The 49,246-nt window shown below is 65.0% G+C and carries 45 protein-coding genes; 30 read left to right on the forward strand and 15 right to left on the reverse strand.

The window, feature by feature from the left end; genetic code table 11:
• Window positions 1-77 precede the first annotated feature (77 nt).
• The gene (locus tag ACTNAU_RS11110; protein WP_441098459.1) at window positions 78-830 is read right to left on the reverse strand and encodes a GNAT family N-acetyltransferase; all 753 of its coding nucleotides are present in this window, start codon (window positions 828-830) and stop codon (window positions 78-80) included.
• A gap of 606 nt (window positions 831-1,436) precedes the next feature.
• On the opposite strand from ACTNAU_RS11110, the gene rlmD (ACTNAU_RS11115) reads away from it, so the two are divergent.
• The 10 genes from rlmD (ACTNAU_RS11115) (at window position 1,437) to ACTNAU_RS11160 (ending at window position 16,723) form a co-directional block, all read left to right on the forward strand.
• Window positions 1,437-2,807: a 23S rRNA (uracil(1939)-C(5))-methyltransferase RlmD gene (rlmD, locus tag ACTNAU_RS11115; protein WP_441098460.1), complete on the forward strand. Its 1,371-nt coding sequence runs from the start codon at window positions 1,437-1,439 to the stop codon at window positions 2,805-2,807.
• A gap of 429 nt (window positions 2,808-3,236) precedes the next feature.
• Window positions 3,237-7,379, forward strand: coding sequence for a leucine-rich repeat protein (locus tag ACTNAU_RS11120; RefSeq protein WP_441098461.1), 4,143 nt, complete (start codon window positions 3,237-3,239; stop codon window positions 7,377-7,379).
• Between the two features lie 167 nt (window positions 7,380-7,546).
• Entirely contained in the window at window positions 7,547-7,804 is a 258-nt protein-coding gene (locus ACTNAU_RS11125; protein ID WP_441098462.1) for a DUF1232 domain-containing protein, read from the forward strand.
• 52 nt (window positions 7,805-7,856) lie between these two features.
• Window positions 7,857-8,327, forward strand: coding sequence for an LURP-one-related/scramblase family protein (locus tag ACTNAU_RS11130; protein WP_441098463.1), 471 nt, complete (start codon window positions 7,857-7,859; stop codon window positions 8,325-8,327).
• A 50-nt stretch (window positions 8,328-8,377) separates the two neighbouring features.
• Window positions 8,378-9,469, forward strand: a complete 1,092-nt coding sequence (locus ACTNAU_RS11135; RefSeq protein ID WP_441098464.1) for a hypothetical protein — start codon at window positions 8,378-8,380, stop codon at window positions 9,467-9,469.
• Window positions 9,470-9,632: 163 nt separating this feature from the next.
• Window positions 9,633-10,487 (forward strand): aminoglycoside 6-adenylyltransferase, encoded by an 855-nt coding sequence (locus tag ACTNAU_RS11140; RefSeq protein ID WP_441098465.1) that lies wholly within the window; start codon window positions 9,633-9,635, stop codon window positions 10,485-10,487.
• Between the two features lie 58 nt (window positions 10,488-10,545).
• Window positions 10,546-13,635 (forward strand): EAL domain-containing protein, encoded by a 3,090-nt coding sequence (locus ACTNAU_RS11145; RefSeq protein WP_441098466.1) that lies wholly within the window; start codon window positions 10,546-10,548, stop codon window positions 13,633-13,635.
• A gap of 23 nt (window positions 13,636-13,658) precedes the next feature.
• Window positions 13,659-15,095: an esterase/lipase family protein gene (locus ACTNAU_RS11150; protein ID WP_243164291.1), complete on the forward strand. Its 1,437-nt coding sequence runs from the start codon at window positions 13,659-13,661 to the stop codon at window positions 15,093-15,095.
• Window positions 15,096-15,221: 126 nt separating this feature from the next.
• Complete coding sequence (locus ACTNAU_RS11155) at window positions 15,222-15,788, forward strand: DUF3783 domain-containing protein (RefSeq protein WP_185915271.1); 567 nt, start codon at window positions 15,222-15,224, stop codon at window positions 15,786-15,788.
• Window positions 15,785-16,723, forward strand: a complete 939-nt coding sequence (locus ACTNAU_RS11160) for a phosphotransferase family protein (RefSeq protein WP_441098467.1) — start codon at window positions 15,785-15,787, stop codon at window positions 16,721-16,723. The genes ACTNAU_RS11155 and ACTNAU_RS11160 overlap by 4 nt, the downstream gene beginning before the upstream one ends.
• Before the next feature lie 756 nt (window positions 16,724-17,479).
• Here ACTNAU_RS11160 and ACTNAU_RS11165 read toward each other — a convergent pair.
• Entirely contained in the window at window positions 17,480-18,046 is a 567-nt protein-coding gene (locus ACTNAU_RS11165; RefSeq protein ID WP_441098468.1) for a chromate transporter, read from the reverse strand.
• Complete coding sequence (locus ACTNAU_RS11170) at window positions 18,043-18,615, reverse strand: chromate transporter (protein WP_059005000.1); 573 nt, start codon at window positions 18,613-18,615, stop codon at window positions 18,043-18,045. The genes ACTNAU_RS11165 and ACTNAU_RS11170 overlap by 4 nt, the downstream gene beginning before the upstream one ends.
• A 111-nt stretch (window positions 18,616-18,726) precedes the next feature.
• Here ACTNAU_RS11170 and ACTNAU_RS11175 point away from each other — a divergent pair, with 111 nt between their 5' ends.
• The 7 genes from ACTNAU_RS11175 to ACTNAU_RS11205 all read left to right on the forward strand — a co-directional run bounded on the left by ACTNAU_RS11175 (window position 18,727) and on the right by ACTNAU_RS11205 (window position 26,077).
• The gene (locus ACTNAU_RS11175; protein WP_441098469.1) at window positions 18,727-19,620 is read left to right on the forward strand and encodes a LysR family transcriptional regulator; all 894 of its coding nucleotides are present in this window, start codon (window positions 18,727-18,729) and stop codon (window positions 19,618-19,620) included.
• A 378-nt stretch (window positions 19,621-19,998) separates the two neighbouring features.
• The gene (locus ACTNAU_RS11180) at window positions 19,999-21,165 is read left to right on the forward strand and encodes an alkaline phosphatase family protein (RefSeq protein WP_441098470.1); all 1,167 of its coding nucleotides are present in this window, start codon (window positions 19,999-20,001) and stop codon (window positions 21,163-21,165) included.
• Between the two features lie 89 nt (window positions 21,166-21,254).
• The gene (gene rlmD, locus ACTNAU_RS11185) at window positions 21,255-22,655 is read left to right on the forward strand and encodes a 23S rRNA (uracil(1939)-C(5))-methyltransferase RlmD (protein WP_441098471.1); all 1,401 of its coding nucleotides are present in this window, start codon (window positions 21,255-21,257) and stop codon (window positions 22,653-22,655) included.
• A gap of 82 nt (window positions 22,656-22,737) precedes the next feature.
• On the forward strand, window positions 22,738-23,217 hold the full coding sequence (locus tag ACTNAU_RS11190; protein WP_021658946.1) for a COG2426 family protein: 480 nt from the start codon (window positions 22,738-22,740) through the stop codon (window positions 23,215-23,217).
• 86 nt (window positions 23,218-23,303) lie between these two features.
• Entirely contained in the window at window positions 23,304-24,056 is a 753-nt protein-coding gene (locus ACTNAU_RS11195) for a TraX family protein (protein WP_441098472.1), read from the forward strand.
• A 631-nt stretch (window positions 24,057-24,687) separates the two neighbouring features.
• A complete protein-coding gene (locus ACTNAU_RS11200; RefSeq protein WP_185915279.1) occupies window positions 24,688-25,197 on the forward strand; it encodes a prepilin-type N-terminal cleavage/methylation domain-containing protein in 510 nt (169 codons plus the stop codon).
• A gap of 268 nt (window positions 25,198-25,465) precedes the next feature.
• Complete coding sequence (locus ACTNAU_RS11205; RefSeq protein ID WP_441098486.1) at window positions 25,466-26,077, forward strand: hypothetical protein; 612 nt, start codon at window positions 25,466-25,468, stop codon at window positions 26,075-26,077.
• A gap of 90 nt (window positions 26,078-26,167) precedes the next feature.
• Here ACTNAU_RS11205 and ACTNAU_RS11210 read toward each other — a convergent pair whose 3' ends face one another.
• Window positions 26,168-26,524, reverse strand: coding sequence for a hypothetical protein (locus tag ACTNAU_RS11210; RefSeq protein ID WP_185915281.1), 357 nt, complete (start codon window positions 26,522-26,524; stop codon window positions 26,168-26,170).
• A 121-nt stretch (window positions 26,525-26,645) separates the two neighbouring features.
• Between ACTNAU_RS11210 and mutY the strand changes: the two genes are divergently transcribed.
• Together mutY and ACTNAU_RS11220 are read left to right on the forward strand one after the other, a co-directional pair.
• A complete protein-coding gene (gene mutY, locus ACTNAU_RS11215) occupies window positions 26,646-27,743 on the forward strand; it encodes an A/G-specific adenine glycosylase (protein ID WP_441098473.1) in 1,098 nt (365 codons plus the stop codon).
• Window positions 27,740-28,297, forward strand: a complete 558-nt coding sequence (locus tag ACTNAU_RS11220) for an NUDIX hydrolase (RefSeq protein WP_441098474.1) — start codon at window positions 27,740-27,742, stop codon at window positions 28,295-28,297. Before mutY ends, ACTNAU_RS11220 begins: the two co-directional genes overlap by 4 nt.
• A gap of 77 nt (window positions 28,298-28,374) precedes the next feature.
• On the opposite strand, the gene ACTNAU_RS11225 is transcribed toward ACTNAU_RS11220, so the two are convergent.
• The 8 genes from ACTNAU_RS11225 to ACTNAU_RS11260 form a co-directional block, all read right to left on the reverse strand.
• Window positions 28,375-28,719 carry a GIY-YIG nuclease family protein gene (locus ACTNAU_RS11225; RefSeq protein ID WP_441098475.1) on the reverse strand — a complete coding sequence of 115 codons (345 nt, stop codon included), beginning with the start codon at window positions 28,717-28,719 and terminating at the stop codon, window positions 28,375-28,377.
• Window positions 28,719-29,198, reverse strand: coding sequence for a DUF6530 family protein (locus ACTNAU_RS11230; protein ID WP_021658939.1), 480 nt, complete (start codon window positions 29,196-29,198; stop codon window positions 28,719-28,721). The genes ACTNAU_RS11225 and ACTNAU_RS11230 overlap by 1 nt, the downstream gene beginning before the upstream one ends.
• 942 nt (window positions 29,199-30,140) lie before the next feature.
• Window positions 30,141-30,974 carry an HAD family hydrolase gene (locus tag ACTNAU_RS11235; RefSeq protein WP_441098476.1) on the reverse strand — a complete coding sequence of 278 codons (834 nt, stop codon included), beginning with the start codon at window positions 30,972-30,974 and terminating at the stop codon, window positions 30,141-30,143.
• Between the two features lie 258 nt (window positions 30,975-31,232).
• Complete coding sequence (locus ACTNAU_RS11240) at window positions 31,233-31,907, reverse strand: YczE/YyaS/YitT family protein (protein ID WP_185915287.1); 675 nt, start codon at window positions 31,905-31,907, stop codon at window positions 31,233-31,235.
• Between the two features lie 83 nt (window positions 31,908-31,990).
• Complete coding sequence (locus ACTNAU_RS11245) at window positions 31,991-33,163, reverse strand: phosphopentomutase (RefSeq protein ID WP_185915288.1); 1,173 nt, start codon at window positions 33,161-33,163, stop codon at window positions 31,991-31,993.
• 1,466 nt (window positions 33,164-34,629) lie between these two features.
• Window positions 34,630-35,301, reverse strand: a complete 672-nt coding sequence (locus ACTNAU_RS11250; RefSeq protein WP_441098477.1) for a hypothetical protein — start codon at window positions 35,299-35,301, stop codon at window positions 34,630-34,632.
• 200 nt (window positions 35,302-35,501) lie between these two features.
• Entirely contained in the window at window positions 35,502-36,089 is a 588-nt protein-coding gene (locus ACTNAU_RS11255; protein WP_441098478.1) for a TetR/AcrR family transcriptional regulator, read from the reverse strand.
• Between the two features lie 335 nt (window positions 36,090-36,424).
• Entirely contained in the window at window positions 36,425-37,189 is a 765-nt protein-coding gene (locus ACTNAU_RS11260; protein WP_216401145.1) for a YczE/YyaS/YitT family protein, read from the reverse strand.
• A gap of 311 nt (window positions 37,190-37,500) precedes the next feature.
• Between ACTNAU_RS11260 and pyk the strand changes: the two genes are divergently transcribed.
• Window positions 37,501-39,270: a pyruvate kinase gene (pyk, locus tag ACTNAU_RS11265; RefSeq protein WP_441098479.1), complete on the forward strand. Its 1,770-nt coding sequence runs from the start codon at window positions 37,501-37,503 to the stop codon at window positions 39,268-39,270.
• A 64-nt stretch (window positions 39,271-39,334) separates the two neighbouring features.
• Here the strand turns inward: pyk and ACTNAU_RS11270 are convergent, their stop codons facing one another.
• Entirely contained in the window at window positions 39,335-39,973 is a 639-nt protein-coding gene (locus ACTNAU_RS11270) for a hypothetical protein (RefSeq protein WP_441098480.1), read from the reverse strand.
• Between the two features lie 365 nt (window positions 39,974-40,338).
• Here ACTNAU_RS11270 and ACTNAU_RS11275 point away from each other — a divergent pair, with 365 nt between their 5' ends.
• Together ACTNAU_RS11275 and ACTNAU_RS11280 are read left to right on the forward strand one after the other, a co-directional pair.
• Entirely contained in the window at window positions 40,339-41,391 is a 1,053-nt protein-coding gene (locus tag ACTNAU_RS11275; RefSeq protein ID WP_441098481.1) for an anion permease, read from the forward strand.
• Between the two features lie 38 nt (window positions 41,392-41,429).
• A complete protein-coding gene (locus ACTNAU_RS11280) occupies window positions 41,430-42,053 on the forward strand; it encodes a DUF47 domain-containing protein (protein WP_441098482.1) in 624 nt (207 codons plus the stop codon).
• Window positions 42,054-42,123: 70 nt separating this feature from the next.
• Here ACTNAU_RS11280 and ACTNAU_RS11285 read toward each other — a convergent pair whose 3' ends face one another.
• A complete protein-coding gene (locus ACTNAU_RS11285; RefSeq protein WP_185915296.1) occupies window positions 42,124-42,609 on the reverse strand; it encodes a YbaK/EbsC family protein in 486 nt (161 codons plus the stop codon).
• A 51-nt stretch (window positions 42,610-42,660) separates the two neighbouring features.
• Window positions 42,661-43,407 (reverse strand): tyrosine-protein phosphatase, encoded by a 747-nt coding sequence (locus ACTNAU_RS11290; protein ID WP_185915297.1) that lies wholly within the window; start codon window positions 43,405-43,407, stop codon window positions 42,661-42,663.
• Window positions 43,408-43,641: 234 nt separating this feature from the next.
• Between ACTNAU_RS11290 and ACTNAU_RS11295 the strand changes: the two genes are divergently transcribed.
• The 8 genes from ACTNAU_RS11295 (at window position 43,642) to ACTNAU_RS11330 (ending at window position 49,204) form a co-directional block, all read left to right on the forward strand.
• Window positions 43,642-43,872, forward strand: a complete 231-nt coding sequence (locus ACTNAU_RS11295; RefSeq protein ID WP_185915298.1) for a spore coat associated protein CotJA — start codon at window positions 43,642-43,644, stop codon at window positions 43,870-43,872.
• Window positions 43,865-44,116 carry a spore coat protein CotJB gene (locus tag ACTNAU_RS11300; RefSeq protein ID WP_021658920.1) on the forward strand — a complete coding sequence of 84 codons (252 nt, stop codon included), beginning with the start codon at window positions 43,865-43,867 and terminating at the stop codon, window positions 44,114-44,116. Before ACTNAU_RS11295 ends, ACTNAU_RS11300 begins: the two co-directional genes overlap by 8 nt.
• Before the next feature lie 3 nt (window positions 44,117-44,119).
• Window positions 44,120-44,716, forward strand: coding sequence for a manganese catalase family protein (locus tag ACTNAU_RS11305; protein ID WP_021658919.1), 597 nt, complete (start codon window positions 44,120-44,122; stop codon window positions 44,714-44,716).
• A gap of 179 nt (window positions 44,717-44,895) precedes the next feature.
• Window positions 44,896-45,534, forward strand: a complete 639-nt coding sequence (locus ACTNAU_RS11310; protein WP_441098483.1) for a TetR/AcrR family transcriptional regulator — start codon at window positions 44,896-44,898, stop codon at window positions 45,532-45,534.
• Window position 45,535: 1 nt separating this feature from the next.
• Entirely contained in the window at window positions 45,536-46,420 is an 885-nt protein-coding gene (locus ACTNAU_RS11315; protein WP_256135526.1) for an ABC transporter ATP-binding protein, read from the forward strand.
• Complete coding sequence (locus ACTNAU_RS11320; RefSeq protein ID WP_441098484.1) at window positions 46,420-47,217, forward strand: ABC transporter permease subunit; 798 nt, start codon at window positions 46,420-46,422, stop codon at window positions 47,215-47,217. The genes ACTNAU_RS11315 and ACTNAU_RS11320 overlap by 1 nt, the downstream gene beginning before the upstream one ends.
• Window positions 47,218-47,265: 48 nt before the next feature.
• The gene (locus tag ACTNAU_RS11325; protein ID WP_216401136.1) at window positions 47,266-47,556 is read left to right on the forward strand and encodes a DUF1905 domain-containing protein; all 291 of its coding nucleotides are present in this window, start codon (window positions 47,266-47,268) and stop codon (window positions 47,554-47,556) included.
• Between the two features lie 208 nt (window positions 47,557-47,764).
• Window positions 47,765-49,204: a potassium/proton antiporter gene (locus ACTNAU_RS11330; RefSeq protein WP_441098485.1), complete on the forward strand. Its 1,440-nt coding sequence runs from the start codon at window positions 47,765-47,767 to the stop codon at window positions 49,202-49,204.
• Window positions 49,205-49,246: the final 42 nt, after the last annotated feature.

The raw sequence follows: 49,246 nt of genomic DNA on the forward strand, positions 1-49,246 counted from the left end.
CCCCACCACCCCCCCCCCCCCCCCCCCCCCCCCCCCCCCCCCCCCCCCCCCCCCCCTCCCTCTCTCTTTTTGGCCGGTCACCGCCTGCACATCCTCTGCAGTTGGGCGGTGTCCAGCAGGTTCACCGTCTGAAAGACCCCCTTGTAAAAGACGGCCCAGTTGTTGAACGCGCAGGGCAGCTCCTTGGCCTTTTGCAGGCTGTCCACCTGGATGAGGGACACCGGCAGGCCGTTCTCGCGGCAGTAGGCCTCCACCCGCTCCACGCTCCTCGCAACGTAGGGGCACTGCATGTCGTAGTAGACGGTCAGCTCCTCGCCCTCGATGCGCTCCCTCTTGGCGTTCGGCGCAAAGGAGGGCGCCGTCCCGTCAAAGGAGAGGGCCAGCAACTCGTACCCGCTGGCGGTGGTGTCCACCACCTCAAAGCCAAACCCCTTGGCGAAGGCCTGGTCGGAGAGCCAGGACTTCTGCTTGCTCGCCCCGAGCATGCAGACGCCGGAGCGCCCCCTTTGCCGGGCGTCCGCCAGGCAGTACTCCATCAGGGCGCGCCCGTACCCCTTGCCCCGGTGGGCGCCGGTGACCCACAGGCAGTACAGGTAGTCGTAGTTTTCGCCGATCACCGGGACCCAGGCCGTCTCCAGGGGCGCGTACTCGATGAAGACGGTGGCCTTTGCCTCGTCCAGCTTGCGAAAGACGTGCCCCTCCTTCAGCCGCTGTGCGAGCCACTGCCGCTTTGCCTCCACCCCCGGGTGGACCACCTTGCTGCGAATGATGCAGCACAGGTGTTCGTCGGCGAGGTTTTCCTCCGTCAAGTTGATAAAACGCCCTTCCATCTGCGCCCCTCCCCCTTCTCTCACCGGCCCACCCTCCTTCGGGCGGGCCGGTCTCTTTTGACCAGAATAGCACATCTGCCCGCCCTCCTCAACCCGACTCTCCCCCTTTTTCGACAGGGCGCGCAGACAGGCCGGTGCCCTGTGCGCGATTTTATGGTATAATGGTTTTTGTATAGCCGTGGAGCAGGGGCCACCGGGCAGACACACAAATCGCTTCTGCCCCCGCCCCATGGCCAACACCGCTGCGCACTTTGCACTTGCAGACTTCTCTGTCCCAGCGCGCCCGCGGATCCGGGGCGGCCGTGAAGCCGGGACAGCCGGGCAGTTGCGCAAACCGCATTTGCTCCCTGTCCCAAGGCCAATCCCACTCCGCGCTTGGCACTTGTGGTATAATGGCCTTAAATGACCTTAAACAAACTTTGCTGGCTTTCCCGCCCCGGGGCAGATGGGACTGTTCCCCCCCTGCTCCCCTCGCGGGGGCGGCCTCCCTCCCCGCAGGGAGGAGCGCCGCCAAGGGCCATTCTCTTTCCCGCCCCCGCGACCAGTCTCTTTTTGGGGGGCGCACATCACCGGGCCCCGGCCCGCCACAATGGGGTATTGACTGAAATGTTAAAGAAAAACGACGAACTGGAACTGCTCATCACCGGCACCACCCACGACGGCAGCGGGGTGGGCCGGCATGAGGGCTTTGCCCTCTTTGTGCCCGGTGCCATCGAGGGGGAGCGGGTGCAGGTGCGGGTGCTCAAGCTGCTGAAAAACTACGGCTTTGCCCGGCTGCTGGTGGTGCTGGAGCCCAGCCCCGACCGGATCGACAGCGACTGCTCCCTCTGGCCCCGCTGCGGGGGGTGTGTCTACCGGCAGATGACCTACCGCAAGGAGCTGTCCATCAAGACGGCGGCGGTGGAGAGCTGCCTGAAAAAGGGGGCGGGGATGGAGCGCACCCTCCCCCCCTGCCTGCCCAGCCCCCGGCGGGAGGGGTACCGCAACAAGTGCCAGCTCCCGGTCGGCCTCGACCGGGAGGGACGGGTGGTCTGCGGCTATTACGGCAAAAACAGCCACCGCATCGTCCCCCTGCAGAGCTGTTCCCTACACCCCCCCGTCTTTGACCGGATCGCCGCTTGCTTCTGCCGCTTTTTAGAGAGCCACAAGATTTCGGTCTACAGCGAGGAAAACCAGCGCGGGCTGGTGCGCCACCTCTGCCTGCGCCTGGCCCAAAAGACCGGGCAGATCATGGTGACGGTGGTCATCAACGGGGAGCGGCTGCCCCACAGCGGCCAGCTGGTGGACGCCCTCACCCGCCAGTTCCCCGACATCCGCAGCATCTATCTCAACCACAACCGCCGGGCCACCAACGTGATCATGGGGCAGGCGTGCACCCTCCTCTGGGGAGAGGAGCGGATCGTGGACGAGCTCTGCGGCATCCGCCTTGCCCTCTCCCCCCTCTCCTTCTACCAGGTCAACCGGGACGCGGCGGAGACCCTCTACACCCTCGCCGCCAAGATGGCCCAGCTGAGCCGGGAGGACGTCCTCCTCGACCTCTACTGCGGGGTGGGCTCTATCGGCCTGACCATGGCCGGCCAGGTCAAAGAGGTGTACGGGGTGGAGGTCGTCCCCGCCGCGGTGGAGGACGCCCGGAAAAACGCCGCCCTAAACGGCATCGAAAACGCCCAGTTTTTCTGCGGCGACTGCAAAGAGGCGGTGGACTACTTTGCCCAAAACGGCATCTCCCCCACCGCGGTGGTCCTGGACCCGCCCCGCAAGGGCTGCGATGTCCACGTCATCGACGAGGTGGCCCGTCTCGCCCCCGACCGGGTGGTGATGATCTCCTGCAATCCGGCCACCATGGCCCGGGACGTGGCCCTCTTTGCCGAGCGGGGCTATACCGCCCAGCAGATACAGCCGGTGGACCTCTTCCCCCGCACCGCCCACGTCGAGACGGTGGTGCTGTTGACCCAAAACAGCCAGGGGGCAAAATAGGGGTTTCTCCAGCTGTCCACCGCCTCGCTCCACCCGCGACCGATCCACCGCCAAACGAAGGGGGCCCGCCCCCTTCGTTTTTTGTATCTCCGCACAGTCCAGTCGGATTGCGCCAGCGCGCCCGGCGCAGGTGGGAAAGCGGGTCATCCCATCGCCCTTGGGCTTTTCTCCCACTGGGAAAAGTCTCTTTGAAGGGGCCTTTCCCCCTCTCCCCGCCAGCAGCGGGGGCGCTGGCGCTCAAAATTCCGGCCTGGTTTTTAGCCCCTTTCCCGCAGTAAAAAAATTCCCCTCTTTCGCGGTGCAATGACTCCAAAACGCTAGAGCTTATGGTATAATTTAAAGGCGAGATAAAAGTGCGCCGACACCTCTGCGCGCACCATCCATTTCAGCAAATACCAGAGCGCGGAATTTACAAAGCGAGGGAACGTTATGAAGTCACTGCGGAAACTATGCACCGGGGCGTCAGCGGTCGCGCTGTCGCTTCTCATCTTTGCCGGCACTGTGCCGCTGCACACCTTTGCGTCAGACCCCGTGCAGGTCTCTGTCACATCCCAGGTGCAGGCAGAGTACCGTGTCCCCACGGGGACCGCTCTCGAGGAGATCGGCCTGCCCGACTCTCTGCAAATTGCCCCGAAAACCGAGGGCGGCGCGGCCCCAAACACCGCGCCGGAAGAGGCCGCCCCCAACAGCGGCACAGCGGCCGGGGTGACATGGGTGGGGGACTACGACCCGAACACAGCGGGGACCTACCGCCTGACCGCCGCCTTTCTGAACGGCGCCTACACCGCCGACAATATGCCGGCGGTGACGGTGATTTCCAGCGCTCCCCAAAAAACAGGCGCCGCTTTGCCGCGCGCCGCCGACCCCATCGAGGAGGCGACCCTGGAAGTCGACGGCCTCACCTTCACCTTTACCCTGTATCCCGACACCGGCGAGGCGACCCTGACGGATGTGTCCGAACCGGTCGCAGAGGGGACAGCCGTCGCGGTGCCCGACACGGTGCCTTACGGCGGCGCCTCCTACCGGGTGACCGATGTCTTCTGGGCGAAAAACCCGGTGTTTAATTCCAGCTCCCGCCGCAACAATGTGGGGAGCGTCGTTCTGCCGGACACAATGACGACGGTCAACCAGCAGTCGTTCCGAAAATTCCCCAATGTGACGGCCGTCACCATTCCCGGCTCCATCGCCGTCTTCGATGGCAGCTTTCAGTCCTGCGCCAAGCTGGAGGCGCTCACCTTTCAGGAGGGGGTGGAAGAGATCGCCTCCAACCTCATGGTGAGCGGCTGTACCAGCCTGAAGCAGATCTCTCTGCCCAGCACGCTGAAGCTCCTCTCCCGGCCGGGGACCTTCTCAAGGGCCACGGCGCTGACGAGCATCGCCCTGCCGGACGGGTTGAAACTGGGCGAGGGCTCGACCTTTTCGGGCTGCACCTCTCTGAAAGAGGTGCGCCTCCCCGCCTCCGTCGACACCATCCCCTCCAACACCTTCAGCGACTGCACAAAGTTGACAGCTGTCACGGCAGAGGGGGCCATCACCTCCATCGGTTCGAGCGCCTTTTATGACTGCGCCGCCCTCACCGCCATCCCGAGTTTGTCTGCGGTGACCTTCATCGACAGCTACGCCTTTAGCGGGTGCGATCAACTCGCCCAGGCGGTCGACCTGTCCCAGGTGAGCGCGCTGGGCAGCTACGCTTTTTACGAGTGCTACAACCTCACCTGCGCGCTCGATTTGTCAAAGCTGACCGCCATCCCCGACAAGGCGTTTAGCTACAGCGGCATCTCCTCGGTCAAATTGAGCGACCAGCTGACCTCTATCGGCGTCTGGGCTTTTTTGTACACCGACCTCACAGAGATAGACCTCCCCAGCTCTCTCGCCTCCATCGGCAGCTATGCATTTTGGAAATGCTCCTCCCTGGAAACCGTCGTCCTGCCCGACTCGGTGACCTCGCTGGGAGAAAATACCTTCCAGGGGTGCACCGCCCTGCGCACAGCATATATCGGCAGCGGCGTGGAGACGGTCCCCTCTTCGGTTTTTGCCGACGACACCAGTTTGCAGACGGTCACCTTTAACGCCAGCGCCGACGACGTGACCGTGACCGCCGGGGCCATCCCCGACGGGGTGGAGGTGATCTACCTGGTCAAGTCCATCGGCGACGTGGGCGAGACCATCCGCGACGGGGCCGACGCGCCGACGCTGCAGCAGGCCATCGACGGCGCCCCCGCCGGGGAAGAGACCACCCTCCTCATCCAAAAGGACATCAAGCTCGACCAGGCGGTGACGGTGCCCGCAGGCAAAAAGATCCGCCTGCGCGCCGAGGGGGAAAACGGCTACACCATTACCGCCAACCAGGCCAATGCCCTGACCGACCTCATCGCCGTGGAGAGCGGCGCCACCCTGACCCTGTCGGGCAAACTCAAACTAAGCGGCCACTATCTGACAAGCGCCTACGGCCGCGGCACCATCGTCGACAGGGGCGCGCTGGTCGTGGAGGAGGGCGTCACCATCTCCGACTACAACATCAGCTCGTTCAACTCCGGCGCTGTTTTGGTCACAGGCGAGGGCGCAACCTTTGAAATGAACGGCGGTTTGATCGCCAAGAACAGGATCGTCGACGCGCAGATCGCGGGCGCTGTCCTGCTCCTCGACCGCGCCGAATTTGTCATGAATGGCGGCCGGATCGCGGCCAACCAGTGCTCCGGCGGCAACGCATTCCTGACCTCCTCCGGCGTGATGGTCACCGTCGGCTGCACCTTCTCCCTGCAGGGCGGGGAGATCAGCGAAAACACCGGTTACCGCGGAAGCGCCGTCTTCGCCTATTCCGACAGCGCCGCTTCCAGGGCGACTTTCCGGATGACGGGCGGCACCATCAGCGGCAACAAGACCGCCGCCTACGGCCAGCTGACCTCCTCCGGCGCGGTGTTCATCCAAGACGCGGCCGACTTTTCAATGGAGGGCGGCGCCATCAGCGACAACACCGGCGGCAATGGGGCCGGCGTCTGCGTGGTGGACTCGGGGGTGCAATCCCACACCGCCCAGTACAAGACCTCCTTTGTCATGGACGGGGGCGTCATCTCCGGCAACCGGGCGGTCAACGGGATCAACGCCTCCGGCGGCGGCATCTATTCGTTCAGCAACTTCGTCGTCCTGAACGCGGGCATCATCAGCGGCAACTCGGCTGTACAGGGCGGCGGGATGTACAGCGAGGGCAACACCTCCAGCTACAGCACCATGGCCCTGAACAACGCCGTCATCACCGAGAACACCGCCACTTCCCTCGGCGGCGGCATGTGGTTTTGCCAAACCGGCGAAGCGGTGGTCAATGTCAAAAACGGCGGGGCGATATACGCCAACACAGCCGGTGGGGCGGGAGATGATTTTGTCATCGCCACTGTGAACGGCTCCACCGACCAGCACAATGCGACCCTCTCCAAGCGGCTGCTCGGCGGCGGCGCCGTCTCTTGGTACCGGGATGGCGGCGTCTACGTCCCCTCCCCCACGGCGATCACCTCGGTCAGCGCCTCTGTGCCCCGCTATGACCCGGAGAGCGGCGACAGCGAGCCCCTGGCAGTGGAAAACTCCAGCGAAAATCTGGCGCTGAAAGCCGTCGTCACCCCCGGCGCGTCGGCACTCGCAAACCGCAGCGCAAAGCTGTTCATCGTCGGCAACAAGGCGACGCGCGGCGGCGGGATCGGGGCCAACGGCGGCGTCGTGGTGGGCGAATACGACCCCTCATACCTCAAGACCATCACCGTGAAAAAAGTGTGGTCCCCCGCCTCCGCCATATCGTCAGACAGGGTGAAGATCCAGGTGCTGGCAAACGGGTATGCCCTGGATTCGGTGACCCTCACCGCGCAAAACGACTGGACGGGGGTGCTCGCGCACGTCCCCGCCGACCTGACCGACATCGCGGTAAAGGAAGAGGCCGTTTCCGGCTTCCAGATGAGCTACACCGTCGAGCGGGGCCAAGACGGGAACTGGCTGATCGTCGTGACCAACGCCCAAACGCCCTCAGGCGGCGAGACCCTGCTGCCGGCCAGCTACGCCGTCGCCGTGGAAAAACTCCTCGACGGCGCCCCAGCCGAGGACGGCGCCTTTCAGTTCGCGCTGAAAGACGCGTCGGGAAACACCCTTCAAGTAAAGGGCAACGCCGGGAAAGACGTGCTCTTTGCCCCCCTCTCCTTTGACCGTGCGGGCGTCTATACCTACTCTGTCGAAGAGATCGGGGGCGACGCCGACGCCGTCGAATACGACGCGTCTGTGTACACCCTCACCCTCACCATCGGCGAGGGGCAAGGGAGGTATGTTGTCTCCTCTGCGGTGTGGTCCCTGGACGGCCGCCCCCTCTCGGAGACGCCGGTCTTCAAAAACTGCACCAAGAAGGGTGCGGACGGCGAAACCGCAGCGCCCGACTCCCCCGACGCCCCCTCTGCGCCGGCCGCGCCGTCTGAAACGGGCGACAGCAGCCGCGCCGGACTGTGGCTCCCCCTGCTCGCCCTCTCGGCCACAGGGCTGGCGGCCGCCGGCATCCGGTCCAAAAAGGCTCAGCGCGGAGGCAGGCGATACCGCCGGTGAGGGGCCCTTTGCAGCTGGGGAAACTCCGTCCAAAAATTGGGGGGAAAATTAGATGAACGCCATCAAAGCGCGGGCCAAGCAGCTAAAGACCGACATTCCGGCCGTCTTTATCGCCCTTAAAGACAGGGAGACCCCCCTTTCTCGCCAGGGCGCTCGCCGCCCTGACGGTGGGCTATGCCCTGTCGCCCATCGACCTCATTCCGGACTTCATCCCGGTGCTCGGGTATCTGGACGACCTCCTCCTGCTGCCGGCCCTGGTGGCCCTGACGGTCCACTGCATCCCGGCCGACGTCTGGGCGCGGAGCAGGGAGCGGTCGGCAGAGGTCTGGCGGGGCGGAAAGCCCAAAAGGTGGTACTGCGCCCTTCCCGTCCTCCTGTTCTGGCTCCTCATCGCCTGGCTCGTCGTCAAGGCGGTGTGGCGCTAGGACTTTTTTCCACCGATCCCCGCCCCGCCAAGTGGGCAGAGAGGAGACTTTTATGAAACTTCTGTTCCGACAGCGCTTTTTCTCCTGGTTTGACAGCTACGACATCTACGACGAGTGGGGCGCCTCCCTCTTCACCGCAAAGGGGCAGCTCTCCTGGGGGCACCGGCTGGAAATTTACGACACCCAAGACCGATATCTGGGGCAGGTCAAGGAGGAGGTGCTCACCTTTCTCCCCCGCTTCGCCCTCTATCTGGGAGAGCACTGCATCGGCCAAATCAAGCGGGAGTTCACCCTCTTTCGCCCCTCCTACACCCTCGACTGCAATGGCTGGCGGGTGGAGGGGGACTGGCTGGGCTGGAACTACCAGGTGCTGGACGCCGCCGGGCGGGAGATCGCCCGGGTCTACAAAGAGCCGCTGCACTGGACCGACACCTATGTCATCGAGGTGGCCGAGCAGGGGAACGCGCTGCTGGCCCTGATGATCGTGCTGGCCATCGACGCGGCCAACTGCTCAAACGGGTGATGCCGCCCGGCATTTCCAAAACACTTCTTTTCAAAGGAGGGCCCTCCACCATGTCTCTCAAAAAAACCGCGTCCCTGCTGTGCGCCGCCCTGCTCCTCTTCACGGCCACCGGCTGCCAGAAGCAGGAGGGGACGGTGAAGGATCCCGTTGCCTCGATCGATTTTCAGCGCCCTGCCGCCCTCCTTCTAGAACTGGACAACAGCAAACCGGTCAAGCTGACCGCCAAGTGCCCCGGCAGTGCCAGCCTCTCGGCGGAGGACTTTCAGTGGGTCTCCACCAACCCGGACGTGTTGGCGGTGGCGATGGACGATACCTTTGTAAATCTCGTCAAAGGGGTGGCCACCCCCAAGGAGCCGGGCCTGGCGGAAGTCTACTGCCAGAGCGCCGACGGGAAAGTGCAGAGCCAGCCCCAACTCTTCAAGGTAGTGCAGAGCAAACAGGAGGTGGCCGCCGACGAGGACAGCTGTACCGTCACCGCCCTGCAGTTTGCCGACTCCGAGGCCAGGTGGTTTTCCAGCGACACGGCGGGCCGCTCCGCCTCTGTCACCCTCCAATACGAGGCGGCCTTCCGCGAGGACTACCCCTACATCCAGCTGGAGAGTTCCCACCCCGAAGTCGCCGCCGCCTCTCTCCCCCAAAAACCCGTCCCTCTTCTCTCCGGCACGGGATATCGCCTCTCGGTCGAGCTGCAGATCCTGCAGGACGGCGAGACCGAGATCACCGCCCGCACCCCCGGCGGCGAGGTCGTGAGCATCCCCCTGAAAATCGTGGTCGGCAACAGCTATAACCCCGCCTCCATTGCGAAGAGCGACCTCAACGCCTACCTGTTGAGCCACGTCCACTACCCCTCCAAGGGAGAATACGTGGTCAAGGGCGCCCGTCCCTCCTACATTCGCAAAGACCACCTCGTCCTGCGCTATCGCTACGTCGGCCAGGGGAGCTCCGTCACCTTCACCGACTTTGCCGTCGGCGAAGACGGCCGGGTGCTGGCCGACGGCTATATCAGCACCTTCAACGAGTCGGGCCAGGCGGCGCGCTGCGTCTTCTCTCTGGAGGTGCAGTACAGCGAGGACTGGAAGGGCTACGACATCCTCAAGGAGGAGTACAGCGACCCCGACCTCGTCACCGGCGTCGGCGACTGAGTGCCCCCGCCCTCTCTGAAGTCCAAATCCCCTCTCCCCCGGCGACAATGTCCACAAAATGCCCCCAAAACAGCTGTTCTTTTTGGTTCAGCTGTTTTTTTGTTCCCCGTTTTCCTGTATAATGGATTTATCTATTTGGTCAAGACAAAGGAGGACTCCCGCCATGCGCACCGAACAGGAGATGTACCGTCTCATCCTCGATACCGCCCAAAGCGACCCGCGCGTCCGCCTAGTGGCCCTCAACGGCTCCCGCGCCAACCCGCAGGCCCCCCGCGACGCCTTTCAGGACTTCGACGTGGTCTACTTCGTCACCGACATGGCCCCTTTCCTGGCCGACCCCAGCTGGATCGACGTATTCGGCGAGCGGGTCATCCTGCAGACCCCGGAGGACGGCGTCCTCTTCCCCCCTTCCCTCGGGGGCGCCTACACCTACTTGATGCTCTTTGCCGACGGCAACCGCATCGACCTGATGCTGCGCACCCTGGACATGCTGGAGGACTATCTCCAAGAGGACACCCAGACCGTCATCCTGCTGGACAAAGACGGCCGCTGCCCTCCCCTGCCCCCGCCGAGCGACCGCTGCCACTGGGTCGTGCGCCCCAGCCAGGCGGAGTTCTGGGCCTGCTGCAACGAGTTCTGGTGGCTCTCCCCCTACGTGCTCAAGGGCATCTGCCGGGGGGAGATCCTCTACGCCGCCGAACACCTGCACGCCCTGCAGGGCGAACTGGTGCGGATGCTCAGCTGGCAGGTGGGCTGTCAGACCGGCTTTTCAGTGAGTGTCGGCAAGTGCGGCAAGTACCTGGAACAATACTTTCCCCCCGAGACCTGGCAGGCCCTGCTGGCGACCTGCCGCTGTGACAGCTACCCCGCCTGCCGCCGGTCCCTCTTTGATTTGGGCCGCCTCTTCTCCCGGGCCGCAAGGGCGGTGGCCGCCGCCCTCGGCTACCTCTACCGGGAAGAGGAGGAGCGGCGGGTCACCGCGTACCTGAACCGCCTCCTGGACAGACCTGCCGGGTGACCCGTTCCCGGCCGGCCGCCATCCGAGCACCTCAAACAAGAAGTGGGAGCGTGTGATCATGCAACAGTGCAATCGGGGGCAGGGCCCCCTCTACCAGCTATACGAGGGGTTTTTGGCCCTGCGCCCCCTCTTTTCAAGCGATTCCAGCCCCCGACAGCGGGTGTGCTGCCTGGCTGAATTTGTGGGGCACTCTGTCCCGGTCTGCCGGGTGGCCTTTCTGCGGCTCGACAGCGCCCAAAAGCCCGCGGAGGCGGCCTTCTGGGGCGAGTCGCAGGAGCGGTGGGAGCGTTTTTATCCCCTCTTTCTCGAGCGCTATCTCCCCCCGCTGATCGACGCCTTTACCCGCGGGCAGCCGCCGGAGGACAGCGCGGTAGAGGAAATGGTGCGGGACATCCTCGGCGACCAGACGCCCCCCTACTCCCCCACCCTACTCCCCATCGAGCGGGAGGGCGCCCTCCTGGGCTTTCTCTACCTCGGCAAGGCGCGGGAAAAGGGCACCTGGACCGAGGGGGAACGGGCGGCCCTCGGATCGCTGGCCGACATCCTCTCCCTCTTCTTTGCCCAACAGGGGCGGATGGACGACATCCGCCTGCAATCCTTCATCTTCGGCGCTCTGATGGACAGTTTGGAGGCCAACATCTACATCACCGACCCCCAGACCGACCGCATCCTCTACATGAACCGCACCATGAAAGAGGCGTTCTCCCTGAAAGAGCCGGAGGGGATGATCTGTTGGCAGGTGCTCCAGTCCGACCAGGAGGGCCGCTGCAAGTTCTGCCCGGTGCAGCTGTTGCTGCAAGACCCCTCGGACAATCCCTCCTGCGTCTGGGAAGAGCACAACAGCTGCACCGGCCGCACCTACCAAAATTACGACAGCCTGGTGCAGTGGGTCGACGGCTCCCGGGTACACCTGCAGCAGTCGATGGACATCACCGAGCGCAAGGCCCTCTTCCAGGCCGCCTCCATCGACGAATTGACGGGGGTGCGCAACCGCCGCTCGGGCAAAAAGGCGCTGGTGCAGTCCATCTGGGCAGCGCAGCGGGCCGCCCTTCCCCTGGTGGTGGGCTTTTACGACGTCAACTCCCTCAAGCAGATCAACGACCGGTACGGCCACCTGGAGGGCGACCGCGCCCTGCAGCTGACCGCCCAGGCCGTCACCTCCCAGCTGGACAGCGCCGACTACGCCTTTCGCCTCAGCGGGGACGAATTCTGCCTGGTGTTCTGGAACAGCGACGAGGCCGCCGCCCGGGCCAAGATCGAGGCGGCCAAGGACGCGCTGTCCGCCCTGGCGGAGGAGAACGGACTCCCCTACCAGCCCGATTTCTGCTACGGGCTGGTGCAGGTGCCGCTGGACGAGGGGCTGGGGGCGGACGAACTCCTGTCCCGCGCCGACGAGCAGATGTACCGGCAGAAACGGCTGTTGCACATCCAGCGGGCGGAGGAGCGGGCCGCCGTCGGCGAGACCGACGAGTCTGTCGAGGCCTTCACCTACGACAAGGACCGCCTCTACGACGCCCTGGTGCAGAGCACCGACGACTACGTCTATGTCTGCAACATGAAGACCGGCACCTTCCGCTACCCCCCGGCCATGGTGGAGGAGTTCGACCTCCCCTGCGAGGTGGTGAAGAATGCCGCCGCCGTCTGGGGCAGCCGCATCCACCCCCACGACAAACAGGCCTTTTTGGAGTCCAACCAGGAGATCGAGGACGGCCGCACCAGCTGCCACAACATCGAGTACCGGGCCAAAAACCGCCGCGGCGAGTGGGTGTGGATGCGCTGCCGCGGCCACGTGGAGCGGGACGAGCAGGGGGAACCCGTCCTCTTTGCCGGCACCATCGCCAACCTGGGGCGCAAAAACAAGATCGACCACGTGACCGGGCTGCTCAACAAGTTTGTCTTTGAGGAGGACGTCAACCACTTTTTGCAGGAGCGGCCGGACCAGAGCCTGAGCGTGATGGTCCTCGGCCTCGACGAGTTCAAGCGGGTCAACGACCTCTACGATCGGGTCTTTGGGGACGAGGTGCTGCGGATCACCTCCCAAAAGATCCAGACCTTTCTCCCCTCCAACGCCACCGTCTACCGGCTGGACGGCGACGAGTTCGGGGTGATTTTCAGCGGGGGCGGCCGCGCGGGGCCGGAGCAGTTTTACAGCGCCCTGCGAGACATCTTCTCCCGCCAGCAGGAGTTCTCCGGCCGCAGGTACTACTGCACCCTCTCGGCCGGCTCCGCCTTCTACCCCGACGACGGGAACAACTACCTGGACCTCTTCAAGTACGCCTCCTATTCCCTGGAACACGCCAAGGCGCGGGGGAAAAACCAGCTGGTCCCCTTCTCCCCCTCCATACTCCTCTCCAAAGAGCGCAGCCTCGACTTGATCGAGCACCTGCGCACCAGCGTCGAGCGGGACTTTGAGGGCTTCTCCCTGGCCTTTCAGCCCCAGGTGGACGCCCGCACCGGCGCCCTTTGCGGGGCCGAGGCGCTGGCCCGCTGGCAGTGCGCCGACTACGGCCCCGTCGGCCCCAGCGAGTTCATCCCCCTCCTGGAGGAGAGCGGGCTCATCCACCCGGTGGGCCGATGGATCTTCGCCAGCGCCGTCCGCACCTGTGCCCAGTGGGTCGACCGCTTCCCCGACTTCTCCCTCAGCATCAACCTCTCCTACCTGCAGCTGTCCCAGCCGGACTTTCTCCCCTTTCTCCGCCAGACCCTGCTGGACATGGGGGTGGACCCCGCCCACATCGTCTTGGAGCTGACCGAGACCTACATCGCCTCCAGCGCGGACGCCATGTCCCAGACCTTTGAGGAGATCCGGAAGACGGGTATCCGCCTGGCCATGGACGACTTCGGGACCGGCTACTCCTCCCTCAACATCCTCAAGCGGGCGCCGGCGGACATCGTCAAAATCGACCGGGACTTTGTCAAGGGGATCCAAAACAGCCGCTTCGACGCCACCTTCATCCGCTTCATCGTCGCCCTCTGCCACGACGTGGGCATCCACGTCTGCCTGGAGGGGGTCGAGACCCAGGAGGAGTACCAGATCGTCCGCCCCATGGGGCTGGACACCATCCAGGGCTTTTACTTCGCCCGCCCCATGGCCCAGCAGGACTTTGAGCGCTGGGCCGAGAGCGGCCGGCAGCAGCCCGACAACTGACCGCACAAAAGGAGGTCCTCCCCTTGTTCCCACTCTCGGTGTCCCTGCCGGCGCTGGCCGCCGCCCTCACCCTGGCGATTTTGGACGGGTGCGGGCGCATCGACCTCTGTCGGCGCTGGGTGCTGGCCCTCGCCCTGCCGGCGCTGCCGCACCTGCCGCTGCTCCTCTTTCTGCTCTGGGGGTGGGCCGCTCCGCCCCTATCTAAGGGGTTCGCCCTGGCCGCCCTCCTTCTCCTCTGGCTCTACGGGGCCGTCCGCCTCAGCGCCTTCCCCACCCGCGCGCGGCGAGATGGGGAGACGGTCCGGCTGCGGGTCCTCTGGGACGGGCGGTTTCTCACCATGGCGGGCATCTACGCCCTGCTGGCGCAGATCCCCATCTGGCTTTTCTACCCCCGGCTGGCCCGGCGGTTTTCCCTCCCCTGGCCGCTGGTGGCGGCGGACATTGCCGTCTCCCTCCTCCTGGCCGCGGCGCTCTGCGCAAACGGGGTGCTGCGGATCCTCTGCACCTCCAAATGGCTCAACCTGGTGCGCCGGGTGGTGGTCATCCTCCTCCTCCCCCTGCCGGTGATCGGCCTCTTCGCGGCCTGGTACCTCTGCCGGCAGGCCCGGTTTGAGTACGACCACGGCTGTCTCATGGAGGGGGTGCGCCGGGTGCGGGCCGAGTCCGACCTCTGCGCCACCCGCTACCCCATCCTCCTTCTGCACGGGGTGGGCTTTCGCGACCTGCGGCACTTCTGTTACTGGGGGCGCATCCCCAAGGAGCTCACCCGGCTGGGGGCCCGCCTCTACTACGGCAACCAGGAGGCCTGGGGGACGGTGGAGCAAAACGCCGCCGACATCCGCCGGCGGGTGCTCTCCATCCTGGCGGAGACCGGCAGCGAAAAGGTCAACATCATCGCCCACTCCAAGGGCGGGTTGGACGCCCGCTACATGATCAGCTGCCTGGGGATGGGGGCGCAGGTGGCCTCCCTGACCACCGTCTCCACCCCCCACCGGGGCTCCCAGGTCATCGACCGGCTGGTGAAGATGCCCGACGGCCTCTACCGCGCCCTGGCGCGGGCAGTCGACCGGGTGTTCGCCAGACTGGGCGACACACACCCCGACTTCTACACCGCCAGCCGGGAGTTCACCACCGCCTACGCCGCCCACCTGGCCCAAATCGCCCCCGACTGTCCCGGCGTCTACTACCAGAGCTGCGCCTCGGTGATGAAGGGGGCCCTCAGCGACATGGTCCTCGCCTTTCCCTACTGTGTGGTCAAGGCGGCAGAGGGGCCCAACGACGGGCTGGTGTCGGTCCCCTCGGCGGTCTGGGGCAACTTTTTGGGGGTCTTTCGCGCCGCCGGCTACCGGGGCATCTCCCACGGGGACGTCATCGACCTGCGGCGGGACGACTACCGCGGCTTCGACGTGCGGGAAGAGTACGTCAAACTGGTGGCCCGCCTGCGGGAGATGGGCTTTTGAAATTTTATGTAGAGAGGGCGGGTCCTTTTGGAAAGGGCCTGCCCTTTCTTTTCCCCGGCGCTTTTGATTTTGCCGGTTTTGGTGTATACTCATAGCGAAGAACACAATGATTTGGGAGGAACTGCCATGAAAGCGAGGATGATCCCTCAGGAGATCGCTCTCCTCTACCATTTGGGAAAGGGCACGCCCCGGGGCCGCCGGGTGCAGGAGGTACTTGGCGACCTGGGCATCCCCTGCCGGGAGCTGGGGCCGGACGACCTCTGCCAGACCATCGGCTGGTGTGCCGGGCTGGCGGGATACCAGCCCGCAGAGCCGCCCGCCCAGCCCCCCGCCCCGGTGCGGGAGGAGGCCATCCTGCTGGGGGGCCTGACCAAGGACCGGCTCGACCACCTGCTGGCCCAGCTGAAGGAGAGCGAACTGACCATCGAGCTCAAGGCGGTCATCACCCCCTACAACCGGGAGTGGACCCTCGCCAAACTCTTTTCTGAACTGCAGGAGGAGCACCGCTTTTTTCTGCGGATCCAGCGCCTCACCCAGCTGACCGAACAGGCCGAGGCCCGGGCCGACGGGGACGCCGAACTGCGCGCCGCCGCCCTGGAGGGCCGCCGGATCTTGGAGGCCGACAAGGCCCCCGAACCCCTGACCCTGCAAAACGCCATCGAGGGGCTGGAAGCGGCCCTCTCCCGGCTGTGACCCATCCCGAGGGACTGGCCCGGCGCCTCTGCCGAGAGGAGCTGGGCCGGTCCCTTCTCGCCGTCGAGGAGATCTGCGGCCTGGGCAGCGTCAACCGGGTCTTTGCGCTGCGCCTCGCCGGGGGCGAAAAGCTGCTCCTGCGGCTGCGGCCGGGGGCCCTCAGGGAGTACCAAAAGGAAGTCTGGTGCCTGCGCGCCGCCGAGGCGGCGGGCCTGCCGGTCCCCCGCCCCCTCCTCTGCGGGGCGGAAGAGGACACCGCCTACCTGGTGGAACAGTTTGTGGAGGGGCGGCCCGGCACCACCCTCTCGGGGGAGGAGGCCCTCTCCCTCTGGCGGGAACTGGGGCGTTTCGCCCGGGCGCTGCACCAAATCCCGGTGCAGGGCTTTGGGCTGGAGTGGGCGGGGGACAACCGCTTTTGCGACTCCTTCTCCCCCACTCTGGAGCGGCAGATCGCCTACAACCTCTCCTGCCTGGCAGAGGGCGACCCGGTGCTCGCGCTGGGCGGCTATCCCCGCTCGGCACAGGGGTCGATCCGCCGTCTGTGGGCGGGGCTGGACCCCCGCCGCATCCCCCTGGGGCTCTGCCACGGGGACCTGTCGCCCCGCAACCTCCTCTGTGGGCCAGGCGGCGCCACCCTGGTGGACTTCGGCTGCGCCGCGGTCCACGCCTGCCCCGACTACGAGGTCTCCTCCCTGGAGCGCCACTCGGGCGACCAGTGGCAGGCCTTTTTGGAGGGCTACGGCTGGAGCGAAGCCCGCTGGGCAGCCCACCGCCCCCGCTACGCGGCCCTTCTCCTGTTGCGGCGGGTGGACACCCTGCGCTGGTACTTGGGCACCCTCCCCCCGGGGGAGATCGACCGCCAAGACCCCCGGCTGCAAGACCATCTGTCGCAGCTGCGGGCGGCCCTCGAGACAGCCGCCCCCTATCTGGACTGACCCCCTCTGGCCGCGATTTTTCGGCCAGCAGGGGGCCGCATGCACACCGAAGGCAGCACGGAGAGCAAGACCACCAATGAAGTGGCGCGCACCAGCCCGAAAAGGGCGTTACATAGGTCTACCCCTGTGAGGGCGTTGAACTCGATTTGCCGCCTCCCCCCTGCCGCGGGCATAAAAAGCGACGGCCATCGGCAATCCAGGGCACCCGCTCGCGCCATCCCTCTCCAGAGAGCGCCTTCCTTTTCCCTCCCTCGGCACCTCCCTTGCAGAAAACCTCGCTCCAAACATTCTACCCCCCAGCAGAACCAGGCGATAACAGAAAGCCCTATGCCAAAGCAATTTCTCCCTCAGCAGAACTCGAAGGCGGCACCCCCCTGCCAAAGCAACTTGCCCTCCGGCAAAAGCAGGGAGCAGCAGAAGCTCCCCGCCAAAACAACTCGTCCTCCCAGCAGAACTAAGGAACAGCAGAAAATCCCATGCCAAAGCAACGCGTCCCCCTCGGCAAAACCAGTGGCCCTCAAAAAGCCCCAAACCAAAGCCGCCTGCCCCCCACCAAAACCAGGGTGCGGCCGCTAAAGCGATAAAGAGGAACGGCCTGTCGCCCCAGAGCGGCAGGCCGTTCCTCTCCTCATCCGGGCGGGGCCTTTCTCACCGCCCCCGCCCAAAGACGGCAGGCAGGCGCACCCCCCTTTTCGCGCCCCGCTGAAAATGCCGGTCAAAACCGCCCCGCCTGTCCCCCTTGCGGTGGCCGCCCCGTCACGAGTAGAGCAGCAGCCCGGCCACCCCGCTCGCCAGCATGACGAGCATGGGGTTTGGCTTCCACCTTCGCAAAACCAGAAGGGCGATCGAAAAGATGGCCAGGGCCGTCCCATTCAAGAGGGAGAAGGCGTCGGAAATGGGCACCGACTGCGCCCCCCAAAGCGCCGTCAGGACGATCGTCGCCGCCGCCGAAACGATCAGCCCCAAAGAGGCCGACTTCAGCCCGTTCAACACCTCAAACACGTAGATCGAGCTCTGGTGCCTTTGAAAAAAGCGGTGCAGCAGCAGGCAGATGACGATGCCGCAGAGGACGCAGCCGACCGTCGCTGCAACGGCCCCGGCGATCCCCCCCACCTGCAGCCCGACAAAGGTCGAGGTATTGACGGCCAGGGGCCCCGGCGTCATCTGGGAAATGGTGATGATGTTGGTGAACATTTTGGAGCTGATCCAGCCGGAATTCGCCACCACCTGCTCGCGGATCAGGGGGATGATCGCGTACCCGCCCCCAATGCTGAACAGGCCGATTTTGAGAAAGGTCCAAAACAGCTGCAAAACCGCGCTCACTGCACTCCCCTCCTCTTCCAGACAGCCCGCGCAATGCAGAGCAGGCAGCAGGCAAGTAGTATGTAGACGGCGCCGATTTGAAAGACAAAGTTTGCCAAAAAGGCAACCGGGATCATGGCGGTCAAAAAGGCGGACTTCTCCTTCACGATCATGGCGCACATGTCCACGATCAGGTCCACCATCAGCGCCGCCACCCCCGCCTCCATCCCCTTCAGCACGGCGGCCACCACCGCGTTGGCGATGAAAACCCTGTAAAAGGCGGACACGGCCCCAAGGATGAGGAGCGGGGGGAGGATGGCCGCAACACAGCTGACCAGCACCCCCCCCAAACCGGCCACCTGGTAGCCCGCCAGCGCCGAAAGGTTGATGGCGATCGCCCCGGGCGAGGACTGGGCAATGGCGGCCATGCTCATCAGCTCCTCCTCTGTAAAACACCGCTTTTTCTGCACAAAATACCGGCGCACCATCGGCACGACGATGTAGCCCCCTCCAAATGTAAAGGCGCTGATGAACAGATTGACGCCAAACAGCCAGGCGTAGGTCCTTGTCCTTTGCTTCAAAAAAATCATCCTTTCTCGCGACGCGCAGCACACGAGAACTATAGCACTTGTTTTGCAATCTGTAAAATGATATAATTTTGTGCATTCAATCGTTTTTACTCATGTGTAGGGAGGGAGATCATGAACCTTCGCCACCTGGAAATCGTCGAGGCAGTCGCAGAGACCGGCTCCTTTACGGGGGCCGCCAAAAAGCTGTTCATCACCCAGTCGGCCGTTTCACACGCCGTGGCGGAGTTGGAGGCGCAGGCGGGAACGGCCCTTTTTGACCGCCTGCCCAAAGGGGTGTCCATCACCCCCTGCGGCCGCTCTCTCTTAGAGGAATCGCGGGGCATCCTGATCGCCTGCCGGAACCTGGACAGGCGAATGGCCCATCTGGAGGAGGATACCCCCCTCCACATCGTCTCCAGCATCACCATCGCCACCTCTCTGCTCCCCGCCATCCTGGAGCGGTTTTTAGGGACATACCCCCACCTAAAGGTCTCCGCCAGGGTGGTGAGTGCGGACGCCGTCATCGACGTTTTGCGCCACGGGGATGCCGACATCGCCTTCTGGGAAGGCCCGGCCCCCAGAGAGGGGTTCGCCATCATCCCCCTGGGCTCCTACCGGCTGAAAGCCGCCTGTTCCCCCCGTCTCTCCCTCCCCCGACAGCCCCTCTCCCTGCCGCAGCTCTGCCGGTACCCGCTGCTCCTGCGGGAGCGGGGAAGCGCCATCCGCGACACCTTTGACCGCCTCCTGGCGGCGGAAAGCCTCGCGGCAGAGCCCACCTGGGAGAGCGTCAACTCCCTCGCCCTGGTGAAGGCGGCGGAGGCGGGGCTCGGCGTCGCGGTCCTCCCGGAAAACCTCCTCTCGGAACCGGTGTCGGCCGGGCGGCTCCAAGAAATCGAACTGCGCGCCGCGGCGATGGAAAACCAGATGTTTGCCATGTTTCACCAAAACCAGTACCTCACCAAGCCCCTCCAACTCCTGCTGGACACCGTCCAAAATTGCCTCGCCCTCGACTCGCCGGGCCTGTAAAGGCCCTTCCCTTTTCTCTCCCATTATCCTCCCCCTCGCCTTTACCCCCTCTCCTGCCGCTTGCCCCTTGCCCCGCCTCCGACCCGCACGCAAAACAGCACCGCCGGGCGCTCGAAGAGGCGGCCCAACCGGGGCGATCTCCCCTTTTCCTGCGCACCGCTGCCGGCGGCGAGGGGATTGGTCTCCAACCGCTAAACCCCAAATTGAGCGGGCTTTTCTTTTTTCTGCCCTTTTTTCGCCGTTTGTGGTAAAATGGAAAATGTGTATCCGTCGAACAATCAAACGGCGCTCCCTTTCGCCCTCGCGCCCCGCATCCCATGGCGAAAAGGAGCGGTTTGTCCCGGGCCGCTGCGCCCAGGGGAAAGGAGGACTGCGTCCATGCAGACCAAAGAAGCCATCGTCTTTCCCGACTACCCCAACAGCCTGTTGGGGGCCATCTCCTCCGTCCTGCGCCACTACGGGGTGCAGGACACCCACGCCACCCTGCCCGAACTGGACCGGGCCCTGCAAAACGGCCCCCGCAACGTGGTCTTTATGATTTTTGACGGCCTGGGGGTCGACATGCTCGAACACAACTTGGCCCCCGACGACTTCTTTCGCCGCCACCTGTGCCGGGAGCTGACCTCGGTCTATCCCTCCACCACCGCGGCGGCCACCACCACCTACAACTCCGGCCTCTCCCCGCTGGAACACGGCAGCCTCGGCTGGTCGCTCTATTTCAAGGAGTACTGCCGCTGCATCGACATCTTCCCCAACCAGGACAGCTTCTCCGGGGAGGAGATCGCCGGCGGCCGGGCAAACGACCGCTTCCTCTCCTACAAGACCATCTACGAGCGGATCGCCGAGGCCGGCAGCGGGGTGCACACCTACAACCTGCAGCCCTCCTTCATCCCCTTCCGGGAGGGTCCCCACACCCTGGTGCACGCCGACGACGTGCAGACCTACTGCGACACCATCGCCGAGATCTGCCAAAACGGCCAGCAAAACTTCGTCTACGCCTACTGGTTCGAGCCCGACTCCACCATGCACAAACAGGGCTGCTACACCGACGGCGTCAAGGAGATGGTCCGCCGCTTCAGCGCCCAGGTCGAGGCCATGTGCGCCCAGTTGGAGGACACCCTCCTCATCGTCTCGGCCGACCACGGCCTGCGGAATGTGGAGCCCCAGCCGGTCTACCTCAACGAGATCGAGGAGCTGGCCGAATGCCTGCTCCTCCCCCCCTCGATGGACGCCCGGGCCGCCTCCCTCTTTGTCCGCCCCGACCGAAAGGCCGACTTCCCCGCCCTCTTCCAAAAGCACCTGGGGGCGGATTTTCTCCTCCTCACCCGGGAGGAGGCCTTTGCCCGCCAGCTCTTTGGGCCGGGCGCGCCCCACCCCAAATCGCTGGATTTTGTGGGCGACTTTGTGGCCTGCGCCGTGGGGGACCGCTACCTCAAATACCGCACCCCCAACGCGCCGGGCAAGGGCCACCTCTACTTCGGCCACCACGCCGGCCTCACCGCCCCGGAGATGGTCATCCCCCTCATCCTCTGCGAAATGCCCTAGCCCGCCCTCCCCACAACCGTAAAAAAAGGAGCCTATCCATGCCAAAACCCATCCCGAAAAAAGGCGGACAAGCCCGCCGCAAAGGGCCTGTGCCCCACCCAAAAGGGCGACCAAATCCCCTGCAAAAGGGAAAGCCCGCCCCCGCAAAGGAGGGCCGCCAAGAGCTGCCCACCCAGGTCCTCACCTGTACCCGGCTGGACAGCCGGGGCCGGGGGCTCTGCCTCTGCCGCGGGCGGGAGATCACCGTCGCCGGTCTCCTCCCGGGGGAGGTGGCCGAGGTGGCCCTTTCCCGCCGCTTCGGCGAGTACACCGGCGAGGTGCGCGCCCTGAAAAAGGCCGCCCCCCTGCGGCAAAAGCCCCCCTGCCCCTACGCCGACCGCTGCGGCGGCTGCCAGCTGCTGCAACTGCAGTACGAGGGGCAGCTGGCCGAAAAGGGTTCCCGGGCCGAGGCGCTGCTGGGCCGCTTTGGGCCGGTGGCGCCCATCCTCCCCGCGCCCGACCCGCTGGGCTACCGCTGCAAGGCCCATCTGGCCGCCGGCAGGGACCGGGGCGGCCGGCCGGTCACCGGCATCTATCAGGAGCACAGCCACCGGCTGGTGCCGGTCAAGCACTGCCTGCTCCACCACCCCCTGGCCGACCGGATCATCGCCACCGTGCGGGAGCTGATGAAGCCCTTTAAAATCGCCCCCTTCGACGAGGATACCGGCGAGGGCTTCCTGCGCCACATCCTGGTGCGGGTGGGACAGCAGACCGGCGAGGCGATGGTGGTGCTGGTGGCGGCCTACACCCTCTTTCCCGGGCAGGGGGGCTTTGTCCGCGCCCTGCGGGAGCGCCACCCGGAAATCAAGACGGTGGTCCTCAACGTCAACAACCGGGAGACCAGCGCCGTGCTCGGGGAGTACGAAAAAGTGCTCTACGGCCCGGGCTTTATCGAGGACGCCCTCTGCGGGATGCGCTTTCGCATCTCCCCCCGCTCCTTCTTCCAGGTCAACCCCCGCCAGACCGAGCGGCTCTACACCGCGGCGGTGGAGATGGCCGGTCTCACCGGCAGCGAGTCGGTGGTGGACGCCTACTGCGGCATCGGCACCATCGGGCTGCTCGCGGCCGGGCGGGCAAAGCAGGTGCTGGGCATTGAGCGCAACCGGGACGCAGTGCGCGACGCCATCGGCAACGCCCGCAAAAACGGGGTCAAAAACGCCCGCTTCGTCGCCGCCGACGCCGGGGAGTACCTGGTGCAGATGGCGGAGGATGGGCAGCGGGCCGACGTGGTCTTTATGGACCCCGCCCGCGCCGGCAGCACCCCCGACTTTTTGGAGGCGCTGGCCGCCATCGCCCCCTCCAAGATCGTCTACATCTCCTGCAACCCCGAGACCCAGCAGCGGGACGTGGACGCCCTCTGCCGCGCCGGCTACCGGGTGAGCCGCATCCAGCCGGTGGACATGTTCCCCCAGACGGCGCACCTGGAGTGCATCTGCCTGCTGGAGCGGTAAGGGAATCGCCGGCGCGGAGTGCCGGCTCCCCCCTCGGGCCGACCCCGGCCCAGCACTGATCAATTTAGGAGGATCTCTCTCAATGCTGAAGAAGTATCTGCTCATCTTTTTGATTTCCATGGTCCCGGTGGTGGAGCTGCGGGGCGCCATCCCCTACTCCCAGGTGATGGGGCTGCCCCTCCTCCCCTCCTACATCGTCTGCATCATCGGCAACATGCTCCCGGTGCCCTTCATCTACCTCTTCGCCCGCAAGGTGTTGGAGTGGGGCTCCACCAAGCCAGTGATCGGCAAACTGTTCGCCTGGTTTTTGCGCAAGGGGGAGCGGGGCGGCCAGAAGCTGCAGGCCAAGGCCGGCCGCGGCCTCTTCGTGGCCCTGCTCCTCTTCGTGGGGATCCCCCTGCCCGGCACCGGCGCCTGGACCGGCACCCTGGCCGCCAGCCTGCTGGACTTCGACTTCAAATCCAGCGTCCTCGCCGTCATGGGCGGGGTGCTGCTGGCCGGCGTCATCATGGGGCTGGCCAGCGCCGGGCTGCTGGGGGCCTTCGGCTTCCTCGCCGCCTAACAAGCCACACAGAGGGCCGCTCCCGTCAGCCGATCGGCCGGGGGCGGCCCTCCTGTCCGTCAAACTGCAAAAAGGAGGGAGAGCAGATGCACCCACCCCGCCGTACCGCCCTCTCGGGCTTTGGCCTCAAGTGGCTCGCCGTCTGCACCATGCTTGTCGACCACATCGGGGCGGCCATCCTGGAGCCGGTCTTCCTCCTCCCCCTCTACGGGCTCTACAAGGGCGGCGGGGGTCTCCCCGGCTGGTACGAGCCCCTGCTCCTGGCGGACATGGCGCTGCGTGCCGTCGGGCGGCTGGCCTTCCCCCTCTTCTGCTTTTTGCTGGCAGAGGGGTTTTGCCACACCCGCGACCGACGGCGCTACGCCCTGCAACTGCTGACCTTCGCCCTCCTGTCGGAGATCCCCTTTGACCTGGCCTTCGCCCTGACCCCCTTTTCGCCGGACTGCCAAAACGTCTACTTCACCCTCTTTTTTGGGGTGTTGTCCCTGCAACTGCTGGTCTGGCTGGAGGGGCGAGCGCTGCTCCAGGTGCTGGGGGTGGGCCTCTGCTGCCTGGCGGCCGCCAGGCTCTCTGCCGACTACGGGGCCATGGGGGTGCTGCTGGTGGCCCTCTTCTACCTGACCCGGCGGCAGCCGGCGGCGCGGGCGGCAATGGGGTCCGCCGCCCTGCTCTCCCTGGGTACCTCGGAGATCCCGGCCCTCTTCTCCCTTCTCCCCATCTCCCTTTACAGCGGCGAAAAGGGGCAGGGGCCCAAGTGGTTTTTTTACTGGTTTTACCCCCTGCACCTGCTGCTCCTCTGGGGGGCCGGCCGCCTGATCGCCGGGGCCGTCGCCCTCTGAAAAAAGTCCGCCAGTGTTCCCCTTTCCCCCACCACAGGGTAAAAAGGAAGGCCCTCCGTCCCGGGGAGCACAGCAGCCGCACAGGCTGTCCCTGCCAGGGCGTCTTTTCCCCAGCTCTGCGCAGCCGGGCCAACAAGTGCTCTCCGTCCCCCTTTCCCGCAAGGCCCCCACCCCTACCACCTCGTCGGCCGGAACTGCCTCCCCTTTCGCAGCCAGTCTCTCACCGGCTCCATGCAGCCGGACCAACAAGTGCTTTTCCCTCCTTTCCCGCCAACGCTTCCAACTCCTCCCGCCTCGTCGGCCGAAGCTGTCCCCCCTTTCACAGCCAGTCTCCCACCGTCCCCATGCGGCCGGGCCATCGAGTGCTTTTCCCCCCCTTTCCCGCAAGGCCTCCACTCCTACCACCTCGTCGGCCGGAACTGTCTCCCCTTCCGCAGCCAGTCTCTCACCGGTCCCATGCGGCCGGACCAACAAGTGCTTTCCGTCCCCCTTTCCCCGGACAAACTCCACCCAAAAAAAGTCGGCTTTTCTCTTTTCAGTCGCGCCGGGGCGTGCTATAATGGGATAAATAGCGGTGTACAGGGGAAAACGTTGCCCCCGTCCCCGCAAAAACAGGTTGGAGGAATCGCAGATGAAGGTGCAACAGCTCCTGCGCAGAAAGCGCGCGCAAAAGGGGTTCACTCTGGTCGAAGTGATCGTGGTGCTGGTCATCCTCGCCATCCTGGCGGCCCTGCTCATCCCCTCCATGGTCAAGTGGATCGACAAGTCCCGCTGGGCCGAGGCCGAGAGCCGGATGAATCTGGTGCGCAAAGCAGTCGTCTCCACCGCTGTCGAGGCCTATGCCAGCGACAAGTTCACCCCTGCCGACATCAAAGACCGCACCGTGGACGTGGTCAATGGCGAGGGGACGCTGGTCTCTCCTCCCGGGGCCCTGCAGGACTACTTTGTCAGCCATTTGAAAGAGTATTTGGGCGAGGACCTGACCCTAAAAGACTTTTGGGTGTGGGGCCAGTACAACCAAGACGGCACCGTCTATTCCCTCGACATCTTTTACTACTTGAAGGGGAGCAACAACCCCCTCCCCGCCCTCCACTATCACGAGGACGCCTCGGGCAGCTCTCTGACGAGGGAGGAGGCGTGATCCCCGCCAGTCTTTCAAAAAAGGGAGCGCAGCCTTTGGGCTGTGCTCTCTTTTTTCCGCCCTTGTATTCTCTTTTCCGCCGTGATAGGATAAGGGGGTAGCGTCCCTTCGATAGGCGCTCTGCGCGGTCGTCTGCCCCTTTGCGGGCAACGGCCGCGCCAAAGCTGAACGGCTCAAGACAGCCCTTGATTTCCAACTGCCCGGCGCCCGCCGGGCCGACAAACACCCCCGGATAAAAGAGGGAGAGGAGGAAGCGCATTTGTCCACAGTGGAACTGGATTTTCCCGCCGTCGTAAAGGACGGCGAAGTCATTGGCTACGGCGGCAACCAGGAGTGGTTTTCGCGGGAGTGGCAGCGGCGCGCCGGGTGCGGCAGCGTCACCGGCGCCAACCTGGCCGCCTACTACGCCGCCCGCAGCGGCCATCTGGCCCCCCTCTACCCCGGCCGCCCGGGGGACTTTTCCTACCCCGCCTACCTCACCTGCATGGAGGAGATGTACCGCTACATGACCCCCGGCATCCACGGCTACCCCTTTGCCGGCCGCTTTGCGCGGGACTTCGCCCTCTACTGCCGGGAGCGGGGGCGGCACGCCCGACCCGTCGGCTGCGGAAAGATGGCCTCGGCCGGCGACGGCTTCTCCTTTGTCAAAGAGAGCATCGACCAGGGCGACCCGCTGGCGCTGCTCATCCTCCACCACCGCGCGCCCGAACTCAAGGACGACAACTGGCACTGGGTGACCGTCAGCGGCTACGCCGAGGGGGCGAATGGGCGGCAGGTCCTCCTCTCCGACTGCGGCGAGCGGGGGCTGGTCGGGGCGGACACCCTCTTTGAGGTGCACCCCAAAAACGTCATCCGCATGCTGCGCTTTTCCATCTCGTAGCCGCATAGGCAAAAAAGGGGGCGCCCCTGTCGCCCTGCTCGTGGCGGCAGACAGGCGCCCCCTCTTTTCAAAGAGGGAGGTCCCTTCCCTTTAGAAGCCCCAGCCCGCGTACTGAATGACCACGTCGACCACCGACTCCGACGCCTGCTGGCAGTCTACCAGCGGCACCAGGATGTCCAGCGGAATGGTTGTGGTGCAGCCACAGGCAGCCGGCGGGACCGGGTTGTAGTAGGTCTGGCTGACGATGTACTCGTGCTCCCGCTCCGGGTCGCGCACCTGCAAAAAGACGAAGTAGTCGTTTCCGCAAAGGCCCTCGACGTCGATGGTGACGTGCAGTTTCTGCACCGCCACCGGCGCGGGCACGCAGCCGCACACCGACGCGTGCTGGCACGGGTTCTTGGGGTCGGGCTCCACCGGGCCCAGCGTGGTCTTTAAAATCATGCTCACAGCAATTCCTCCTGTCGGGCAATTCGCCCCTGTATTGACACCCTCATGCTATGCCCGACTTGCACAGAGGGTGCCGAGACAGAAAAGCCCCGGGGCCCCGCCCCAGAAAGGAAACCGCCCTATGGATCTGCAGCCCCTTCTCTCCCCCCTGCCCGACGGCGACTGCCTCGCCCTGCTGCAGGGCGCAGCCGCCCCCCTCCTCGACTGGTACGACCAGAACCGGCGGCCCCTGCCCTGGCGGCTGGAACCCACTCCCTACCGGGTCTGGATTTCGGAAATCATGTTGCAGCAGACGCGGGTGGCGGCGGTCCTCCCCTACTTTCACCGCTTCCTCGAGGCGCTGCCCGACATCCCCTCCCTGGCCGCGGCCGACCCGGAACTGCTCCTCAAGCTGTGGGAGGGGCTGGGCTATTACAGCCGGGCGCGCAACCTGCAGTCCTGCGCAAAGGTCTGCATGCAACAGCACGGCGGCCAGCTGCCCGGCGACTACCGGGCGCTGCTGGAGCTGCCGGGGATCGGCCCCTACACGGCGGGGGCCATCGCCTCCATCGCCTTCGGCCTTCCCGTCCCCGCGGTGGACGGGAACGTCCACCGGGTCTTTGCCCGCCTCCTCAGCGCCGAGGGGGACATCGCCGCCCCGGCGGTGAAAAAGGCCCTCTTCGACCTGGCGGCGCAGGCCGTCCCCAGCGACCGCCCGGGCGACTTCAACCAGGCGATCATGGATCTGGGGGCCACCGTCTGCCTGCCCAACGCCCTGCCCCTCTGCGCCTCCTGCCCCCTGCGGGAGCGCTGCCAGGCCCTGGCCCGGGAGACCCGCCACCGCCTGCCCAACAAGGCGGCCAAAAAGGCCCGCCGGGTCGAAAAGAAGACGGTGGTGCTGGCCATCACCCCCCAGGGCGTCCTCCTCCACAAGCGGCCGGACAGCGGCCTCCTGGCCGGTCTGTGGGAGTTTTTGCTGCTGGACGGGCACCTCACCGCCGCCCAGCGGGGCCAGGCCCTGGCCGAGCGGGGGATCCCCGCCGGGCGGGCCCGCCGGCTCGGTCAGGCCAAGCACATCTTCACCCACGTGGAGTGGCGGATGGAGGGGGTCGCCCTCTACTGCCCCCCCTTCCCCCCGCCCGACGGCTGCCGCTTTGCCTCGCTGAAAGAGGTGCGCCAGACCTACTCCCTGCCCGGCGCCCTGCGGGCCTATACCGATTTACTGGAGGAATTGCTTTGAAATTCACCGAACAGCTCGACCACTATACCCCCACCTGCCCGCAGGAGGAGAAGGACCGGGAGGTCATCCTCTCCTACCTGCGCTGCTTTGACAACCTGCTGACCCGCGACAACGAGTTCGCCCACTTCACCGCCTCCTCCTTCATCGTCAACCGGGAGCGGACCAAGACCCTGCTGTGCTACCACAACCTCTACGACTCCTGGGCCTGGACCGGCGGACACGCGGACGGGGACGACGATCTGCTGGCCGTGGCCATCCGCGAGGCGCAAGAGGAGACCGGCGCCCAGACCCGCCCCCTCTACCCCGGCATCTACACCCTGGACATCCTGCCGGTCTGGGGGCACGTCAAGCGGGGCCGCTATGTCAGCAGCCACCAGCACCTCAACTTTACCTATCTGTTGGAGGCGGACGAGCGCCAGCCCCTGGCCGTCAAGCCCGACGAAAACAGCGGGGTGCAGTGGGTGCCCATCGACCAGATGCTCACCTACTCCACCGAGAGGGAGATGCACCCGGTCTACCAAAAACTCATCGACAAGCTGCGCCTCTACGGCTGAACAGACCAAACCGCCCGCCCCACCCCAACCGACAAAACGGCTGGGGTGGGGCGGGCGGTTTTTGAGGGGCAAGCCTTTTAGTAGAGGGTCTCGGGCCTCTCCCGCTCCCGCCAGAGTTCACCCAGGGCCTTCAGGTCCTCCCGAAAGGCCGCCGGCTCCTGCTCCGGCTTCTTTTCGATCTCCTCCAGCTCCACCAGGGCAAATGCCTGGGGGCCGTCGGCGCGCCAGTCGGCCGCCAGTTCGCTGCGGGGACAGTCCCCCGTCATCTGAAAAAAGGCAAAGCGGTTGCGGGCCCCCTGGGGGTCGGTCTCGGCGAGGATCAGCCGCCGCCCCCTCTTTTGGTTCTCAATGGCGTAGGCCAGCCCCCGCAGCGGCCGCTCCTTGTAGCCGCGGATCAGCTCTCTTTTGCGCTCCTTTTCCATCAGTATCCCATCTCCTTGAGGATGCGGGCGAGAACGGCAAACCGCTCGCCCAACATCTCATCGTCCTTGGCGAGGGCGTCCTGAAAGAGGCGGATGTCCTCGTCGATGCAGGCGTTGTCGGTGCAGACCGAGATCCGCATGGCGTCGCCCTGCAACCCCACCTGGTCCACCGAGGGGTCCTGCTCGTCGTACAGCTTGGGGTAGCGGTAGGCGTCGCGGAAGTACTGCTGGGAGCGGCAGACCAGGATGGCCAGATCCAACACCCGGTGCAGGGGCAGCTCCTCCGACTGGCGGGACCACTTCTCCCCGGTGTAGCGCCAGACCTTGGCCGAGATGTCCACCCGGCCCCGGTCGTTCCACTGGGCCAGCCCCAGGGAGAGGCCCTTCGCGTCGGTCTCGTAGGCGCGGCGGCCGTCGATATTTTCGTAGTTTTCGGTCACGATGACCGGTTTGTGTTTGAGATTGGTTGGGATCTTCATCTCGTCGCCTCCTGCTCGCCTATCTTTAGTAATTTACTAAATTACTAATTTAGTAAATTCAGTGTACCCCTTTTCCTCCTCCCTGTCAAGGGCCCACTGTCGGCAGGGCCGGTGGCCCCACATCTGGGGGCCAAGCCCGGCGTTGCCCCCCACGCCTCACGGCGCGGGTACCGCCTGCCACGGACCCTGGGCCCACCCATTCCCACACCGTCGCCCGGCCTGCCATCTGCTCCTCTCTGCGTCGATTTGCGAGCGCATGTATGTCATCGGGATACCACTCTGCCCCCGGCACTGCAACCCTCTCCCCGCTTCACAGCTCCGATTTCCGCCCTGTTTTCGCTGCAAAGAGGATGGGATAGTTGCAGTTCCAACTGGTACGCGCTAACATTCTTCTCCCTTCTTCTATCCCTCCTTTGGCGCGATTGGCAGGCCGCGCTTTCACTGTGTCAAAAGGGATTTCCATGCTCTTCCGATCGCTGACGCTTTTCTGAACACCCCGGCACAACTGAAGGATCCTTCTACACAAAAAAAACAGGCAGCTCCTCGGGGGAGCCGCCTGTCTCTCAATTTTCTTCCCAAAGTGGGGAAACGCAGAGGGTCTTGCCGCAGCGGGGGCAGGTGCCCCCCTCTCCAGCTCGCCCTCCTCGTTGGGCCTCTGGCACATCTCCTGCAAAAAGGCGTAGTCGGCGGTGGAGGGCCCCCCGAGGAGCGCGGAGGTGAGCGCCTCCATCCCCTCTCTCGGTCACCGCCCGCGCCAGCAGCAGAACCGCCAGCTGGTCGGGGGGTTGCAACACCCGCGGGTCGCGCAGGGGACAGCCCGTCCGCCGCCGTGGCCGACCGCACCTTCCCCTTCTATGCTCTCCCTTCCCGCCCAGTTGCCCCCTGGCCAGAGCAGAGTGGAGGTCCACCTGAAAAGACGGTGCTCCCTCCCTTTCGGCTGCCCTAGTGGGCGCCGATTTCGTCCAGGTGCCGCAATATTGCCTGGGAAACGCCGCTCTCGGCGTTGGAGGCGGTGCGGTACCGGGCCGCCTCTTTGGCCTCGGCAGAGCCGTTTTCCATGGCAAAGGACCAGTGGGCAAAGCGGAGCATCTCCAGGTCGTTGTCGGCGTCGCCAAAGGCCATGGTCTCCTCCGGGGCGATGCCCAGCTCAGCGCAGAGGGCCTGCAAAGCCACCCCCTTGTTGCAGCCGGCGGCATTGAGCTCCAAACTGCCGGGGACGGAGGAGGTGCGCACCAGCCCCGCGGTCTGGGAGATGGCCGCCTGTACCTCCTCTTGGGCCCCCTCCGGCAGGTAGAGGCCGTTGATCTTCTCGATCGGCCGCCCCCGCAGCTGCTGCCACACCCCTTGGGAGGGGGTGTTGTAGGAGCGCAGGTTCTCCAAAAAGCCGGGCGAGAGGCCGCACTCCCCCAGCCGCAGAAAGTCGCCCTCCTCTATGTAGCTGCGGCCCCCAGCGTAGAGCTCAAACACCCCGCCCCGCCGCCAGAGCAGCTGCACCACCGGCTCCCAGCAGCCGGGCAGGATCTCCCGCACCGGCTCCACTTCGCCGGTGTCCGCCCGCCGCAGGGCCGCCCCGTTGGAGAGGATGGCGTACTGGGCCACGGCGATCTGCTCCGCTGCGTCGGCCAGGGCCTGCCAGGTGCGCCCGCTGGCAATGGCCACCACCGCCCCCCTGTCCCGGGCCAGCGCCAGCGCCTCCCTGTCCCGGCGGGAGACCCCCTTGTGGTCATCCCCCAACAGGGTACCGTCCAAATCGGTGACGATCAGTCGTATGCCCATCTCGTTTCCCTCCACACTCTCGTTCTCTCCGTCCATTATATCACAAGCGCGCAACGCGTGCAGCGATATTGGTCGTCGGGCAGGAGGCAAACGGCGTTTGCGCATCTGCCCGGCCATCCCCGGCATCATGGCTGCAAAGCGGCCGTGATGTCCCATTTCCCCGCCCCCGCCATTCCGGGGCGGTGGGCGCAAAAAGGGGCGGTGGGAGCAAAGTCGCTCCCACCGCCCCATCTGGTGGTAAAATCCGGCTGAAAAGGGCTACTGCTCCTCTTCCTCCACCGCGTAGACCTGGGGGGGACCCATCCCCGCCAGCTTGTAGACCATGGGGGTCAGCCGCGGCTTGAGGATGTCGACCCCCTTGCCCACCAGGAGGATGCTCACCAGGGTGCCAAAGCCCCAGGGCGCCTTCATCAAAAGCGCCAGGGCAAACATGACGGCGTAGACGATGTAGAGGCCGACACCGTAGGTCTTTTTGAGCATCCGCTCCCCCACCGTGAGGGAGAGCATGTCCAGCGCCTGAATGCCCAAATCGATGGGCAGGTAGTAGGCCAGGGCCAGGGTGATGAGCAGGTTGCCGATGACCGGGTAGAGATAGGCCACCCAGCCGGCGGCAAACTCGACCCCCGCGATCGAGCGGATGACCCCGTTGAAAAAGTTGATGCAGGGCCCGGTGCAGAAGGCAAAGATGACAGAGCCCACATTGACCATCTTGCGGTCGATGAAGATGAAGGCCACGACGATGGAGACGTTGCAGATCATCGACACGTCCCCCACCTTGAGGCCGGTCAGGTTGCCGATCCCCTGCTGAAAGGCGGTAAAGGGGTCGCTGCCCAGGTTGCCAAAGACGCAAAGGGAGATCCCCAGCGCCATCAGCGGCACCGCCGGGAGCATGACCAGCGTCCGCCGCAGGTACCCCTTGACTTTATCACTCACGTTTTTTCCTCCCCCCGCCTGCAAAAACTCCCCTGCAGTGTGAGACACCGCAGAGGAGTTTATAACTCAGGTGGTGTTTTTGCCTATTTGCTGATCTCGGACAGGAAGCTGTTGCCCTCGACATCGGCCTTGACGCCCAGGTACTCGGCGACGGTGGCGGCAATGTCGCAGAAGCCGTAGCGGGTGCCCAGGTCGACGCCCGCCTTCACAGAGGGGCCGTAGGCCAGCATGGGCACGTACTCGCGGGTGTGGTCGGTGTGCTTGGTGTAGGCCGGGTCACAGCCGTGGTCGGCGGTGATGATCAGCAGGTCGTCCGGGCGCATCCCCTCCATGAACGCGGCAATCTGGCCGTCAAAATCGGTGGCCGCCTGGGCGTAGGCGTCCACGTTGCGGCGGTGGCCGTAGGCCATGTCGAAGTCCACCAGGTTCAGGAAGCACAGGCCGTCAAAGTCGCGGCCCTGCATCTGCATCAGTTTGTCCATGCCGTCGTCGTTGCTGACGGTGCGGTTGGACTCGGTCAGCCCCTGCTCGGCGAAGATGTCGAAGATCTTGCCGATGGAGATGCACTCCTTGCCGCTGTCCTTGATGTAGTCGAGGACGGTCTTGCGGGGGGGCTTGATGGAGAAGTCGTGGCGGCGGGAGGTGCGCTTAAAGGCCCCCGGCTCCCCGACAAAGGGGCGGGCGATGACCCGGCCCACGGCGTGTTTGCCCTTGAGGATGTTCCGGGCGATCTCGCAGTAGCGGTAGAGCTCCTCCACCGGGACGATGTCCTCGTGGGCGGCCACCTGGAACACGCTGTCGGCAGAGGTGTAGACGATCAGGTCGCCGGTCTTCATGTGGTGCTCGCCGTAGTCGTCCAGCACCTGGGTGCCCGAGTAGGGCTTGTTGCAGACGACCTTGCGGCCGGTCTGCTCCTCAAACGGGTCCAGCACCTCGCGGGGGAAGCCGTCGGGGTAGGTGGGCAGGGGGTCGGCGGAGGTCACGCCGGCGATCTCCCAGTGGCCGATGGTGGTGTCCTTGCCGTTGGAGCGCTCGCGCAGGCGGGCAAAGCTGCCCACAGGGGCGGCCTCCTTCTCGCCGCAGGTGACACCCTCGATATTGAACATCCCCAATTTTTTCAGGTTGGGGGTGTTGAAGTTGGGGGACTTGGAGATGGAGCCCAGGGTGTTGGCGCCGACATCGCCGAATTTGTCAGCATCCGGCTCCTCGCCGATGCCGAAGCTGTCCAGCACGATCAAAAATGCTCTTTTTGCCATATCGCTTATTTCTCCTTTGCCAAAAGATTTGGATGATGGTTTCATTTTAGCACGGCAAAGCTGCCAAAACAAGGCATATTGCAAAAGTTGCCCTCTTTCTTCAAAGAATTTCGAGTTTGTTCATCCCCTTTAAGAAAACGCTTTTACAAAATACACAAAATCACTCTCTTTTTGTTGGCGATTTCTCCCCGCCCCCTTTTCCCCCTTGCCGGTCGCGGCAGGGCCCCCTCCCTCTGCCAGGCGCAACTGTCTCTCTCCCCGCCCAGTGCGGCGGATGTCCTTCTCTCCGCACCCCGTCGGGCCCGATCGGCCTCTCTCCTCCCATTCATCCGCCGCTCCCCCCGCCGGAAGCGGCGGGCACCTCCTCTCCCTGCCGGGCACAGCACGCGGATACCTCTTCTCCCTACCGTGTGCAACGGCCCCCTCCCCCCTGTTGGCAAACCGGGCGCGCTTCTCCTCCGCCGTGCACGGCGGGCACCCCCTCTCCCTGCCGGGCACAGCACGCGGATGCCTCTTCTCCCTACCGTGTGCAACGGCCCCCTCCCCCCTGTTGGCAAACCGGGCGCGTCTCTCCACTGCCGTGCACGGCGGGCAACCCCTCTCCCTCTCCGTGCACAGCACGCGAATGCCTCTTCTCCCTGCTGTGTGCAACGGTCCCCCTCCCCCCTGTTGGGCAAACCGGGCGCGCCTCTCCTCCGCCGTGCACGGCGGGCAACCCCTCTCCCTGCCGGGCACAGCAGATGCCCTCTCCCTGCGCGACAGGCGCATCTTCCCCGCGCTGAAATGCGCTGCTTTCCCCCTCCCCCGCTGGAGCGCGCACAGTCGACCCACCTCCCCACCAGGGGACAACCCGCGTTTCTGCAACCACCCCATCCAGCGTCGAACAGGAAAAAGGAGGCCCACCAAAGGCCGCCAAAAAGGGAGGGCGGAGAGGAGTGCCGCCCGTCCCAATGTGCACCGGTGCGCGGGGGACAACTGGATTGCCAGCGCCCCACGGCCCGCAAATGGGACCCCCCGCGTCCGCCGCAGCGCAGGGCCCCGAAAAAGGGGAACCGGCAGCTACAGCGGGCTCTCCCTCCCCGCCGGGCATGGCGATTGCCTCGGCAGTCCTCCCCGACCAGGGGATAGAACTCGTTTTATCGGCCCCCTGTCCAGCGGCGAGCGGGAAAAGGCGGCCCACTAGGGGCCGCCAAAGGGGGACTTGTACAGAGGCCCGCCGCCCGCCCAGGTATGCACCCGGTGTGCGGGGCGCAGCAGAAATTCCAGTGCCTTGGAAGCCCGCGGCGGCTTCCCCCCCGGCCATCGCGCCCGGGGTCCAAAGAGGGGGGGAGCAGTGGCTGCAGCAGGGCCACGCTGTGAAAAACAGCGGGTTCCGGCCCCTCCATCCCCTCGCCGCCGCTCCCCTCCGCACGCCGATCCAGGCGAAGGGGCCCTTCAAAAAGCCGGCGCGCAGCGGGGACCCCTTGTCAGTCGGTCTGCCGTTCCTCTTTCATGGCCCGGTAGCCGATGAGGACGGTCCACACGTAGGCGCAGGTCTTGGGGATCATCAACATCCCGATGGCGGGCACGGCATCGGCCCACAAAACCACCGGAATGTAAAAGCCAAAGCTCAAGACGATGGTCAGCCACATCCAGCGAAACGCCCTGTCCCCCGCCTCTTTTGCGCTGCAATAAAACAGCGCGATGACGAGGAGACCCAGCGCTGCGAAGGGGATATTGCGGTAGATCCCCCAGGACAGGGGGGCCGAGGCGCTCAGCCACCCGTTTTGCGGGAACAGGCAGAGGGCGATCCGCGCCCCGGCCAGGAGGTAGACGGCGGCCGTCGTTCCCCTTCTTCCCACAATGCGGTAGCGGTTGCGCCAGACGTAGTAGAGAAGGACGTAAAAGACGGTCATGGTGATGGAGGTCACCCATTTCCCGACCCCCAGGGCCGCGGTAAATTGGTCGAGCCCCGCGGTGCAGAGGGCAATCATGCGGGGCACAAGGTGAAATGAATCCCCCGCCCCCAGCACAATGGCCATGACGCCAAACAGTCGGTACTGCTTCTCTCCCCCGCTCTTGATTGCCATGGCGATTCCCACAGTCACGACCAGGGTCAGATACACCACATCAAAAATCGTCTCAACAATTGCCTGCAAAATACCTCTTCCTTTCGGCTTTAAAAATTCTATTTCAAGAGCAGTTCGCTCTCAAACAGCGTCAAAAGGGCGCGCTCCCCTGCACAGCCCCGGCGGAGACCGGCGGCGGGGTCTTCCCCCTCAAATGCCGCCTGCCCTCATTGTGAACACCGTTCATGTTGGCCCTCAAAAAATCCCCGCTGTACCGGGGAACTTTTGCGTCAGTAAATGGCCCGTCTGATCACTTCCAGCGCGGCCGCCTGCCCGTCGCTCTCCCGCAGCAGGGCCGCCAGGATCATGGAGAAAACCAGCTCCACGAACTGGTCGCGGGTGAAGGTCTCGTCAAAGGCGTCGGGGCGCACCTGTCTATCGCCCTCCAAAACTGCCTTCAGGTGCTCCTGCATGTGCCGCCAGGTCTGGGCCATCAGCTGCTTGGCCTCGGCCTTTTCCTCCCCCAAAAAATGCATGGCGTGCAGCGCGAAAAAGCCGGGATAGGTCTGGTTGCCCCAGACGATCCGCCCGTAGATCCAGCGGATGCAGGACAAAAAGCCATCAAAGCCCTCCCCCTGTTTTGGAAGCCGGAAAATATCGCCCCAGATGCTCTCAACGGTCGCGGCCACCAGACCGGACTTGGAGCCAAAGTAGTTGTAGACCGAGCCGACAGATATGCCGCAGGCGGCGGCCACCGAGCGAATGTTGAGGGCCGTCCAGCCCTTTTTCATGATCGATTCTCTGCTGACAGCCAAAATGGCCTCTCTGGAAGTCACCGCCGGATGCACTTCACCACCTCCAATATGAACAATGTTCATTATAGAGAACTGCTCCCCCTTTGTCAAGGGGCTGCCCCCCTCTCTTTTCGCCGTCGCCTCCCCATTCCGGCCGGCGCTGCCTCCAAACGCGTCGGCGCGCAGCCGCGCGACAGCCCCCTCCATCCGCTGCGCCGGCAGCAGGCGGCGAATGGGGGCCACAGCTGCTGGGAGAGGGCCCTCCCCCCACCGCGAGACGGCCGGAGGGACACCCCTCCCCTTCACTCCGCCCCGCTTTTCAAGTTCGCGCCACCCCTCCCAACCGGGGTCCGGCGCAAGCGGCCGCCCGCTGCGCGGCGACAAAAAATCCCTCCCGGTTCGCCCGAGAGGGATCGCTTCTAGTCTTCGCTCTTCAAAATTTCCGCCGCCTCTTCCACCGGCACCTCGATGACCTCGGCCTCCTTGTGGCGCTTGTTCATCTCGCGGTTGTGGTGGTCGCCGACCCCCAGCGGGGTGAGGATGAGCTTGTCGATGACCGGCACACAGGCGCTGATCCCAGGGCCGGTGAGGACAAAGGCGATGATGGTGCCCACGCTGACCACCCCGCCCATCAGGAATCCGGCGATGATGTAGCAGCCGTCCAGGGCGATCTTCATAAAGCGGTACTGAAAGGTCGGGTGCTTGTCCATGATGCGAAAGAGGATGGAGTCGGTGTTGCCGAACCCAAAGCGGAGGGAGACCACCAGCGCCAGCCCCAGGATCATGAAGACAAGGCCCAGGGCGATGTAGGCGCTGCGCACCCAGAGGTTGTTGTGCTCGGCGACAAAGCTGCGCATAAAGGGCTCGTAGAGGCCCAGGGCAACCGAGAAGAAGATGGAGTTGATGACCGTCCCCACGTTGATGTACTTGAAGGCAAAGAGGATGGCCACCACCAGGGTGACGTTGTTGTTGATGGTCGAGGCCATGCCGATGCCGAAGTGGAAGGTGTGGTCCAGCCCGTCCAGCCAGACGGAGATGGGGTCGCTGCCCAGGCCGCTGCAGATAAACAGCCCCACGCCGAAGGCCGAGACCGCCGCCGCGATAAACATCAAAATCGTCTTGACCAGCACCTGTTTGACGGTCATATTCCCCAGTTTGTCATTGTAAAGCTGTTTGAGCCACATCTTGTTTTACCCCTCCAAAAATCCCAGTTCTCATCACAGGCCGTTATTCCTCATAATAGCAGTGAAGGTTTCACAAGTCAACAAAAATTGCCCGGCAAACGGTCTGGGACGGCACTTTTTTCTCCCCGCGTCCCCGAAAAAAGCGGCTTCCCTTTCCCCTTGCAAAAAGCGCTCTTTTGTCAAATCGTTTTTCCCTCTTCCCTGCCCTCCACCTCCAAAAACAAAAAAGAAAGCGCTTTCCTTTTTGTTTGCGGGGTACTATAATAACAAGCAGATTGCCACCATCACCAGAGAGATAGGAGCGATGCACTTTGAGAAAGACAAAAATCATCTGCACCCTGGGCCCGGCCACTGACCGGGAGGGCGTATTGGAAAATATGATCAAGGCCGGGATGGACGTGGCCCGGGTCAACTTCTCCCACGGCAGCCACGAGGAGCACGCCAAGCGGCTCGAAAAGCTGGTGGCCCTGCGGGAGCTGCTCAACCTGCCCATCGCCACCATGCTGGACACCCGCGGCCCCGAGGTGCGCACCAAGTGCTTCAAATCCGGGCCGGTCAATTTGAAAAAGGGGCAGAACTTCGTCCTCACCACCCGGGAGGTGGAGGGGGACGAGAACATCGTCTCGGTCACCTACCAGGGGCTGCCGGGGGATCTAAAGCCGGGCGACACCGTCCTCGTCGACGACGGCAAGGTGGAGCTGCGGGTCCTCTCCACCGACGCCACCGACATCGCCTGCGCCGTGCAGAACGACGGCCCGGTGGGCGACCACAAGGGCATCAACCTCCCCGGCGTCAGTCTGCGCATGCCCTATATGTCTGAACAGGACGCCGACGACATCGAGTTCGGCATCCGCGCCGGGTTCGACTTCATCGCCGCCTCCTTTGTCCGCTCGGCCGACGACGTGCTGCAAATCCGCAAGCTGCTGGACAAACACCGCTGCAAGAGCATCAAGATCATCTCCAAGATCGAGAATGCCGAGGGGGTCGCCAACATCGACGACATCCTGCGGGTGTCCGACGGCATCATGGTGGCCCGGGGCGACATGGGGGTCGAGATCCCCCTGGAGGAGATCCCGGTCATCCAAAAGATGCTCATCAAAAAGTGCTACAACGCGGGCAAACAGGTCATCACCGCCACCCAGATGCTCGACTCGATGATGCAAAACCCCCGCCCCACCCGCGCCGAGGCCACCGACGTGGCCAACGCCATTTACGACGGCACCAGCGCCATCATGCTCTCGGGGGAGACCGCCGCCGGCCACTACCCGGTGGAGGCGGTCAAGACCATGGCCCGCATCGCCTGCCGGGCGGAGGAGGACATCCGCTACGACAACCGCTTCCGCGCCCGGGCCATCTCCGACAAGCTCAACATCACCGACGCCATCTCCCACGCGGCCTGCACCTCGGCCTACGATTTGGAGGCCAAGGCCATCATCGTGGTCACCAACTCCGGCACCACCGCCCGGATGGTCAGCAAGTACCGCTCCTCCATCCCGGTGATCGGCTGCTCGGTCACCGGCACCGTCTGCCGGCAGATGAACCTCTCCTGGGGGGTCACCCCCCTGCTGCTGCCCGAGTGCGACGACCTGGACGACCTCTTTGAGCTGGCGGTGGAGGCCGCCAAGGGCGCCGGGCTTGTGCGCGACGGCGACCTGGTGGTCATCACCGCCGGCACCCCGCTGCGCCAGTCGGGCACCACCAACCTGCTCAAGGTGCACATCGTGGGCGACGTGCTGATCTCCGGCAAGGGCATCAGCGACGGCAAGGTGGTGGGCAACCTCTGCGTCTGCAAGGACGAGGACGAGGCCCTGCAGAAGTTCAAACAGGACGACATCCTGGTCATCCCCGAGACCTCCCCCAAAATCCTCCACCTGCTGAAGATGGCCTCCGGCATCATCACCGAGGAGAAGTTCGACGACTGCTACACCGGCATCGTCGGCTCGGCGCTGGACATCCCCGTCCTCATCGACGCCGCGGGCTGCACCGAGACCCTCAAGAGCGGCACCACCGTCAAGCTGGACGCCACCAAGGGCATCGTCTCCTCCAGCACCCTGGAGAGCTCCCTCAACCGGGAGGAGTGACCGGCCATCCGCCAATAAAAGGGAGCGGGCTGTCTTATGGCAAGACAGCCCGCTCTCTTTTCGTCTAGCCGCCGATTTCCACGCAGGAGAGATACCGAAAACCGCCGTCCTCCGCGACCCGGGCCGTCAACCTCTTTTTGCCCTGGGGCGTGCCGTCCTGGCTCTTAAAAATGGAGAACTCGATGTCGATGGTGTCCCCCCGGATGTCGAAGCGGTCCAGGGCGGTCACATACTGCTCGGTCTTGTCGTAGGGGAGGATGGCATAGGCCCCTCTTGCCGGCAGGTAGGAAAACGCCGCCCTCGTCTGCTCCGCCGTCATCCCAAAGCGCTGGGCAGTATAGGCCTCCACCTCCTCCTGGGAAAAGAGGTAGCCGTAGGGCTCCTGGCCGTAGAGCCCCTCGCCGTACTTCTCCCCTTCCGGCTCCCGGCCGGCGTCGGGGTACTGGGGGTAGTAAAAGCTCCAGGCGAGCACCTCGTCCGCCTCCAACTGCTCGGGCGAGGTCCAGTCCCCCTGCAGGCCGCAGAGCATCCGGCCGTAGGGCGCCAAGTAGGTGGCCTCCACCCACTCGGCGCTGACTTTCTCGGGGAACACCTTGGCGCGCAGGGCCTCTCCCTCCGGCGTGCCGGAAGGGGGCGGTTCGCACCCCGCCAGGAGAAGGGCGGCCGCCAACAGCACCCCGCCCATCGCTCTCAAGTGTCTCATTGTCGTCCCTCCTTGCAAAGTCGTCGGGTCCGTCATCCTTTCCAATTTCAGTATACCGGATCCCCCCTTTCCTGTCCCGGACGGCGGGCCGATTTTAACCCTTTTGACACCATTTTTTACCCTTTTGTAAGGTCTGTGTAAAGTCCCCGTTATCGTCCCATCCTCAAAGCTGATGGATGTTGTCAAAGAAAACCCGACCCTGTGCACACCCCCTTGTCGATTTTACACAAACATCTCCTGTTTTTTACATTCCGATTGCCGCCCCTGTGGGCCGATGCTATATTGATGGTGCCATCTCAACGGCCGGTTTTCCCCCAAAAAAGAGAAAACCCGATTTCGATGATCCGCCAAAGGAGGCCCTTTTTATGACCGTCTCCCTCTCCGCCTTTTTGCAGCAGCTCGTCACCAGTCCGCCCCTGCTCATCACCGTCCTGCTCACCCTGGGGGTCATTCTGGTCAACGGCTGGACCGACGCCCCCAACGCCATCGCCACCTGCGTCTCCACCCGCTCCATCAAACCCCGCCACGCCATCTGGATGGCGGCCGCCTTCAACTTTTTGGGGGTGCTGGTGATGACCGCCCTCAACGCCACCGTGGCCCAGACCATCTACAAGATGGTGGACTTTGGCGGCGACCCCCACCAGGCCCTCATCGCCCTCTGCGCCGCCCTCTTTGCCATCGTCACCTGGGCGACGGCGGCCTGGGCCTTCGGCATCCCCACCAGCGAGAGCCACGCCCTCATCGCCGGGCTCTCGGGAGCGGCCATCGCCCTACACGGCGGGCTGTCGGGGATCAACGGCGGCGAGTGGGTCAAGGTCCTCTACGGGCTGGTCCTCTCCACCCTGCTGGGCTTTGCCCTGGGGTGGCTGTGCACCAAGGCCATCGAGCTTCTCTTCCGCCGCGCCGACCGCCAGAAGACCCTGGGGCCCTTTCGCTGGGCCCAAATCGGCGGCGGGGCCGCCATGGCCTTTATGCACGGCGCGCAGGACGGGCAGAAGTTCATGGGCATCTTCATGCTGGGCATCTTTTTGGCCGGCGGCCAGGGGGACGCGCAGAGCTTTCAGATCCCCCTCTGGATGATGGTCCTCTGCTCCCTGGTGATGGCGCTGGGCACCTCCATCGGCGGGATGCGGATCATCAAGGCCGTGGGGATGGACATGGTCAAGCTGGAAAAATACCAGGGCTTTGCTGCCGACCTGGCCGGCGCGGGCTGCCTGCTCGTCTCCTCCCTGACCGGGGTGCCGGTGAGCACCACCCACACCAAGACCACCGCCATCATGGGGGTGGGGGCCGCCAAGCGGCTCTCCTCGGTCAACTGGGGGGTCGTCAAGGAGATGCTCCTCACCTGGGTGCTCACCTTCCCCGGCTGCGGCCTCATCGGCTACCTGATGGCCAAGCTCTTTATCTGGATCTTCTAACCGCGCCGCCGCGCGCAACCAAAAAGGAGGGACTTTCCATGGCCCACAAGAGAGAAAACGACTACTTTGAACTGCTCTGCCACCAGGTGGCCCACTGCACCGAGGCCGCCGGGCTGCTGCAGGCCATCCTCGCCGACTTTGACCCCGACGCGCTGCAGGACCAGCTGGCCTCGCTCCACCAGGTGGAGCACCGGGCCGACTTGGTCAAGCACGAGATGATGGAGAAACTCCTCCACGAGTTCATCACCCCCATCGAGCGGGAGGACATCACCGCCCTGGCGCAGGAGATCGACAACGTCACCGACAACATCGAAGAGGTCGCCCTGCGCGCCTACATGTACAACATCTCCGCCGTCCTCCCCCAGGCGGTGCGCTTCGGCGAGCTCATCGGCCGCTGCTGCCAGGCCCTGGAAGAGGCCATGGAGGAGTTCCGGCACTTCCGCAAGTCCCCCACCCTCTACCAAAAGATCGTCGCCGTCAACGAGTTGGAGGGGGAGGGCGACCAGCTCTACACCCAGGCGGTGCGCTCGCTCTACACCCAGGCGGCCGAACCGGCCGCCCTGCTGGCCTGGAGCGCGCTCTACGACCAGATGGAGAGCTGCTGCGACGCCTGCGAACACGTGGCGGACATCGTCGAGACGGTGGTCATGAAAAACAGCTGACTTGCCCCCACGGCCAAAAAAGGGCCCCGGCGCCAAATGCGCCGGGGCCCTTTTGTCCTTTTCGTCTCCGTCAGCCCTCTTCGGGCCGCCAGCCCTTGCAGACATCCACCCACTTTTCCGCTTTGGCCAGCGAAAAGAGGTCGTCGCACCCCAGTTCGATGGCCGAATTGCTGCTGCCGCAGGCGGGAAAGACCGTCTCGAAGCGCCGCAGGGACTCGTCCAGGCAGACCAGGATGTCCTCCCGCGCCAGGGCGAAGGGGCAGACCCCGCCCACCGCGTGGCCGGTCAACTCCTCCACCGCGTCGGGGGCGAGCATCTTGGCCTTGCAGCCAAAGGTGTCCTTAAAGCGGCGGTTGTCCACCTTGGCGTCCCCCGCCGCGACGATGAGGAGGGCGCTCTCCCCCCAGACAAAGGACAGGGTCTTGGCGATCCGCGCCGGAATGGTGCCCACCGCCTTGGCCGCCAGCTCCACCGTGGCGCTGGAAACCGGGAACTCCAAAATCTCCCCCTCCCGCCCCAGGGCGGTCAGGTATGCTCGCACTGCCTCAATAGCCATCTCGCAACAACTCCTCTTCTCTTCTTCTCTTCTCGGGCGGCCGGGCCGCCCCTACTCTGCCAGCAGCCGCGCCCGCAGGGCGCCGATCTCGCCGCCGGTCAGGCCGATGGCACGCAGGTACCGCTCGGCTCCCCCCTGGCGGCGCAGTTCCGCCAGGGCCATCTCCATGTTTTCCGGTGCGGAGGAGAAGGCCCCCTCCGGAATGCCGCCGGGGGCCAACTTCTCCAGCGCGGCCCGCTGCTTGGCGAAGAAGGGGGCCATGTTGGCCTCGCTGGCGGCATAGTCGGCGACGATGACCGCCTCCTCCACCCCCGCCAGGGAGAGCAGGAGCATGGAGAGGACGCCGGTGCGGTCCTTCCCGGCGGTGCAGTGGTAGAGGACGCAGCCCTCGCGGCAGCCGGCCATCAGCGAGAGGGCCCGGGCGAGGGAGGGCTGGCTGTCCCGCAGCAGCGAGACGTAGAGCGCCCCCATGGAGTCGGGCAGCCCGGCGGTCTCCCCCGCCGCCAGGCTGGATTGGAGGTTGTCCAGCAGCGGCACCTCCTCACAGCGGATGTCCCGGTACCCCCGCAGGCTGCTGGGGGCGCGCCGGCACTCCTCCCCCGAGCGCAGGTCGATGGAGAGGCGCACCCCGTACCGGTACAGCGCCTCCAGGTCCCCCTCCCCCAGCCCGGCGGGCTGGTCGCTGCGCAGAAAGCGCCCGGCGCAAACAGCGCCCGGACCCGCCGGGTAGCCGCCCAGATCGCGGGTGTTGTAAGTCCCCTGCAGCGGCAGGGGGGCATTGGCCGAAATGAGAGCCATCTTCACTTCTCCCCTCTTTTGTATCTGCTCAAAAACCGCGGCGTGCACTTTTGCCCGCCATGGCTTTTCATTATACACCATTTTCTCGCCTTTCGCAGCCATTCCCCGAAAAAAGGGCGGCCGCGCTTTGGCGGTGGCGGGGCGGGGCGGAACGGCGGCCGGGCAAACTCCATAGTGTGAAACGGGACGGCGGAGAGCCGCCCTCTACTCTCAACAGACAAGGAGACAACTGCAATGTACCAAAACGATCTCCACGCCAAGGGCTGCGGCTCTTGCGGCGGCGACTGCGGGGGCGGCTGCACCGGCGAAACCGGCGGCAGATGCCCCCAGCAGCCCGCGATGGGCTATGTTCCCGACCAATCTTTCTCCAAGCTGTACACCCCCTCCACCGCGCTCTGCCGCGGCACCCTCTTCGGCGCCCTCGACAAGCCGTTTTCCGGAAAGGGGTGCCACTGCGATGAATAGAGAAAAAGAAAAGCTGATGAAGGTCATTCGGGAGAGCGACTTCGCCATCCAGGAATGCGCCCTCTACCTGGACACCCACCCCCGCGACAGCGCCGCGCTGCGCCTCTACGGCGACCAGCAGGCCCTGCGCAAAAAGGCGGTAGACGCCTACGAGCAAGCATTCGGCCCGCTCACCACTGCCGGCAACCAGTTTTCCAGCTGGCGCTGGATCGATGACCCGTGGCCCTGGGATTTGGAGGACTGACCGATGTGGACTTATGAGAAAAAGCTGCAATTTCCTGTGCAGATCAAAACGCCCAACCCGGCGATGGCCAAGGTCATCATCACCCAGCTGGGCGGCCCTGACGGCGAACTGGCCGCCAGCATGCGCTATCTCAACCAGCGCTACTCCATGCCCTATAAAGAGTGCAAGGGCATCCTCACCGACGTGGGGACAGAGGAGCTGGCCCACGCCGAGATGATCGGCTCCATCGTCCACCAGCTGACCCGCTGCCTCTCCATGGAGGAGATCAAGGAGGCGGGCTTTGACGCCTACTTTGTGGACCACACCACCGGCGTCTACCCCCAAGCGGCCGCCGGTTTCCCCTTCACCACGGCGGTGCTGCAGTCCAAGGGCGACGCCCTCACCGACCTCTTTGAGGACCTGGCCGCCGAGCAGAAGGCCCGCACCACCTACGACAACCTGCTGCGCCTGGTGGACGACCCCGACGTCATCGCCCCGCTGAAATTTCTGCGGGAGCGCGAGGTGGTCCACTTCCAGCGCTTTGGCGACGCGCTGCGGGTGGTGCAGGACAACCTGGACTGCCGCAACTTCTACGCCATGAACCCCGAGTTCGACAAATAGCTTTTCAGCCTCCTCCTCTCTCTCTCGCCCGCGCCGCGGCCCTCCGCCCGGCGCGGGCTTTTTTTGTCAAAAAGCCCCCTGTTTTAAATTTGACAAAAGGGGTTGTCCCATCCGGTCAACGTGCTATAATGGGAGCCAAGCCGGCCCGACCAGCGCCGCGCGAGAAGGGGGGACGCCGCTTGCATCCCACATTTTTTGCCCTGCCAAAAAGCCGGCAGATGCAGATCGTCAACGCCGCCATGGAGGTCTTTTCCCAGGGCGATTACCGCCACTGCGTCACCGACGACATCGCCGCCCGGGCGGGCATCTCCAAGGGGCTCCTCTTTCACTATTTTGAAAACAAGTTGGGGCTCTATCTCTACCTCTACCGGTACGCCCTGGACCTGGTGACCGAGCGGCTGCGCGCCCCCGCCATCGCCCAGGAGCGCGACTTCTTCGACCTGCTGGAGAGGGCGACACTGGAAAAGCTGGCCCTGATGAGGGAGCACCCCTCCCTGTTCGCCTTCTTCTTTCAGTCCCGGGTGGAGAAGGACGAGGCCGTCCTGCGGGCCCTGGAGACCGTGTGGGACCCCCTCATCGACCAGAGCGCCGGGCAGATCCTCGCCCAGACCGACTGGAGCCGCTTTCGCGACGACGTGGACCCCAAGCTGGTTTTGGATCTGGTGCTCTGGAGCGCGGAGGGGTTTTCCAAACTGCACGGCGAGCTTCGCTCGGGTGATTTGGAGGAGCTGAGCCGAGAGTACCTGCGGGCCCTGGATTTGATGCGCCGCCACTTCTACAAGCCCGAGTGGCTGGAGCCGCGGCAAAAGGAGCAGTGAGATGAACACCATTGAAATCGACAGGCTGACCAAGGACTACGGCCGGGGGCGCGGGGTCTTCGACCTCACCTTCTCGGTGGCACAGGGCGAGGCCTTTGGCTTTTTGGGGCCCAACGGTGCCGGAAAGACCACCACCATCCGCCACCTGATGGGCTTTAGCCGGCCCCAGTCCGGCTCCTGCCGCATCGGCGGGCTGGACTGTCTCACCCAGTCCCCCAGGATCCAAAAGGACCTGGGCTACATCCCCGGGGAGATCGCCCTCCCCGACGAGATGACCGGGCTGGAATTCCTCCGCTTTCTCGCCCGCTACCGGGGGGTGTCCGACTTCTCCCGCGCCGAGGCGCTGATGGCGCGCTTCGAGCTCGACCCCCGGGGGCGCATCCGCCGGATGTCCAAGGGGATGAAGCAGAAAGTCGGCATCGTCTGCGCCTTCATGCACGACCCGGCGGTGCTGGTGCTCGACGAGCCCACCAGCGGCCTCGACCCGCTGATGCAAAACCGCTTCATCGAGCTGGTGCTGGAGGAGAAGGCCCGGGGCAAGACCATCCTCCTCTCCTCCCACATGTTTGAAGAGGTGGAGCGCACCTGCGACCGGGTGGGCATCCTCCGCCAGGGAAAGCTGGCCGCGGTGGAGGGGGTCGACCGGCTCAAGGCCGACCGCCGCCGCACCTACGTGGTCTCCTTTGAAAGCGAGGGGGAGGCCGCCGCCTTTGCCGCCGACGCGCCCGGGGTCAAGGGCGCCCGGGGGCGGCGGGTGACGGTGGAGGTGGCCGGCCCCTTCGGGCCCTTTACCGCCGCCCTGGCCCGCCACCCGGTGACCGGGCTGGAAGAGGTCCGCCTGACGCTGGAGGAACTCTTCCTCCACTACTACGGGGAGGGAAAGTAATGCGCCTGTCACTGTTTCGGGAGGGGCACCGCTCCAGTTGGAAGCTGCTGGTCATCTTCGCCGCGGTGCTCTCCCTCTACATCTCCATGATCACCACCATGTTCGACCCCGAGATGGGGAACATCCTCCAACAGCTCTCCGACTCCATGCCCCAGCTGATGGCCATGGTGGGGATGCAAAATCCCGGCACCACCCTGGTCAGCTTCCTCTCCACCTACCTCTACGGCATGCTGCTGCTCGCCTTTCCCCTGGTGTACGAGGCCATCACCGCCAACCGGCTGGTGGCCCGCCAGGTGGAGCGGGGCTCCATGGCCTACCTGTTGGCCGCCCCCTCCTCCCGCACACAGGTGGCCCTCACCCAGGCCTCGGTCCTCCTCACCGGAACCGCCCTGCTCATCGGCTACTGCACCGGCCTGGGCATCCTCTGCGCCCACCTCTTCTTCCCCGGCGAGCTGGACGTGAGCGCCTTTCTCCTCCTCAACGCCGGGCTCCTCCTCCTCCACTTCGCCGTCAGCGGCATCTGCTTTTTTGCCTCCTGCCTCTGCAACGAGGGGCGGACCGCCTCCCTCCTGGGGGCGGGCGTCCCGGTCCTCTTTTTGCTGATGCAGATGCTCTCCAACATGGGCGGCAAGCTGGAAAACCTCAAGTACGCCAACCTCTTCACCCTCTTTGACCCCGCCGGCCTCATCGCCGGCGAATCCTCGGCCCTCTGGGGGCTGCCGGTGCTGGCGGCGCTGGGCGCCCTCCTCTACGGGCTGGGCGTCTGGGTCTTCTCCCGGCGGGACCTGCCCCTCTGATTGGGCGCGCCCGCTCCGGGGCACCCTTTGGGGGAGGAGGCGAGGGCGATGAAACCACCCGTCTACCGCTTTGAGGCGGTCATCCAAAAGGTGGAGGGGCTCGACGGCGCCTATGTGGAGATCCCCTTTGACGTAAAGGCGGCCTTCGGCAGGCTGCGGGTGCCGGTGCACGCCACCTTTGACGGCTATCCCTATCAGGGGAGCCTGGTGCGCATGGGCGCGCCCGGGCACATTTTGGGGCTGCGAAAGGACATCCGCGCCGCCATCGGCAAGCAGCCGGGGGACCGGGTGACGGTCGCCCTGTGGGAGCGCATCCCCCCCGAGCGCCCAACCAAATAGCCGCCCACCGGGGGCCGCGCAGAGGGCAGAAGCCGCCTGCGCGGCCCCCTTTTGTCCCCCTTTTTCCAGAAAATAACCAGCTCTATTTGGTTGATTTCTCCATTTTTCCCCAGTATACTGGAGACAGAAGAACAAGACGAGGCCCCTTCCAGGGGCCCCGCCTTCTTTGTATCTCGCCCGTCCACCCCTTTTGTAAAGGAGGTCTGCCATGACGACAAACGCCCTCTTGCTGGCGGCGCTGGCCCTGGCCATCGCCCTCTGCGCCCTCTGCACCAAGCTGTCCCACCGGCTGGGCATCCCCGCCCTGGCCCTCTTCTCCCTCATCGGGATGCTCTTCGGCTCAGACGGGATCCTGGGCATCCCCTTTGCCGACGCCGCCATGGCCGAACAGCTCTGCTCCCTCGCCCTGGTTCCCATCCTCTTCTACGGCGGCTTCGGCACCAACTGGAAGACCGCCCGCCCGGTGGCGGGGCGGGCCATCCTCCTCTCCAGTGCCGGGGTCTTTCTCACTTCCGCCCTCACCGGCCTCTTCTGCCACCTGGCCCTGGGGATGAGCTGGTGGGAGGGGATGCTCATGGGCTCGGTGGTGGGCTCCACCGACGCCACCTCGGTCTTTTCGGTCCTGCGCTCCCACAAGTTGAATTGCAAAGGGGGGCTGGCCCCCCTGTTGGAGGTGGAGAGCGGCAGCAACGACCCCTTCGCCTACATCCTCACGGTGGCCATCCTCTCCCTCAAGGGGGGCGAGGGCTCCCTCGCCGGGCTCTTCTTGGCACAGGTGGGGGGCGGGGTCCTCTGCGGGTTCGCCCTGGGGGCGGCGGCGGTCTTTCTCATGAAGCGGCTGCGCTTTGAGAGCGAGGGCTGGCAGCCCATCTTCACCCTGGCGCTGGCCCTGCTCATCTACGCCCTCACCGGCCTTCTGGGGGGCAACGGCTACCTGGCCGTCTACATCGCCGGCATCCTGCTGGGCAACGCCCCTATCCCCCACAAGCGGCCCCTGGTCCACTTCTTCGACGGGGCGACCTCTCTGCTGCAAATCGCCATCTTCTTCACCCTGGGGCTGCTCTCCTTCCCCAGCGGGCTGCCACGGGTCCTCCCCGCCGGGCTGGCCATCTCCCTCTTCCTGGCCCTCGTCGCCCGGCCGGCGGCAGTCTTTCTGCTGCTGGCTCCCTTTCACATGCCCTGGCGGCAGAAGCTCCTCCTCTGCGTCGCCGGGCTGCGGGGGGCGGCGGCCATCGTCTTCTCCCTGGTGGTGGCGGCCGGCGCCCCGGGGCTGGAGCGGGACATCTTTCACATCATCTTTGTGGTGGCCCTCTCCTCGGTGACGGTGCAGGGGGCGCTGATCCCCTGGGCCGCCAAAAAGCTGGATCTGGTGGACCCCGACGGCACGGTGCTGGAGACCTTTACCGACTACCAGGAGACCGGCGCCGCCCGCTTGGTGCAGCTGCCGGCGGGGGCACTGCTGCAGGGCGCGCCCCGCTTTGTGGCCGATCTCCCCCTCCCCGAAGGGGTGCTGATCGTGGAGATCCTCCGCGCTGGGGAGACGGTGGTCCCCAGCGGCGGCACCCTGGTCAAAGAGGGGGACACCCTCACCCTCTGCGGGGAGGAGGAGAGCCTCTCCGCCCTCCTCTCGCCGGAGATACAGAGCTGATGTTTCGCCGGCTGCAAAAGGGGAGCGGCGCTGGATTTTTCC

Source organism: Bittarella sp. HCP28S3_D9, from assembly GCF_052065655.1.
GTDB lineage: Bacteria > Bacillota > Clostridia > Oscillospirales > Ruminococcaceae > Bittarella > Bittarella massiliensis.

Coding starts and splice junctions, on each gene's coding strand:
- ACTNAU_RS11110 (WP_441098459.1), bottom strand. CDS start 830: ATGGAAGGGCGTTTTATCAACTTGACGGAGGAAAACCTCGCCGACGAA.
- rlmD (WP_441098460.1), top strand. CDS start 1,437: ATGTTAAAGAAAAACGACGAACTGGAACTGCTCATCACCGGCACCACC.
- ACTNAU_RS11120 (WP_441098461.1), top strand. CDS start 3,237: ATGAAGTCACTGCGGAAACTATGCACCGGGGCGTCAGCGGTCGCGCTG.
- ACTNAU_RS11130 (WP_441098463.1), top strand. CDS start 7,857: ATGAAACTTCTGTTCCGACAGCGCTTTTTCTCCTGGTTTGACAGCTAC.
- ACTNAU_RS11135 (WP_441098464.1), top strand. CDS start 8,378: ATGTCTCTCAAAAAAACCGCGTCCCTGCTGTGCGCCGCCCTGCTCCTC.
- ACTNAU_RS11140 (WP_441098465.1), top strand. CDS start 9,633: ATGCGCACCGAACAGGAGATGTACCGTCTCATCCTCGATACCGCCCAA.
- ACTNAU_RS11145 (WP_441098466.1), top strand. CDS start 10,546: ATGCAACAGTGCAATCGGGGGCAGGGCCCCCTCTACCAGCTATACGAG.
- ACTNAU_RS11155 (WP_185915271.1), top strand. CDS start 15,222: ATGAAAGCGAGGATGATCCCTCAGGAGATCGCTCTCCTCTACCATTTG.
- ACTNAU_RS11170 (WP_059005000.1), bottom strand. CDS start 18,615: ATGATTTTTTTGAAGCAAAGGACAAGGACCTACGCCTGGCTGTTTGGC.
- ACTNAU_RS11175 (WP_441098469.1), top strand. CDS start 18,727: ATGAACCTTCGCCACCTGGAAATCGTCGAGGCAGTCGCAGAGACCGGC.
- ACTNAU_RS11180 (WP_441098470.1), top strand. CDS start 19,999: ATGCAGACCAAAGAAGCCATCGTCTTTCCCGACTACCCCAACAGCCTG.
- ACTNAU_RS11190 (WP_021658946.1), top strand. CDS start 22,738: ATGCTGAAGAAGTATCTGCTCATCTTTTTGATTTCCATGGTCCCGGTG.
- ACTNAU_RS11195 (WP_441098472.1), top strand. CDS start 23,304: ATGCACCCACCCCGCCGTACCGCCCTCTCGGGCTTTGGCCTCAAGTGG.
- ACTNAU_RS11200 (WP_185915279.1), top strand. CDS start 24,688: ATGAAGGTGCAACAGCTCCTGCGCAGAAAGCGCGCGCAAAAGGGGTTC.
- mutY (WP_441098473.1), top strand. CDS start 26,646: ATGGATCTGCAGCCCCTTCTCTCCCCCCTGCCCGACGGCGACTGCCTC.
- ACTNAU_RS11225 (WP_441098475.1), bottom strand. CDS start 28,719: ATGGAAAAGGAGCGCAAAAGAGAGCTGATCCGCGGCTACAAGGAGCGG.
- ACTNAU_RS11230 (WP_021658939.1), bottom strand. CDS start 29,198: ATGAAGATCCCAACCAATCTCAAACACAAACCGGTCATCGTGACCGAA.
- ACTNAU_RS11235 (WP_441098476.1), bottom strand. CDS start 30,974: ATGGGCATACGACTGATCGTCACCGATTTGGACGGTACCCTGTTGGGG.
- ACTNAU_RS11245 (WP_185915288.1), bottom strand. CDS start 33,163: ATGGCAAAAAGAGCATTTTTGATCGTGCTGGACAGCTTCGGCATCGGC.
- ACTNAU_RS11255 (WP_441098478.1), bottom strand. CDS start 36,089: ATGAACATTGTTCATATTGGAGGTGGTGAAGTGCATCCGGCGGTGACT.
- ACTNAU_RS11260 (WP_216401145.1), bottom strand. CDS start 37,189: ATGTGGCTCAAACAGCTTTACAATGACAAACTGGGGAATATGACCGTC.
- ACTNAU_RS11270 (WP_441098480.1), bottom strand. CDS start 39,973: ATGAGACACTTGAGAGCGATGGGCGGGGTGCTGTTGGCGGCCGCCCTT.
- ACTNAU_RS11275 (WP_441098481.1), top strand. CDS start 40,339: ATGACCGTCTCCCTCTCCGCCTTTTTGCAGCAGCTCGTCACCAGTCCG.
- ACTNAU_RS11280 (WP_441098482.1), top strand. CDS start 41,430: ATGGCCCACAAGAGAGAAAACGACTACTTTGAACTGCTCTGCCACCAG.
- ACTNAU_RS11285 (WP_185915296.1), bottom strand. CDS start 42,609: ATGGCTATTGAGGCAGTGCGAGCATACCTGACCGCCCTGGGGCGGGAG.
- ACTNAU_RS11290 (WP_185915297.1), bottom strand. CDS start 43,407: ATGGCTCTCATTTCGGCCAATGCCCCCCTGCCGCTGCAGGGGACTTAC.
- ACTNAU_RS11295 (WP_185915298.1), top strand. CDS start 43,642: ATGTACCAAAACGATCTCCACGCCAAGGGCTGCGGCTCTTGCGGCGGC.
- ACTNAU_RS11300 (WP_021658920.1), top strand. CDS start 43,865: ATGAATAGAGAAAAAGAAAAGCTGATGAAGGTCATTCGGGAGAGCGAC.
- ACTNAU_RS11305 (WP_021658919.1), top strand. CDS start 44,120: ATGTGGACTTATGAGAAAAAGCTGCAATTTCCTGTGCAGATCAAAACG.
- ACTNAU_RS11315 (WP_256135526.1), top strand. CDS start 45,536: ATGAACACCATTGAAATCGACAGGCTGACCAAGGACTACGGCCGGGGG.
- ACTNAU_RS11320 (WP_441098484.1), top strand. CDS start 46,420: ATGCGCCTGTCACTGTTTCGGGAGGGGCACCGCTCCAGTTGGAAGCTG.
- ACTNAU_RS11325 (WP_216401136.1), top strand. CDS start 47,266: ATGAAACCACCCGTCTACCGCTTTGAGGCGGTCATCCAAAAGGTGGAG.
- ACTNAU_RS11330 (WP_441098485.1), top strand. CDS start 47,765: ATGACGACAAACGCCCTCTTGCTGGCGGCGCTGGCCCTGGCCATCGCC.